This window comes from Streptomyces sp. NPDC001492 (genome assembly GCF_053597275.1).
In genome coordinates, this window is record NZ_JBSFHW010000001.1 from 389,538 (window position 1) to 445,462 (window position 55,925).

The following is a 55,925-nucleotide window of genomic DNA, read 5'->3' on the forward strand; positions in this document are numbered from 1 at the left end:
CGGCTCGTCCGGCGGCTACAAGACGGTGGACACCGGCCAGGTCGTGGCAGCGATCAACAACAACAAGGTGGAGTCGGCCAAGCTCACCACCGGTGACGAGCAGACCATCAAGGTCCAGCTCAAGAACGGCGAAAAGGTCGAGGGCAGCTCGAAGATCCAGGCGAGCTACATCGGCGACCAGGGCGTCAACCTCGCCAACACGCTGCAGACCAAGTACCAGGACAAGCAGATCCCGGACGGCTACACCGTTTCGCCGTCCAAGCAGAACCCCTTCCTGGGCATCCTGCTCTCCCTGCTCCCCTTCGTCCTGATCGTGGTCGTCTTCCTGTTCCTGATGAATCAGATGCAGGGCGGCGGCTCCCGGGTCATGAACTTCGGCAAGTCCAAGGCCAAGCTCATCACCAAGGACACCCCCAAGACGACGTTCTCGGACGTCGCGGGCTGTGACGAGGCCGTCGAGGAGCTCCACGAGATCAAGGAGTTCCTGCAGGAGCCGGCGAAGTTCCAGGCCGTCGGCGCCAAGATCCCCAAGGGCGTGCTGCTCTACGGCCGTCCCGGTACCGGCAAGACGCTGCTCGCGCGTGCCGTCGCCGGCGAGGCAGGGGTCCCCTTCTACTCGATCTCCGGTTCCGACTTCGTCGAGATGTTCGTCGGTGTCGGTGCCTCCCGGGTCCGTGACCTGTTCGAGCAGGCCAAGGCGAACGCCCCGGCGATCGTCTTCGTCGACGAGATCGACGCGGTCGGCCGCCACCGCGGCGCCGGCCTCGGCGGTGGTCACGACGAGCGCGAGCAGACGCTGAACCAGCTGCTCGTCGAGATGGACGGCTTCGACGTCAAGGGCGGTGTGATTCTCATCGCCGCCACGAACCGCCCCGACATCCTCGACCCGGCGCTGCTGCGTCCCGGTCGCTTCGACCGCCAGATCGCGGTCGACCCGCCGGACCTGCAGGGCCGTCTGGAGATCCTCAAGGTTCACCAGAAGGGCAAGCCGGTCGCTCCGGACGTCGACCTCGCGGCCGTCGCCCGCCGTACGCCGGGCTTCACCGGCGCGGACCTGAGCAACGTCCTCAACGAGGCCGCGCTGCTCACCGCCCGCAGCGACAAGAAGCTGATCGACAACTCCATGCTGGACGAGGCGATCGACCGCGTGGTGGCGGGCCCGCAGAAGCGGACCCGGATCATGTCGGACAAGGAGAAGAAGATCACCGCGTACCACGAGGGCGGTCACGCCCTGGTCGCGGCGGCCTCCCCGAACTCCGACCCGGTCCACAAGATCACGATCCTGTCGAGAGGCCGTGCCCTCGGCTACACGATGGTCCTGCCGGACGAGGACAAGTACTCCACGACCCGCAACGAGATGCTGGACCAGCTGGCCTACATGCTGGGCGGCCGCGCGGCCGAGGAGCTCGTCTTCCACGACCCGACCACGGGTGCCGCGAACGACATCGAGAAGGCCACCGCCACGGCCCGCGCGATGGTCACGCAGTACGGCATGACCGAGCGGCTCGGCGCCATCAAGTTCGGCGGCGACAACACCGAGCCGTTCCTCGGACGTGAGATGGCTCACCAGCGCGACTACTCGGAAGAGGTCGCCGCGCTGGTGGACGAGGAAGTCAAGAAGCTCATCGAGAACGCGCACAACGAGGCCTGGGAGATCCTGGTCGAGAACCGCGACGTCCTCGACAACCTCGTCCTTCAGCTGCTGGAGAAGGAGACGCTGGGCAAGGAGGAGATCGCCGAGATCTTCTCCGCCATCGTCAAGCGCCCGGCCAGGCCCGCCTGGACCGGTTCCTCCCGCCGCACGCCGTCCACCCGCCCGCCGGTGCTCTCCCCGAAGGAGCTCGCACTGACGAACGGGGCCAACGGCGCGACCCCGGCGATCAGCACCGCCAAGTCGACGTCTACGGAGTCCGCCCCGGCGATCGAGACGGCCCCGGAGGACCGCCCGGAGAGCTGATCACCGCTCTCCCGCGGCCACGTCGGCCCGGAATGAATGCCGCGCCCCCCAGGTTCTAGCCTGGGGGGCGCGGCATTTCAGCCAGGTCGCAGATTGAGGCGCGTGGCCCACACGCGTGACCCGCACAGGAACGAGGCACCAGATGACCGACCCCGTGACGCTGGACGGTGAAGGCCGCATCGGCGAGTTCGACGAGAAGCGCGCCGAGAACGCCGTACGCGAACTCCTCATCGCGGTCGGCGAGGACCCGGACCGGGAGGGGCTCAGGGAGACGCCGACGCGGGTGGCGCGTGCGTACCAGGAGATCTTCGCGGGGTTGTGGCAGAAGCCCGAGGACGTGCTGACGACGACGTTCGATCTCGGGCACGACGAGATGGTGCTGGTGAAGGACATCGAGGTGTACTCGACCTGTGAGCATCACCTCGTGCCGTTCAGGGGAGTCGCCCACGTCGGATACATTCCGGCCACCACCGGCAAGATCACGGGTCTGTCCAAGCTGGCCCGCCTCGTGGACGTCTACGCCCGGCGCCCGCAGGTGCAGGAACGTCTCACCACGCAGATCGCGGACTCCTTGATGGAGATCCTGGAGCCGCGTGGCGTCATCGTCGTCGTGGAGTGCGAGCACATGTGCATGTCGATGCGCGGCATCCGCAAGCCGGGGGCGAAGACGATAACGTCCGCGGTGCGGGGGCAGCTGCGAGACGCGGCCACGAGGAACGAGGCGATGAGCCTCATCATGGCGCGCTGAAGCGCCGGTGACTCAGGCCGCCGACGCCGCCCCGTTGTTGTGCTCGTCGTCCTCCGGGAGCCTGCACACACGCTCCAGGAAGATGGCCGCGACTATCACGGCGATGCCCGCCACGACCGAGAAGCCGGCGTAGATGGCCTGGTCGCGGCGGGCGGGGATGTCGAGGAGCTCCAGGAGGAAGACGCCCGTGCCGCCGTACATGCCGGCGACCAGGGCGGCGACCAGGGCGCTGGCCTGACCGAAGACGACCGCGCGGGCCGCCATCAGCGGGTCGACCCCCTTGGCCTCGGGGCGGCGCTCGCGCTGAGCCTTGAAACGGCCGCGCAGGGAGAGCGCCGTGGCCAGCAGGACCACCGCGATCAGGGCGAGGACGACGGGCGCGGCGAGGGGGACGCTGGGCAGGGTCCCGATCGAGTTCCAGAGGCGGGCGCCCGCCCAGGACAGGAGTCCGGCCACGACGAAAACGCCGGCCAGCACCCTCATGCGCAGCTCTCTCACGGTGTCCCTTCAGCTCCCCCGGGTCCTGCGGGCCCTCCCGCGGACTGTGGTCGTCCTGACCTTAACGACTACTCGGGCAGGTGGAGTTCCAGGTCCTTGCGCGGTGTCACGCCCTCGCGGGTGACGGCGTCCAGGAGAGCGGCGACCGCGCCGCGGCCGGGCAGCTGCGCCTCCGGCTCCAGGTCGTGCCAGGGGGCGAGGACGAAGGCACGCTCGTGGGCGCGCGGGTGGGGCAGCGTGAGGCGCGGGTCGTCGTCGATGACGTCGGCGTACGCGACGATGTCGACGTCGAGGGTGCGCGCGCCCCAGCGCTCGTCCCGTACCCGGTGGAAGGCCTCCTCGACCGCGTGCGCCCGCTCCAGGAGCGAGGAAGGCGGCAGGGTGGTCTTCAGAACGACGACCGCGTTGAAGTACGAGGGCTGGCTGCCGGGCTCGACGCCCCACGGCTCCGTCTCGTACACCGGGGAGACGGCCTTGATGCGGACGCCCGGGGTGTCCTCCAGGGCGTCGATGGCGCCCTGGAGGGTCTCCAGGCGGTTGCCCAGGTTCGCGCCGAGGGAGAGCACCGCCCGTTTCGGGTTGTGGAGCGTCGTGTCGGCGGCGTCCACCTGCGCCACGACGGAGGCGGGTACCGGTTGTACGGTCGGGTCGCTCGAACCCGTGGCGAAGGACGCGCTCATGCTCGGCTCCGGGTGATGGTGACGGTCACGTCGTCGAAGGGGACCGTGATCGGGGCGTCCGGTTTGTGGACGCAGACCTCGACCTCCTGGACCCCGTCGTGCTTCAGACAGGCCTGGGCGATGCGCTCGGCGAGCGTCTCGATGAGGTTGACGGGCTCGCCCTCGACGACGGCCACGACCTCCTCCGCCACGATGCCGTAGTGCACTGTCTTCGCCAGGTCGTCGTCAGCGGCGGCCGGGCGGGTGTCCAGGCCCAGGACGAGGTCCACGACGAAGGTCTGGCCCTCCTCCCGCTCCTTGGGGAAGACGCCGTGGTGCCCGCGGGCCTTGAGGCCGCGCAGCGCGACACGATCCACGCGAATCACTCCTGCAATCGTCGGTGACGGCCGGTCGATGCCGTGTGCGGGCGGCACACCGGCCTCGAACGAATCTACCTGCGGGCACTGACAGCACCGGGCCACCGAGGCGTGGCCCGGGCCGGGACCAGGAGGGTTCATCCCGTGTTTCCCCTGGGGAACCCGGCGGCTCATGGGTTGGTAGCCGCCCCTACCCAGGGGTCCGTGATTCCAACCACTCCTTGGTCCTCAAGGGGGCGCCTACCCACTCAGGAGGGTGTGTCGCCGTCCTCGTCCTCGTCGTTTTCGGTCATCACGGGCGAGGCGTGGTGGGACCAGAGCTTCCAGCCTGCCGGGGTGCGGTGGAAGACGTTCGTGGCGACCACCAGCTGCCCGACGAGCGGACCGAGTTCCTCGCTGCCCTTGGGTGCGGGGCCGCCGCTGAGGATGTTCTCGGTGCAGGTCACCAGGGCGGTGTCGCCGGTCACGGAGACATGCACGTCGGTGAGGAAGAACTGGATGTAGTCGGTGTTCGCCATGATCAGCGCATACGACCTCAGGACCTCGCCGCGGCCGGTGAGCGCGGGCCAGCCGGGGTGCACGCACGAGATCACTCCGGTGTCGGCGGGGTCGTGGTACTCCTCGTCGACCCCCAGGTCGGACGGGGCGAGCCAGAGCGCCGACAGGTCCTCGAAGTCGCCGCGCTCCATGGCCTCGTAGAAGGCGGTGTTGGCGGCTTCCACCTGCTCGACGTCGGTGTGGGGGGCGCTCACCGGGCTCCTTCGGCAGCGCGCGCGCCCTCCACGGCGCGCGCGACCCGTACGGCGTCCGCCGTCGCGCGCACCTCGTGCACGCGCACCGCCCATGCGCCGGCGTGCGCGGCGAGTGCGGAGACGGCGGCCGTCGCGGCGTCGCGCTCGCGCGCGGGCGGGGGCGCGCCCTCCGGTCCGGCGAGGACCCGGCCGAGGAACCGCTTGCGGGAGGCGGCGACGAGCAGGGGATGGCCGAGACCGAGCAGCCGGTCCAGGTGGGCGAGCAGGACCAGATCGTGCTCGGCGTCCTTGGAGAAGCCGAGACCGGGGTCGACGACGATGCGGTCGGGGGCGATGCCGCCGGCCAGGACGGCCTCCACGCGTGCGTGCAGTTCGCCGGCGACCTCGGTGACGACGTCGCCGTACACGCCCCTGACGTTGCCGCCCTCCAGGAAGCCGCGCCAGTGCATGACGACGAAGGGGGCGCCGGACGCTGCCACCACCGGGATCATCGCGGGGTCGGCGAGGCCGCCGCTGACGTCGTTGACGAGGGAGGCGCCCGCGGCGAGGGCCCGTTCGGCGACGGAGGCGCGCATGGTGTCGACGGAGACGCTGACGCCCTCGGAGGCGAGGCCGCGGACGACGGGGATGACGCGCTTGAGCTCCTCGGCCTCGTCGACGCGGGTGGCGCCCGGCCGGGTGGACTCGCCGCCTACGTCGACCAGGTCCGCGCCCTCGGCGACCAGGTCGAGGCCGTGTTTGACGGCGTTGGTCGTGTCGAAGAAGCGGCCGCCGTCGGAGAAGGAATCGGGCGTGACGTTCACGACCCCCATGACCGCGCAGCGGTCCCACTCCGGAAGGCCCGCGACGCGCCCGCGTCCGCTCTGCTTGCTCATACGTTCAGCGTAGGCCCCGGCCGCGGCGGCAGAACGCCACGGCCCGGACGGTGGCCCTCCGGTGGGAGGGCGTTTCCGTCCGGGCCGTTGTTCACCGTGTCCGGCGTCCGCTGCCTGGGTCAGGCGGTCATGCCGCGCGTACGTCGCGCTCCGCGACGGCATGCGTGCACACGCGCGGGGCGGTCCTGCGGCGGCGCAGGAAGCGCGGCAGCGGCAGGGCCAGGTTGACGAAGCCCTCCGCCTGCATGGCGGCGAAGCCGATGCGCGGCAGGTCGGCCGAGGCGCGGTAGACGACGAAGCGGGGCTCCCAGCGGGGCTGGAACTTCGCGTTGAACTTGTACAGGGACTCGATCTGGAACCAGCGGGACAGGAAGACCAGCAGTCCGCGCCAGGCGCGCAGCACCGGGCCCGCGCCGATCTTCTCGCCGCGCGCGAGTGCCGAGCGGAACATCGCGAAGTTGAGCGACACGCGCGTGATGCCGAACTTCGGCGCCGCCTGGAGGGCCGCGACGATGAGGAGTTCGTTCATGCCGGGGTCGGCCGAGCGGTCGCGGCGCATCAGGTCGAGGGACGCGCCGTCGGTGCCCCACGGGACGAAGTGCAGGATCGCCTTCAGATCGCCGTACTCGCCCGGCTGGTCGTCCGCCTTGTGGGCGGTGGCGATCAGGCAGTCGCCGTCGGCGGCGTCGCCGATGCGGCCCAGCGCCATGGAGAACCCGCGCTCGGTGTCGGTGCCGCGCCAGTCCTCTGCGGCGTTGCGGATCCGCTCCAGCTCGGCCTCGCCGAGATCACGAATACGTCGTACCCGGGTTTCGTAACCGGCGCGCTCGATGCGCTTGACCATCTGGCGCACGTTGCGCATCGCGCGGCCGGCGAGGGAGAAATCCGCTACGTCCACCACCGCCTCGTCGCCCAGTTCCAGGGCGTCGAGTCCGGTCTCGCGGGTCCACACCTCGCCGCCCGTCTCCGAGCAGCCCATGACGGCAGGCGTCCAGGAGTGGGCCCTGGCCTCGTCCATGAACCGCTCGATGGCACCCGGCCAGGCCTCGACGTCCCCGATGGGGTCACCACTGGCGAGCATCACGCCGGAGACGACCCGGTACGTCACCGCCGCCTTGCCGCTGGGCGAGAAGACGACCGCCTTGTCGCGGCGCAGCGCGAAGTGGCCGAGGGAGTCGCGGCGGCCGTGCTTCTCCAGCAGGGCGCGCAGGCGTGCCTCGTCCTCCTCCGTCAGCCGGGCCGCGGGGTGTTCGGGCCGGAAGGCGAGGTAGATCGTCGTGACCGCCGTCAGCAGACCGAGGGCGCCCAGCGAGAAGGCGACCGTCCAGGAGGTGTTGCCCTGGTAGTCGACGGGACCCTCGAAGCCGAACAGGCCGTACAGGACGTGCGTAATGCGATCGGCCAGGCTCGGGTCGCCGACCATCCGGTTCGGGTGGACGCTGACGATGATCAACCCGAGGACGAGGGAACCCGCGCCCATGAGGACGAAGTTCGCGAGCGCACGCCACCTGCTGCGCGGGTCGGGCAGCGCCGCGAACTGGTCGCGGTGGCGCAGCAGCGGTGCGAGCAGCGCGAGCGAGATGATCACTCCGAGGAGGGAGTGGCGGTACGTGAACTGTGCCACCGCGCCCGCCGGCAGCAGCGCCACCGCGGCGCGCCACGCCCGGCGTTTGCCGCGCTTCAGGCCGTGCGCGAGCAGCAGCAGGAGGATGCCGGCGCTGAGCGACAGCGCGGCCGCGAACGGGCCGAACGACCCGGGCAGCACCTCGGCGATCGTGTGCATACGGCTGTGCCTGAAGCGCGGGAACACGCCCGCGGCGATGTCCAGAACGCCTACGAGTGCGCAGGCTCTGGCGACGAGGACGGGGACGACCTCGGGGCGCGGACCACGCAATACGCGCCGCGCGCTGCGTGATCGGGTGGGAACCCCACCCGACATTTCCTCATCTGTCCTGACAGACATCGCATCCCGTAGTTCTGCGAGAGACCTTGGATCCGGTGCCGATTCGGGCATCCGGCGACATTGCGCCCTCTAGGACGGTGTCTCAGGGAGCGAGGTTCCAACCTCTCCTCAAAGCCGCTCCAAAGGCCGAGGAAAGTTCCGGACAAGCTCTCGCGAAGGTATGCGGGATCTGGGTGGAAACCGCAGGCAGGAAGCAGGTCATGGGTCTTACGAGCAACAAAGTGCTGCTGCTGGCAGTGATGTTCGCCGTACTGCTGTTCGTGGGCACGGTGTGGGTGTGGCCGCGTCTGGCACGGCGCAACTGGCGGGCCGTCAGCGGGCGCGTCGGGCTGCTGTTCGGCACTCAGCTTGCCCTCTTCCTGTCGGTCGGCCTCGCCGCCAACCAGGCCTTCGGTTTCTACGCCAGCTGGGCGGACCTCTTCGGCCAGGAGAAGGCCCAGGGGGTGGTCGTGAACCACACGGCGTTCGGCGCCTCCGGCGGCCCGCTGCAGGTGATCGACACGGCACGCGTGCGTGGAGCCGGGGGTTCCGGGCCGCAGGCCGGCGGCCAGATCCAGAAGGTCGACATCGTCGGCCGTACGACGAACATCGCCACGCCCGCGTATGTGTATCTGCCGCCGGAGTACTTCCAGCCGCAGTACCGCACGCGTACGTTCCCGGCGGCGGTCGTCCTCACCGGATATCCGGGCACCGCCCAGGCGCTCGTGGACAAGCTGCACTATCCGAGTACGGCACAGGCTCTCGCGAAGAACGGCCGTATGCAGCCGATGATCCTGGTGATGCTCCGGCCGACGGTGGCGCCGCCGAGGGACACGGAATGCGTGGACATCCCCGGAGGTCCGAAGACGGAGACGTTCTTCGCCAAGGACCTGCCCGACGCCGTACTCGCGCACTACAGGGTGGGCAAAAAGCCGGGCAGCTGGGGCATCATCGGTGATTCCACGGGTGGCTACTGTGCGCTGAAGCTGGCCATGCACCACCCCGGGGTGTATGCCGCGGCGGCCGGTCTGTCGCCCTACTACAAGGCGCCTACCGACCCCACCACGGGCGATCTCTTCCACGGCGACGATCGGCTGCGCAACCGCGCCGACCTGTGGTGGTGCCTCAGGCATCTGCCCGGTCCGGACACTTCACTGCTCGTCACCAGCAGCAAGATCGGGGAATCCAACTACAAGGCGACACTGAAGTTCATAGAGGGTGTGCGGGCGACGAACCGGACGCGGATCTCGTCGATCATCCTTGACAGCGGAGGCCACAACTTCAACACCTGGCGGCGGGAGATTCCCGCGACTCTGCAGTGGATCAGCGGACGGCTGAGCGACCGGTGACCGGGGTTCCCACAGGTGATGATCTTGCTGAATTCGGCAAAGGCCTATTCCTGATGCCCTGTGAACGTTTCGGTATGGCTGTGTTTTTGCGGGGCGGGGCACCAACGCTCGCCTACGCGCGGTAAGTTTCTGGCCATGCCACGTGGACGTCACCGCCATTCCCCGCCCTTGCACAGACTGCTGCCACCGTCGGCGATCGCAGGCGTCTCTTTCGTCTGCGCCTTCGGTCCGTGGGTGTTCTCACAACAGGCCGTGCTCCGTGTCATAGCCGCGGGCGCCGCGGCGACGGCGATCGTCGGCGCGGCCGTCATGCGCCGTTGGGACACCCAGGCCGGCAAGCAGGTCGCCGACCTCACGCGCGCGCGTGCGAGCGACGAGTGGCGCCACGAGGAGCGGGTCGCCGAGCTGGAGACCGACCTCGAGGAGTCGCGCGAGCTGCGCGCCAAGCTGGAGCAGCGGCTGCGGGCCAAGCGCGCCGAGCTCGCGGGACTGCGCAACGAACACGCGGCGCTGCTGCGGCGGTACGCCACCGCCGAGACCGAGCGTGCGAGCGCCCTGGAGGGCCGCCGCCTGCTTGAGATAGAGGCCGGGGCCCCGGCCCCCGCGCTGCCGCCCGTGCCGACGGCCGGCACCGAGGCCGCCGAGACGGAGCGTGTGACGGAGGAGACCGGGGCTGTGGCTGCCTCGGCGGACGTCTCCGAGGGCACTGGCGAGGAGCCGGCGGCGCCGGCGATCTTCTCGCCGGAGGGGTCCAAGCTCTTCTTGCGGGCGAAGGTGGCGCTCACGAAGTTCGACGAGGACGGTGACGGTTCTCCGAAGGACGACGGCGGCGCGGACGGTGCGGCGGACTCGCAGGACGCCGCGGGCGCCGACGCCGGGGACGACACCGACCCCGAGGACGACGACTCCCCGAAGGGCGGCGGCTCCCCCAAGGGTGACGAGGCTTCGAAGGACGTCTCCCCGAAGGGCGAGCCGGTGACGGTGAAGGCCGGTTCGGTCCCGGCGGCAGCTCAGGCGGCCGCGACCGAGCCCGTCGCCGCAGAGCCCGCCGCCACCGTGACCGAGACCGCCACCGGTGAGACCGAGGTCGCGGCCCAGGAGGATGAGTCACAGGGGCAGCCCCAGGCGGTCGACGGGCATGAGCGCGCGGCCGCCACCACTCCGGCCAGGCAGACCCCGGCCGCCCAGCCCGTGCGGCAGCCCGCCGGTCACTTCGTCGCGCCGACCGCGGTGGCCGTCGTACCGGCCGCGCCCGTGCGGCGTCCGGCGGTCGAGGGCGGATTCGACTTCTTCGGTACGAAGGCGGAGGGGGCGCAGGACGCCCTGGAGGCCGTGCAGAACGAGGACCTCGCCGACGTGGTCGGCCAGGAGGCGCTCGCCGTCCACAAGGCCGAGGCCGAGGCGGAGTTCAAGCCGGCCGACGAGGAAGCGCGCGGTGAGGTCCAGGTCATCGACCTGACGGCCCACGACGAGACCGAGCAGATCGACGTGCAGCGGCTGCGGAGCGCGGTTTCCTGAGCTCTTCGGTTCCCTGACGGCCCCGGGCGGTTTGAAACGGCCCGGGGCCTTCGCTTGCCCGGGATCCTCGCCTCCCGGGCTCTTGAATTCCTGGGCTCTGGGCTTCCCCGGCACCGGGATTCTGGGGCTCCGGCTTTCGCGGCGCCCCGCCGGGCCGTCGCCTGCCGTCGCGGTCTTGTCGCTCGGTGGGCTGCCGCAGCCGTTTCCATGCCCGCTGGAACAGCCGCGCGCTGCCGTCGGGGCATTGGCCTACGGCGCCATCCACCGGTCCGGCACGGCGTCCCGTCGCCCGGTCCGTGAGCGTTCGGCCTGTCCTCGCAGGAGTTCCGCCGTCTCTTGGGCGTGTCGCTCGATCGGGGTCGTCGTGGTCTTGTCGCTCGGTGGGCTGCCCCAGCCGTTTCCATGCCCGCTGGAACAGCCGCGCGCTGCCGTCGGGGCATTGGCCTACGGCGCCATCCACCGGTCCGGCAAGGCGTCCCGTCGCCCGGTCCGTGAGCGTTCGGCCTGTCCTCGCAGGAGTTCCGCCGCCTCCTGGGCGTCCCTCAGCCGGGCCGTCACGGTCTTGTCGGCTCCCGTGTCCACATGGACGTCGGCGAGCCGCCACAGCCGCTTCCAGGGCCCCTGGACCAGCCGCACGCTCTGCACCTTCGCATGCGGTACGAGCGCCAGGCTCCGGCGGAGCAGGCCGTGCCGGGTGGCGAACACCGTGTCGGTGACGGCGACTGCCCGGCCCCGCCACCACACCGGCAGACACCACCCGGCCCGTCGAGGCGGCCGTGACAGCGCCTCGGACGACGGCACCGTCACCCCGGGCAGCACGCGCGCGACGACCGTCTCGGCGACCGCGCGCGGAGCGACCGGCACCAGCACGGAGTTGGACGAACCGGCCACGTCCAGCTCCACCCGCACCCAGCCGCGCCGCCGCCACAGCAGCGGCTCCACGATCCGCACGGTCTGCACCCGGCCGGGCGGCACCGTCTCGTGCGTACGGTCGAGGAGCCCATGGTCGATGCGCAGCCCGTCCGGTGACTCGCCCACCGTCCAGTCGTACTCGCCGACGAACCGACCCGCGCTGCTCGCGCCCGCCGCGCCCAGCAGCGGCAGGCCGGTCGCGAGGACCGTCCACACGCTGTGGGTGGCCAGCCAGAGCACCGGCGGGACGACGAGCGCGGCCGCCAGGGAGCACCAGGTGGCTCCCGTCAGCAGGACGGAGATCGCGAGGTCGCGCGGCGGCGTGCGCAACAGCTCGCGCGCCGGCGCCTCACCGACCTCGTGCGCCGTCTCGGGCGCGAACCCGGCGGCGCGCGCGAGCAGTTCCGCGCGCAGCGCACGCGCCTCGCGCTCGCCCAGGAAGGAGAGTTCGTCCTTCTTGTCGGTCCCGACGACGTCGAGTTTGAGCTTGGCGACGCCCGCCACGCGCGCGAGGAGCGGCTGGGTGACGTCGACGGCCTGGATGCGTTCCAGCCGGATGTGCGCGGTGCGCCGGAACAGCAGACCCGTCCGTATCCGCAGCTCGGTATCGGTCACCGCGAAGTGCGTGAACCACCAGGTCAGAAAGCCGTACAAGGAGGCGGCCGGGACGAGGACGGCGAGTGCTATCAGGAGGGTCGTGGTGGTCAGCCGGGTCAGCTGCTGCTGCGCCTGGTCGGGATCGTGCACGGCCCACCCGATGACCACGGCCACCGGCGCCCACGCCCGCCTGAAGGGCGTCACGGGATGCAGCCGCCGCTCGGTGACGGGTTCCTTCGCGGCTACGGCGTCATCGACGCCGGGCGCGGTCACAGACCCGCCGATCGGGCCTCGCCGAGTTCGGTGAGCCGGTCCCGCAGCCGCTCCGCCTCGGCCGGGTCAAGCCCCGGGATGGTCGCGTCGGTCGCCGCGGCCGCCGTGTGCAGCTGCACGCTGGCCAGCCCGAAGTGCCGCTCGACGGGCCCCGAGGTCACCTCGACCAGCTGCATCCGCCCGTACGGCACGACGGTCTCCTCGCGCCACAGCACGCCCCGGGTGATCAGCAGGTCGTCGGCGCGCTCGGCGTACCGCCAGGAGCGCCAGTTGCGGCCGAGCAGTACCCAGCCCCAGGCCGCCGGCGCGAGCGGCAGCAGCGCGAAGGCGGCCCAGCCGGGCCCCGCGAGGAGCCCGAGCAGCAGGCCCAGGGCGAGAGCCAGCAGCCCCAGCCACACCACCAGCAGCAGCCGGCGCATCCGCAGCAGCCCGGGCGGCAGCCCGATCCACACCGGCTCCACCGAATCTTCCCCCGTCGTCCCCGTACTCTGCGGGCTCCCCGTCTCCATGCGCCCAGCGTACGTAGGAGAGACTGACTCCATGACTCCTACGACGGAGACCATGGTCGGTATCGGCGGCGCCGCGGAGAGCACCGACATGGTGCTCAACATCGGACCGCAGCACCCGTCCACGCACGGCGTGCTGCGGCTGCGCCTGGTGCTGGACGGCGAGCGCATCACGCACGCGGAGCCCGTCATCGGGTACATGCACCGCGGGGCGGAGAAGCTGTTCGAGGCGCGCGACTACCGCCAGATCATCATGCTCGCCAACCGCCACGACTGGCTGTCGGCCTTCTCGAACGAGCTCGGCGTGGTCCTCGCGGTGGAGCGCATGCTCGGCATGGAGGTGCCCACGCGCGCGGTGTGGACGCGCACGCTGCTCGCGGAGCTCAACCGGGTGCTCAACCACCTGATGTTCCTGGGCTCGTACCCGCTGGAGCTCGGCGGCATCACCCCGGTCTTCTACGCCTTCCGGGAGCGGGAGGTCCTCCAGAACGTCATGGAGGAGGTCTCCGGCGGCCGCATGCACTACATGTTCAACCGCGTCGGCGGCCTCAAGGAGGACCTGCCCGCCGGCTGGGCCACGCGCGCGCGTGCCGCCGTCGCCGCCGTCCGCTCGCGCATGGACGTCTACGACGACCTGGTGCTCGGCAACGAGATCTTCCGGGGGCGCACGCGGGGCGTGGGCGCGCTGGCGCCCGAGACGGTGCACGCCTACGGCGTGAGCGGGCCGATCGCGCGCGCCTCGGGCGTCGACTTCGACCTGCGCCGGGACGAGCCGTATCTCGCGTACGGCGAGCTGCAGGACACCCTGAAGGTCGTCACCCGGCAGGAGGGCGACTGCCTCGCCCGCTTCGAGGTGCTCCTGGAGCAGACCCATGTCGCCCTCGACCTCGCCGACGCCTGCCTCGACCGGCTCGCCGAGCTGCCGCCGGGGCCGATCAACCAGCGGCTCCCCAAGGTCCTGAAGGCGCCCGAGGGGCACACCTACGCGTGGACCGAGAACCCGCTCGGCATCAACGGCTACTACCTCGTCAGCAAGGGCGAGAAGACCCCGTACCGGCTGAAGCTGCGGTCGGCCTCGTACAACAACATCCAGGCGCTCGTGGAACTCCTGCCGGGGACGCTGGTCGCGGACATGGTGGCGATCCTGGGGTCGCTGTTCTTCGTGGTCGGCGACATCGACAAGTAGTGCGGCGGGGGCCCGGGGCGGGGGCGGTCAGCCGGCGAGCGGGTCCGGGATCCCCACCGGCTGGAGCAGCCAGCCGAAGTCGCCGAGGCCGCCCGATGCGGTGAGTTCGGCGGCTTCACCGGCGCTCGCGAGGGCTCGTACGTATGCGGCGGGCTCGCTGGATGCGAGAGCGAGCGGGGGGCGTGCGCCGGTGATGCCCAGGGCGCGCAAGGCGTCGCGCTGCGGCAGCAGACGCGCGCCGGAGAGCGTCCGCGCCGACCCGTGCGCCGCGCACGCGTCCAGTGCGACATGTGCCGTGATGTCGCACGACCCGTCCGGCACGGGCGCCGTCTCGCGCCCCGCGCGGAAGCCGGTGAGCGTGCCGAACGGGGGGCGCGCGTCCAGCGTGTGCGCATAGTCGACGGCGACCGCGAGCCCCCCGGCGAGCGAGGAGACCGCGGCCGCCCAGGCCTCGTCCCGGGGGAGCCCGATCTCGGCCCGCAGTCCCTCCTCGGCCGGCAGCGGCCACCACCGGGCGAGCCACTCCGCCTCGGCACCGCCGACCGGCGCCCCGAGCCGTTCGGCCCCGTCCTGCCGTACGAGCACCTGCCGCGGTACGCCCTCGCCGTCCACCTCGGCGACGTCCACGGGCACGTTGTCCAGCCACTCGTTGGCGAACAGCAGCCCGGTGACCTGCTGCGGCGGTTCGCCGAGCCACTCGATCCGGTCGTCGAGGCCCGCCGGGCGACCGGCGATCTCGACGGCGTATCCACGCGTGCGTGCCGCCACCTCGGCGGGCAGCGCGGCCAGCACACCGCAGACCAGCTCGCCCCGGCCCGCCGCCATGTCGACGAAGGCCAGCGCGCCGGGCCGCCCCAGAGCCTCGTCGACCCGGCACAGCAGCCGTGCCACCGCCGCGGCGAACAGCGGTGACGCGTGCACGGACGTACGGAAGTGCCCGGCCGGCCCCTCCGGCCTGCGATAGAACCCGCCGGGCCCGTACAGAGCGGCCTCCGCCGCAGCCTGCCAGCCCTGCCACCGGCCCGATGTCTCTTCCGTCACCGGGCCAGGCTAAGCGCGCAGGAGAGGGGGGCCTCCACCTTGGGGAGTATGTGCGCCGGGCGCGGATCGGTCCTCCGGTTGACCCCTGCACGCATCTCGCTTCCCTACGCTGGGTTACGTGCAGCGCCTCTATGACTTCCTCCGCAGACACCCGACAGGGGTCGACTCCTTCTGGGCCGTCTTCCTGTTCGGGATCTCGCTGCTGAGCGGGACCTCCAGTTCGGCGGTCCGGGGCACCGACAACCCGGCGCTGATCGTTCCGATCGCGCTGCTGCTGTGCCTGGTGATCGCGCTGCGCCGGCGCACGCCGGAGAAGATGCTGCTGCTGACGATCGGACTCGGCGTGACGCAGCTGGCGCTGAACGTCCAGACGATGGCCGCCGACTTCGCGATGCTGGTGATCGTCTACACGGTGGCCACGACGGGCACCCGATGGGCCTCCCGGCTCGCGCTGGCCGTGGGGCTGTGTGCGGCGCCGCTGGCGCAGATGCGCTGGCCGCAGGACGGGAGCGCGCTGGGCAATGGCGCCAAGGCGGTCTTCCTGACCGTGCCCTTCGCCCTCGCCTGGGTGCTCGGCGACTCCATCCGCACCCGCCGCGCCTACTTCGCGCAGCTGGAGGAGCGCAACGCCCGGCTGGAGAAGGAGCGGGAGGCACAGGCCAAGGTCGCGGTCGCGGCCGAACGCGCCCGGATCGCCCGCGAGTTGCACGACGTCGTCGCGCACAACGTGTCGGTGATGGTGGTGCAGGCCGACGGCGCCGCCTACGTCCTGGACGCCGCCCCCGACCAGGCCAAGAAGGCCCTGGAGACCATCTCCTCCACCGGCCGCCAGGCCCTCGCCGAGATGCGCCGCCTGCTCGGCGTACTGCGCACCGGCGAGCACCAGGAGGGCGGCGAGTACGTCCCGCAGCCCGACGTCGACCAGATCGACGAGCTGATCGAGCAGTGCCGCACCTCCGGCCTGCCCGTCGACTTCAAGGTCGAGGGCACCCCGCGCCCGCTGCCCAGCGGCGTCGAGCTCACCGCGTACCGCATCGTGCAGGAGGCGCTGACCAACACGCGCAAGCACGGCGGGCCGAACGCGGGCGCCAGCGTGCGCCTGGTCTACTTCGACGACGGCCTCGGCCTGCTCGTCGAGGACGACGGCAAGGGCGCCCCGCACGAGCTGTACGAGGAGGGCGGCGCCGACGGCCAGGGCCACGGCCTGATCGGTATGCGCGAACGGGTCGGTATGGTCGGCGGCACCCTGGACGCGGGGCCGCGCCCCGGCGGCGGATTCCGGATCAGTGCGCTGCTCCCGCTGAAACCCGCACACTGACGCCTGCGTACGTCCCTCGTTGACACCTGTAATGCCCCCGCGGACAGCAACCGCCGCAAACGGAAACCGCCGCAACGGATGAGAACGGAAGAGGTCCCGATGACGATCCGCGTGATGCTCGTCGACGACCAGGTGCTGCTGCGCACCGGGTTCCGGATGGTGCTCGCCGCCCAGCCGGACATGGAGGTCGTCGCGGAGGCGGGGGACGGCGTCGAGGCCCTCCAGGTGCTGCGCGCGACCGCCGTCGACGTGGTGCTCATGGACGTGCGCATGCCGAAACTGGACGGCGTGGAGGCCACCCGCCGCATCTGCTCGGAGCCCGACCCGCCGAAGGTGCTGATCCTGACCACCTTCGACCTCGACGAGTACGCCTTCTCGGGGCTGAAGGCGGGCGCCTCAGGCTTCATGCTCAAGGACGTGCCGCCCGGTGAACTCCTCGCCGCCATCCGCGCCGTGCACAGCGGCGACGCGGTGGTGGCCCCCTCGACCACGCGCCGCCTGCTCGACCGGTTCGCGCCGATGCTGCCGAGCGTCGGGAAGGAGCCCCAGCACAAGGAGCTGGAGCGGCTCACCGAGCGCGAGCGCGAGGTCATGATCCTGGTGGCACAGGGCCTGTCCAACGGCGAGATCGCCGCCCGGCTGGTGCTGTCCGAGGCGACCGTGAAGACCCATGTGGGCCGCATCCTCACCAAGTTGGGGCTCCGGGACCGGGTGCAGGTGGTGGTCCTGGCGTACGAGACGGGTCTGGTGCGCGCGGGCGGGCACGGCTGAGCCGCCGGGCACGTGATTCCCGCGTAACCGGCGCCCACTAGGGTCTGCGCATGCTCCTGTGGATCAACGGCCCTTTCGGCGGCGGCAAGACACAGACCGCACACGAGATCCAGCGGCGCCTGCCCGGCAGCGTCATCTGCGACCCCGAGCACCCCGGTTTCGGTCTGCGCCGGATGCTGCCGCCCGAACTGCGCGGCGACTTCCAGGCCCTGGCCTCCTGGCGGCAGGGCGTCGTCGAGGTGCTCGACCTCGCCCTCACCAAACGTGAAGGGGTCGTGATCGCACCCATGACGGTCACCGACCCGGTCTGCTTCGAGGAGACCGTCGGCCGGCTGCGTGAACTCGGCCATGACGTACGCCACTTCACCCTCCTTGCTCAGCGCGAGACAGTCCTCAAGCGGTTGCGCGAACGCGGTTTGGGACACCTCCTTCAGTACGTCACCGGGAAGAACTCCGGTCTGGGCAGGGAGACCTGGGCCGTGCAGCAGCTCGACCACTGCCTGGAGCGGCTGCGGGAGCCGGAGTTCGCCGAACACCTGTGGACGGACCACTCGACCGTGCCGAAGACGGCGGACCGCATCGCCGTACTGGCCGGACTGAGGATCCGGCCGAACAACGAGGGCACGCTCAGGACGCGGATGCGGCAGCTGCGGGTGGGCATCCGGCACATCCGCTTCGACTGACGGTCCTCCGGAGGAGACGCTGCCGATGCTCCGCAAGGGCAGGCGCTAGCGGAGTATCCCTTCCAGGAAGTCGCTGCCGAGCCGGGCCACGACCGCTATGTCCAGCTGGTGCTGGACGTACCGGCCACGGCGGCGCGTGGTGATCAGGCCCGCCTTCTTCAGGACGCTCAGATGGCGGGATATCTCCGGGGCCGTCATGCCCTGCGTCTGCGCCAGCTCGCTCGTGGTGTGGGCGCTGCGGGCCAGATAGCGGCAGATGCGCATCCGGACGGGGTGGGACAGGGCCGTCATGCGCAGCGCCAGCTGCTCGACGGACGGCGGGGCGGCGAGTTCGGGGGAGCCGACCGGGTAGTGCAGCACCGGCTGCCAGCCGTGCCGGTACAGAACGGACAGATGGGGCCAGCCGAAGCTGGTCGGGACGAGGAGGAGGCCGCCGTCCCGTGTGGCCGTACCGCCCACGCTCAGCTTGTCGACCGTGATCCGCTCGGCGGCCTCGTCGAGTGTGACCACCGGGGACACGGCCGCCAGCGCCTCCGCCAGGCCCTTGCGGCGCAGCAGGTCGGTCTTGTGGCGGGCGTCCGCCGTGAGCTGGTGGCGCAGCCGGGACCAGGCCTCCGCGAAGAACGCCTCGTCGCAGTCCTGGAGGAACTGGCGCAGCCAGCGCCGGATCCTGGGCGGGTCGGTCAGCAGCAGCTCGCTGAAGCGCACCTGCCCCGGCCCCCGCGCGGCGGCCAGCTCGAGGGCGCGGCGGCGCAGCCCGGCGTCGACGAGCGGGCCGGGTCCGTCGCCGGAGGGCATGGCGCAGCTGAACTCCAGGGCCGCGTCCACGAACTGCTCGTCCGTCAGCTTGTCCAGCAGGTCCAGCTCCTCGGCGAGCGTGGCCCCGGGGAGTGCGGTACCGCCCGGGATGCCCGCACAGGGCAGGAACAGGTCCGAGAACGTCGTCCGCCACAGGAAGTCCGCCTCGCACATCCGGTCCGCGAGATGGGAGTCGAGCCGGGCCGTCACGCCCGTCACCCACCCCTGCAGGCCGGGATGGTGTCCCGGCTCGGACAGCGCGTGCAGCGCCATGCCGAGCTCGGCCAGGGGCGAGGGGACGACGGCGACCCTCTCCGGCCGCAGCCCCGCGATGTCGATGTGCACGCTCATGACCTCATGGTGCACCCCGCCACTGACAACGCCGGCGTCGATTGACGGCGGCCGTCAACCGACGCGACCTCACGGCAGCGGTTCCGCCTTGCCGGCCTCCTCCTTGAGCCGGGACACGAACTCGGCGACCGCCGTCTTCACGTCGTCGGCCGTCCACTGCAGGCCCGCGGCCCGGACGTACACCTCGGTGAAGGCCAGGCCCGGGCCCTTCGGGTCCCAGTCGGCCGCGAACAGGAGGGTGCCCGTCTCCTCTCCGTGCCGGACGGCGGCCTCCGCGAGGACGCCGGCGTCGTACGGCAGCCAGACCTGGAACTCGTTGGTGTGCGGCACCTCGGGGTGGACGCGCATCCAGGGCACCCCGGCCGCCGCGAACCCCTCGCGCAGCGCGGCGGCGACCACGCGCGCGTGGGCGACGTACTCGGGCAGCCGGGGCAGTTCCCGCTCCAGCCCTGCCAGGGCCGACAGCACCGTCGGGAACTGCTGGAAGATCTGGCCGCCGTACCGGTGCCGCCAGGTCTTCGCCTCGTCGACGAGGGTCTTCGGGCCCGCGAGCGCGGCGCCGCCGAAGCCGTTGAGGGACTTGTAGAAGGACACGTAGACGCTGTCCGCGAGTTCCGCGATCTCGTCGAGGGGGCGGCCGAAGTGGACGGTGGACTCCCACAGGCGTGCGCCGTCGAAGTGCACGACGGCGTCCCTTTCGCGTGCGGCCGCCACGACCTCGGTGAGCTCCTCCCAGGACGGCAGCACGAAACCGGCGTCCCTGAGGGGCAGTTCGAGCATCAGCGCCCCGAAGGGCTCCTCGAAGTCGCGTACCTCCTCGGCGGTCGGCAGCCGGGGCCCGCTCGTCACCCGTACCGGGCGCAATCCGCTGACCTGGCTGAACGCGTTCCGCTCGTGCACCTCGGGGTGGGCCAGTGCGTGCAGGGCGACGGTGGGGTTGCCGGTGCGGCCCGCCCAGCAGCGCAGCGCCACCTGCTGGGCCATGGTGCCCGTCGGGAAGAACGCGGCGGCCTCCTTGCCGAGCAGTCCCGCGACCTTCTCCTCCAGGGCCTCGACGATGCCGTTGCCGTAGATGTCCGCCGGCTCGTCCAGGTCGTACAGGTCCTGCGCGCCGTCCAGCAGCGCCAGGCGCTCCCGGAGCGTGCCCAGGAAACCCGGGCGCGCGAGGACGCGTTCCGCGCTCCGATATGCGCCGATGCGCCGCTCACGGCGCCGCTTGCGCCGCTCTTCGTCCGATATCCGGTCTTCGTCCGGTGTCGGGTCGGAGTGCCGCTCTGCCTGCTGCGCCGCATCGCTCATGCCCCGGATCATGCCTGGCGCGGGTCCGGGCGGGCACTCGGATTTCCACAGGCTTTCCCGTAGGCCGTCGCCGTGGCGTAACCCACAGCCTGTGGACAACCGGACGCCCTTCGAACCGATCGCGTTAACATGACGAGAAATCGTCCGGTACCCGGAGCGGACTGGAACGGGAAGGCCGCCGTCGCGTGAGTACAAGCCAACAGCCAGACCCGAGGGACCGTCCCGCGCGGCTCACCGTAGGCGTCGTCGGCGCCGGCCGTGTGGGCCCCGCACTGGCCGCGTCCCTCCAGCTCGCCGGGCACCGTCCGGTGGCCGTCTCCGGAGTCTCCGACGCCTCCAGGAGGCGCGCCGCGCAGCTGCTGCCCGACGTGCCGCTGGTGCCGCCCGCCGAGGTCCTGGAGCGCGCCGACCTGGTCCTGCTGACCGTCCCGGACGACACCCTGCCCGGCCTGGTGGAGGGGCTCGCCGAGACCGGTGCCGTACGGCCGGGGCAGCTGCTCGTGCACACCTCCGGGCGCTACGGCGCGAAGGTGCTCGACCCCGCCCTGCGCGCGGGCGCGCTCCCGCTGGCCCTGCACCCCGCGATGACGTTCACCGGCACCCCCGTGGACGTCCAGCGCCTCGCCGGGTGCTCCTTCGGGGTCACGGCTCCCGAGGAGCTGCGGCTGGCCGCCGAGGCCCTCGTGATCGAGATGGGCGGCGAACCGGAGTGGATCGCCGAGGAGATGCGCCCGCTGTACCACGCGGCGCTCGCGCTCGGCGCGAACCACCTGGTCACGCTGGTCGCCCAGTCCATGGAGCTGCTGCGCGAGGCGGGCGTCGCCGCCCCCGACCGGATGCTCGGCCCCCTGCTCGGCGCGGCGCTCGACAACGCCCTGCGCTCCGGCGACGCGGCCCTGACCGGCCCCGTCGCGCGCGGGGACGCCGGCACGGTCGCCGCCCACGTCGCGGAGCTGCGCAAGCACGCGCCGCAGACCGTCGCCGGCTATCTGGCGATGGCCCGCGCGACCGCCGACCGCGCACTCGCCCACGGGCTGCTGAAGCCGGAGCTCGCCGAGGACCTCCTCGGGGTACTCGCCACCGGGACCAATGGCGCCGAGGGAGACGCCCGATGACCACCACCCTGCTGCGCACCGCCGACGAACTGCACGCACGCACGCGTACCGGCCGCCGCGCCGTGGTGATGACCATGGGCGCCCTGCACGAGGGCCACGCCACGCTGATCCGCACCGCGCGCGACCTCGCCGGGCCGGACGGCGAGGTCGTCGTCACCGTCTTCGTGAACCCCCTGCAGTTCGGCGCGGGCGAGGACCTCGACCGCTACCCGCGCACCCTGGACGCCGACGTCAAGCTCGCCGGACTCGCGGGCGCCGACGTGGTGTTCGCGCCCTCCGTGGACGAGGTCTACCCCGGCGGCGAGCCCCAGGTCCGCATCAGCGCGGGCCCCATGGGGGCGCGCCTGGAGGGCGCCTCGCGCCCCGGGCACTTCGACGGCATGCTCACCGTCGTCGCCAAGCTGCTCCACCTCACCCGCCCCGACCTCGCCCTGTACGGCCAGAAGGACGCCCAGCAGCTCGCCCTGATCCGCCGCATGGTGCGGGACCTGAACTTCGGCGTCGAGATCGTCGGCGTGCCCACCGTGCGCGAGGAGGACGGCCTCGCCCTCTCCAGCCGCAACCGCTATCTCTCGCCCGAGCAGCGGCGCACGGCGCTCAGCCTCTCCCGCGCGCTGTTCGCCGGCAGCGACCGGCACGCGGCCCAGGAGGCGCTGCGCGCGCGGGCCCGCGAAGTGCCCGCCACACACGCGCGTGCCGAGGCGCTCAGCGCCATAGGGGAGTCCCGTGCGGCCGCCGACGCGCACGCCGTCGCGAAGGCGCTCCCGGGTGCCCCGACGGCCGTCCGCGCGGCCGCCCGGCTGATCCTCGACGACGCGGCGCGGCTCACGCCGCCGCTCGAACTGGACTATCTGGCACTCGTCGACCCGTCGGACTTCACCGAGATCGACGACGACTTCACCGGCGAGGCCGTCCTCGCCGTCGCCGCCCGGGTCGGGACGACCCGGCTGATCGACAACATCCCACTCGTATTCGGAACCCCCGGAGCCGCCTCGTGACCAGCACAGGCATACGACTGCACGCGCCCGCCCCAGGGTGGTCCATCGCCGCGGACGTCGTGGTCGTCGGCTCCGGCGTCGCCGGCCTGACCGCCGCGCTGCGCTGCGAGGCCGCCGGCCTGAGGACGGTCGTCGTCACCAAGGCCCGCCTCGACGACGGCTCCACGCGCTGGGCGCAGGGCGGCATCGCCGCCGCCCTCGGCGAGGGCGACACCCCCGAACAGCACCTGGACGACACCCTGGTGGCGGGCGCGGGCCTGTGCGACGAGAACGCCGTGCGCATCCTCGTCACCGAGGGCCCGGACGCCGTGCGCCGCCTCATCGCGACCGGCGCGCACTTCGACGAGTCCGAGGAGGGCGATCTGCAGCTCACCCGGGAGGGTGGCCACCACCGCCGCCGGATCGCGCACGCGGGTGGCGACGCGACCGGCGCGGAGGTCTCCCGGGCGCTCGTCGAGGCCGTACACGCGCGTGGGCTGCGCACGATCGAGAACGCGCTGGTGCTGGACCTGCTCACCGACGCGGAGGGCCGTACGGCGGGCGTGAGCCTGCACGTCATGGGCGAGGGCCAGCACGACGGCGTGGGCGCCGTGCACGCCCCCGCGGTCGTCCTCGCGACCGGCGGCATGGGCCAGGTGTTCTCCGCGACCACCAACCCCTCGGTGTCCACCGGCGACGGCGTGGCGCTCGCCCTGCGCGCCGGCGCGGAGGTCTCCGACCTGGAGTTCGTGCAGTTCCACCCCACCGTGCTGTTCCTGGGCGCCGACGCGGAGGGCCAGCAGCCCCTGGTCTCCGAGGCCGTACGCGGGGAGGGCGCGCACCTGGTCGACGCCGACGGCGTGCGCTTCATGCTGGGGCAGCACGAACTGGCCGAGCTCGCCCCGCGGGACATCGTCGCCAAGGGCATCATGCGCCGCATGCAGGAGCAGGACGCCGGGCACATGTTCCTGGACGCCCGGCACTTCGGCGCCGACATGTGGGAACACCGCTTCCCGACGATCCTCGCCGCCTGCCGCGCCCACGGCATCGACCCGGTCACCGACCCCATTCCGATCGCCCCGGCGGCCCACTACGCCTCCGGAGGCGTCCGCACGGACTCCCAGGGCCGCACGACCGTCCCCGGCCTGTACGCGTGCGGAGAGGTCGCCTGCACCGGCGTGCACGGTGCCAACCGCCTCGCCTCCAACTCCCTCCTCGAAGGACTCGTCTACGCCGAGCGCATCGCGGAGGACATCGCCGCCGCCCACGCGGAGAACGGCCTCCACGCGCGCGTGCCCGACCCCGTCGAGCACCCCGAGGTGCCCGCGCACCCCCTTCTCGCCCCCGAGGACCGTTTCGCGCTCCAGCGGATCATGACGGAGGGCGCGGGCGTCCTGCGCTCCGCCGACTCCCTCGCCAAGGCCGCCGAACAGCTCCAGCAGCTGCACGCAGAGGCCCGCGACGCCCTCGACGAGAACGGCAAGACGTCCGAGCCCGGCGTCGACACCTGGGAGGCCACCAACCTCCTGTGCGTGGCCCGCGTCCTGGTCGCCGCCGCCCTGCTGCGCGAGGAGACGCGCGGCTGCCACTGGCGCGAGGACCGTGCCGAGCGCGACGACACGGCATGGCGGCGCCACATCGTCGTACGGCTGAATCCCGACCGGACGCTGGCCGTACACACCACGGACACCCCAGACTTCCCCCCGACCCGGCAGCAGCACCGTCCCCAGGAGCAGTGACAGAAGTGAGCACCCCCGACCTTCCCCTCGCCTCGCCCGGAGGCTGCGGCGACGGCTGTGCCTGCGGCGCGGACGCCGACGCGGAGGCCGCAGAATACGCAGTGTGCGGGCTCGACCCCGCGCTCGCGCAGCTGCTGGCCGACGCCGGACTCGACCCCGTGGAGGTCGAGGACATCGCCAATGTCGCCATTCAGGAGGACCTGGACCACGGTGTGGACGTGACGACCGTCGCGACCATCCCCGAGGAGGCCGTCGCCACCGCCGACTTCACGGCGCGCGACGCCGGTGTCGTGGCGGGCCTCAGGGTCGCCGAAGCGGTGATCTCGGTGGTCTGCACGGACGAGTTCGAGGTCGAGCGGCACGTCGAGGACGGCGACCGGGTGGGGGCCGGGCAGAAGCTCCTGTCGGTCACCACGCGCACACGGGACCTGCTCACCGCCGAGCGCAGCGCGCTCAACATCCTGTGCCGTCTGTCGGGCATCGCGACCGCCACGCGCGCGTGGGCGGACGTCCTCGAGGGCACGAAGGCACGCGTGCGTGACACCCGGAAGACGACCCCGGGCCTGCGCTCCCTGGAGAAGTACGCGGTCCGCTGCGGCGGCGGCGTCAACCACCGCATGTCGCTGTCGGACGCGGCACTGGTCAAGGACAACCACGTGGTCGCCGCGGGCGGGGTCGCACAGGCCTTCAAGGCCGTACGGGAGGCCTTCCCGGACGTCCCGATCGAGGTCGAGGTCGACACGCTGCACCAGCTGCGCGAGGTCGTCGACGCCGGCGCCGACCTGATCCTCCTGGACAACTTCACGCCCGGCGAGTGCGAGGAGGCCGTGGCCCTCGTGCACGGCCGCGCCGCCCTGGAGGCGTCGGGCCGGCTCACCCTGGACAACGCGAAGGCGTACGCCGAAACCGGCGTCGACTATCTCGCCGTAGGAGCGCTGACCCACTCCTCACCGATCCTCGACATCGGCCTCGACCTGCGAGCGGCGGAGTAGGTACCGGCCATGCTGCTGACGATCGACGTAGGGAACACGCACACCGTCCTGGGCCTCTTCGACGGGGACGACATCGTCGAGCACTGGCGCATCTCCACCGACGCACGCCGTACGGCGGACGAGCTGGCGGTGCTGCTGCAGGGCCTGATGGGCATGCACCCGCTGCTCGGCGACGAACTGGGCGACGGCATCGACGGGATCGCGATCTGCGCGACCGTGCCGTCCGTGCTGCACGAGCTGCGCGAGGTGACGCGCCGGTACTACGGCGACGTGCCCGCGGTGCTGGTGGAGCCGGGCGTGAAGACGGGTGTGCCGGTCCTGACCGACCACCCCAAGGAGGTCGGCGCCGACCGCATCATCAACGCGGTGGCGGCGGTCGAGCTGTACGGAGGGCCGGCGATCGTCGTGGACTTCGGCACGGCGACGACGTTCGACGCGGTCTCCGCGCGCGGGGAGTACGTCGGCGGCGTCATCGCGCCCGGTATCGAGATCTCCGTCGAAGCGCTCGGCGTCCGCGGCGCACAGCTGCGGAAGATCGAGGTGGCCCGGCCGCGGAGCGTGATCGGCAAGAACACGGTCGAGGCGATGCAGTCCGGGATCATCTACGGGTTCGCCGGCCAGGTCGACGGGGTCGTCAGCCGCATGGCGCGGGAGCTGGCGGAGGACCCGGACGACGTGACGGTGATCGCGACCGGCGGACTGGCACCGATGGTGCTGGGGGAGTCGTCGGTGATCGACGAGCACGAGCCGTGGCTGACCCTGGTCGGGCTGCGGCTGGTGTACGAGCGGAACGTGTCGCGCATGTGAGTCCGGCCCCGCGGCGCAACCGGGTGGCTCGGCCACGCCACACCCAACCCCTTTTGCGAAATATGTCGAATTTGTCTGATTAGCGCGTATCGTCGCCGCATGCCCACGCCATACGGATCACGCGGCGGCATGGCGTTCGGCGTGGAGGAGCTGCGTGTGCTCCGCCGCGCCCTCGCCCTCGCCCTTCAGCCAGGCCCTACTCCTGCCGGGGACGTCCAGGACTGCCTCCGCCTCGCCGAGTCGCTCGACGAGGCGATGCGCGAGGGCGCCAGACTGCGTGCCTTCCTGGTGGCCGACCTCGCGCGCTACCGCGCAGCCCTGCCCGGCACCACCGCCGACTACCTGGTGCTCCTCGAGGAGGCGCTGGGCGCCGGGTACCGCCCGGACCCCGACGATCTCGCCGCCCTCCGGGCGCTGCGCGGCAACCCGGCGGCCTCCGTCCTCCTGGGGCGCTGCCGGATGCTCGCCGAGCAGGACGTACGCGCCCGTCTCGCGCGCGATCCGGCCCGCACGGCAGCCCCGACCGTCCCCGCCGCCCGTAACCGCCTCACGGCCCTCCAGGGCGGCCTCAGGGGCGCCGGGGGGCACCTCGGGCCGGACGTCGAGCGGGACCCCGCCAGGAAGCCCGAGAAGAAGCCCGCCGAGAAGCCGGCCGCCCCCAAGCCGGCCCCCGCCCCGGCCGCCCCGAAACCGGCCCGTCCCATCCCGACCCCGGGCGAGGTCTTCCCCCGTCGCAAACCGACCCCGCCGTCCGGCTCCAACCCGCCCCGGCACCTCGCCGCCGGCTGACCGGCCCGAACCGTCCGGAACCACCCCAACCCCGCCCCGCCCGCCCCGCCGGCCCGTGGCTACCCTGGACGCATGGACTACGTCTCCGCGCTTGTGCCCCCGGTCGTCATGGCCGTGTTCTTCATCGGCGTGATCAGGGTGATCGTGAAGACCCAGGGCGGGGCCAACAAGGCCAAGGAGGACGCGGTCGTCGACGCCGCCATCGCGCGCGCCGAAGGGGTCCGGCAGGGCCCCGCCAAGACCGACGGCTGAGTCCCTCCAGGGCGGTGCCCCCTCGGCGTACGGCTCCCGCGCGTGCTCGCGCCTTCGAGCCGTACGCCCCTTTTGTTGCCGTATGGCAGTAAAAGTGCCCGTCCGGGGCGCCAATGGGGAGTTCTCCCACTATTGTGCTGAGGTGTGCCTCGCCCATTGGGAGAACTCGAAGACGCGGTCATGACGCGGGTGTGGAAGTGGAACCGCCCGGTGACCGTTCGAGAAGTCCTGGAAGACCTTCAGCAGGAACGGTCCATCGCGTACACCACGGTGATGACCGTTTTGGACAATCTCCATCAGAAGGGCTGGGTGCGCCGGGAGGCGGAAGGCCGCGCCTATCGATATGAGGCCGTCTCCACCAGGGCCGCCTACGCGGCCGCTCTGATGAACGACGCCTGGTCGCAGAGCGACAACCCCGCGGCCGCTCTCGTCGCCTTCTTCGGGATGATGAGCGATGAACAGCGAGGGGCCCTCAGTGACGCCGTACGCATCGTCCAAGGGCCGGAAACACCCGAAGCGGCCCCGGATACCGGCGGCGATACCGCCGGCGAGAACCCCGGCTCGGCACAGGAGACCGACGGGCGATAGCGTCCGCTCATGTCAGCAGTCAGTCCCGAAGGTCCCGAAGGCCCCGAAGTCAGCGCTAAAGCCATCACTGTCCGGCGGGCCCGCACCAGCGATGTCCCGGCCGTGCGCCGTCTCCTTGACGCCTACGTACGCGGCCGCATCCTGCTCGACAAAGCGACGGTCACCCTTTACGAGGACATCCAGGAGTTCTGGGTCGCCGAACGGGACGACAACGCCGAGGTGGTCGGCTGCGGCGCACTCCATGTGATGTGGGAAGACCTCGCGGAAGTCCGCACTCTCGCGGTGAAGCCCGGCCTGAAGGGCGCCGGTGTCGGACACCAGTTGCTGGAGAAGTTGCTGCACACCGCGCGCTGGCTGGGCGTTCGTCGCGTTTTCTGTCTGACCTTCGAAGTGGACTTCTTCGCCAAGCACGGCTTCGTCGAGATCGGCGAGACACCCGTCGACACCGATGTCTACGCGGAGCTACTGCGTTCCTATGACGAAGGCGTAGCAGAGTTCCTGGGTCTCGAACGGGTGAAACCGAACACCTTGGGCAACAGCCGGATGCTTCTGCATCTGTGATCGCCGATCACCGAGACGTATTCCGCCGCCCATGCCCTGGTGCCCTATGTCCGAAACGCGTATGTTTCCGGACGGAGTCGGTCTCTGCCCGGGAGTCGCCCCCGCACTGGGTCTCGCGCTCGGTCTCTCGCTCAGTCTCTCCAAGGGGTTTGTGTTTTTCCGGCAAAAGCGGTTTGCTTTCCGACGTACTGCAGTACTGCATATAACAGGGGACGGCGAAACGGCGGACGCCGCAGGCCCCCGGCCCTCAAGTTATCGATGAAAGGAAATCCGGTGGCACAGAAGGTTCAGGTCCTTCTTGTCGATGACCTCGACGGCGGCGAGGCGGACGAGACCGTCACGTTCGCGTTGGACGGCAAGACTTACGAGATCGATCTCACGACCGCCAATGCGGACAAGCTCCGTGGCCTTCTCGAGCCTTACGTGAAGGGCGGTCGTCGTACCGGAGGCCGCGCTTCGGGCGGACGCGGAAAGGCACGCGCCGCTGCCGGTGGCAGCCAGGACACCGCGCAGATCCGCGCCTGGGCGAAGGAGAACGGTTACGAGGTCAACGACCGCGGCCGCGTCCCGGCGTCCATCCGCGAGGCCTACGAGAAGGCCAACGCCTGAGCGCTGGTCTACGACAGGGCCAACGGCTGGGCGCACGCGCGCCGCAGCCGCAGCCGGTGGCAGTGCGTTGCCACTGTGTCCACAAGTCGTACGAGATCGGGGGCGCCCCCACCGCCCCTCACAGCCGACAGCGTCGGCAGCGAGGCCTCGACCGCGCACCCCGGCTCGGGGGGCCGCAGCCATACGGCGGCCCCCTGCACGCCCGGGCGGCCCACCGGCCGTAGATCCGCAGGCCGCGTGCCCGGCGGCAGTGGCGCGTCCATGACGCAGCCCGCGCCGAGCGCCCTCAGGTCGAGCGTCAGCGCCCCCCACTCCAGCCAGTCCAGCAGCCCCGGCAGTTCCTCCGCGCTGCCCGCGGCCACCAGCAGCCGCATCCGGCCCCCCTGCAGGGCCACCGGGGAAGCCGGCGCGAGATGGCGCAGGCCCGCCCGGCCCGCCTCGGCCGGGACGTCCAGGACGTCGAAGCGGTCGCCCACGCGGAGCCGTACCGGAGACCCGGGGCTTCCCGTGCGCGCGGGCACTGTCGCCCAGCCCAGTTCGTTCTCGTAGAACCGACCGACCCGATCGCCCGGATCGAGCGGCCGGCGGGGGAGCGGGACCGTGGAGAGGCTGCCAACCATGCCAGGGGCAACCGTCCGAAGAGCTTGCAAGTTACGCTGGGTGTTCTGGAGGATGCGCAGAGTGCCGAAAAAGGGGGCGTGCGGGGGTGCGGGGTGGCGCAAGGTTGTTCGCCCATAGCGGAGCGAACCGGTGCGCGCGGCATGGAGTGTCAGTCCCAACGGGTAAGACATCCCTAGTGGGAGGGGGCGACACGCAGGCAAGGTGGTCTCACGTTCGCCATCGGCGTACTGATGGTGAGGGTAACCACCTGGCCTGCGGGAACATCGTCTCGCACCATCGGGTTGGAGCAGATGTCGGCGTCACGGGTCAGGAGGCCATCGACGGTGTCGGCAGTTGGAATGAGCGGTCCCCGCTTGCGGGACTAAGCTGCGGAAGGACAGGGAGGGGAAGTTCCCCCCACTGCCTGACCGCTCTGAGGAGCGATTAACGATGTTCGAGAGGTTCACCGACCGCGCGCGGCGGGTTGTCGTCCTGGCTCAGGAAGAAGCCCGGATGCTCAACCACAACTACATCGGCACCGAGCACATCCTCCTGGGCCTGATCCACGAGGGTGAGGGTGTCGCCGCCAAGGCCCTTGAGAGCCTCGGGATTTCGCTCGAGGCGGTCCGCCAGCAGGTGGAGGAGATCATCGGCCAGGGCCAGCAGGCCCCGTCCGGGCACATCCCCTTCACCCCCCGTGCCAAGAAGGTCCTGGAGCTGTCGCTCCGCGAGGCCCTTCAGCTGGGCCACAACTACATCGGCACGGAGCACATCCTGCTCGGCCTGATCCGTGAGGGCGAGGGCGTCGCCGCCCAGGTCCTGGTCAAGCTGGGCGCAGATCTCAACCGGGTGCGGCAGCAGGTCATCCAGCTGCTCTCCGGTTACCAGGGCAAGGAGACCGCCGCCGCCGGCGGGCCTGCCGAGGGCACGCCCTCGACGTCCCTGGTCCTCGACCAGTTCGGCCGGAACCTCACCCAGGCCGCTCGTGAGTCCAAGCTCGACCCGGTCATCGGGCGCGAGAAGGAGATCGAGCGGGTCATGCAGGTGCTGTCCCGCCGTACCAAGAACAACCCGGTCCTGATCGGTGAGCCCGGCGTCGGCAAGACCGCCGTCGTCGAGGGCCTCGCCCAGGCCATCGTCAAGGGCGAGGTGCCCGAGACCCTCAAGGACAAGCACCTCTACACCCTGGACCTCGGCGCGCTGGTCGCCGGCTCCCGCTACCGCGGTGACTTCGAGGAGCGCCTGAAGAAGGTGCTCAAGGAGATCCGCACCCGCGGCGACATCATCCTGTTCATCGACGAGCTGCACACGCTGGTCGGTGCGGGTGCCGCCGAGGGCGCCATCGACGCGGCTTCCATCCTGAAGCCGATGCTGGCCCGCGGTGAGCTGCAGACCATCGGTGCGACCACGCTGGACGAGTACCGCAAGCACCTGGAGAAGGACGCGGCCCTGGAGCGCCGCTTCCAGCCCATCCAGGTCGCCGAGCCGTCCCTGCCGCACACGATCGAGATCCTCAAGGGTCTGCGCGACCGGTACGAGGCCCACCACCGCGTCTCGATCACCGACGAGGCGCTGGTCCAGGCCGCCACCCTGGCCGACCGGTACATCTCGGACCGCTTCCTGCCGGACAAGGCGATCGACCTGATCGACGAGGCCGGCTCCCGGATGCGCATCCGCCGGATGACCGCGCCGCCGGACCTGCGTGAGTTCGACGAGAAGATCGCGGGCGTGCGCCGCGACAAGGAGTCCGCGATCGACTCGCAGGACTTCGAGAAGGCCGCCTCCCTGCGCGACAAGGAGAAGCAGCTCCTGGCCGCCAAGGCCAAGCGGGAGAAGGAGTGGAAGGCCGGCGACATGGACGTCGTCGCCGAGGTCGACGGCGAGCTGATCGCCGAGGTCCTCGCGACCGCCACCGGCATCCCGGTCTTCAAGCTGACCGAGGAGGAGTCCTCGCGTCTGCTGCGCATGGAGGACGAGCTCCACAAGCGGGTCATCGGCCAGAAGGACGCCGTCAAGGCGCTGTCGAAGGCGATCCGTCGTACGCGTGCGGGCCTCAAGGACCCGAAGCGTCCCGGTGGTTCGTTCATCTTCGCCGGCCCGTCCGGTGTCGGTAAGACCGAACTCTCCAAGGCCCTCGCGGAGTTCCTCTTCGGTGACGAGGACGCGCTGATCTCCCTCGACATGTCGGAGTTCAGCGAGAAGCACACGGTGTCGCGTCTCTTCGGTTCGCCCCCGGGTTACGTGGGCTACGAAGAGGGCGGCCAGCTGACCGAGAAGGTCCGCCGCAAGCCGTTCTCCGTCGTCCTCTTCGACGAGGTCGAGAAGGCCCACCCGGACATCTTCAACTCGCTGCTGCAGATCCTGGAGGACGGTCGCCTGACCGACTCCCAGGGCCGGGTCGTGGACTTCAAGAACACGGTCATCATCATGACGACCAACCTCGGCACCCGGGACATCTCCAAGGGCTTCAACCTGGGCTTCGCGGCGCAGGGTGACACCAAGTCCAACTACGAGCGCATGAAGAACAAGGTCTCGGACGAGCTCAAGCAGCACTTCCGCCCCGAGTTCCTCAACCGCGTCGACGACGTGGTCGTCTTCCCGCAGCTGACCCAGGCCGACATCCTCGCGATCGTCGACCTGATGATCAGCAAGGTGGACGAGCGCCTCAAGGACCGGGACATGGGCATCGAGCTCTCCCAGTCCAGCAAGGAACTGCTGTCCAAGAAGGGTTACGACCCGGTGCTGGGTGCACGGCCGCTGCGCCGCACCATCCAGCGCGAGATCGAGGACACGCTCTCCGAGAAGATCCTCTTCGGTGAGCTGCGTCCCGGTCACATCGTGGTCGTGGACACCGAGGGCGAGGGCGACAGCCAGACCTTCACCTTCCGCGGCGAGGAGAAGTCGGCGCTGCCCGACGTCCCGCCGATCGAGCAGGCGGCCGGCGGTGCCGGGCCGAACCTGAGCAAGGAGGCGTAGGCCTCACGGCGACGCCAGAAGGGGTCGGTGCTTTCGGGCACCGGCCCCTTCGTCATGTCTGCCCGCGGTTACGACAACTGCCCGTTGTAGTCCGGGAGTTTGAACGTCTTGTCGGCGTGGCCGCCCGAGAGGTCGGTGGCGCTGTTGCCGATGTTCGCGATGATGTCGTAGCCCTTGTTCTCGATGTCGACGCGCTGGGCGGTCTTGTAGGCGGCGACATCCTTGAACAGGTCGAAGAAGCCGCGGACGTACAGGCCGGAGACGTCGTAGCCGTCGTGCTCCAGGTTCCACTCGGTGGGCTCTTCGATGATGCCCGGGCGGGCCGTGACGAAGAACAGCGAGACACCGTGCTCCTGGGCGTACTGAGCGACGTCCAGGACGGGCTTGTTGGCCGGCTGCGGGAAGCTGAAGCCGAAGTCGGTCTCCAGCGTGGTGTTGTCGATGTCGAAGACGATCGCCTGCTTCTCGCCCGGCTGGGCCGCGGCGATCCGCTGCTTCAGATAAGGCAGCGCCTGGTCCATCACCGTCTGGCAGTCCTTCTGCCAGGTCGCGTAGTCGACCTTCGCAGTGCTCGTTGCCGCGTTCGCGGGGGCGGCCAGGGCCACGAGGGCAGATGCGGAGACTGCGGTGACCACTGCGCGGAGCGCCCAGGGGCGTCTGCTCGTCATGGTGGGGGGTCCTCTCACGTCCGTATGCCGTTGTCCTGTGCATGTTCGGCGCCGAGGGTGGCGTGAGGGGAACCGTAGGGTTACTGGGCGGTAAGTGGCCAGAGATGTGCGTCACATGACGGGTTGTTTCGCGGGGGAGTGGATCTCGCCGCCCGGTGACATGACGCACAGGCGATTCGGCCGGTACTAGCGCGGATAGTGGGCGGCCCGGCGGGAGGGAAAAGGGGGCGCTTTTCTGGAGCCTCAGGGGTGATTCTGCCGTCGCGGACTGATTCGTCCGTTATTGGGGCTGTGTCAAGAAGAGGGAAGTTTTGGGGTGAAGTACTAGCGGCCGTCGTACATCACACGTTTTGGGCTTGATGGGTCCCGGGGTTACCAAGGGATGGTCCATCCGGAGCCGCTTGTGCGCCGGGTGGTTTTCTCTGCCCCCGTCTTCCCGAGGTTTTCATGTCTTCGCGTGTCACGTCCCGCTCCTCCCGTACGTCCCTGCTGCGCCGCCGCGCGGCCGTCCTGGCCGCCGGCCTCGGAATGTCGGTCGTGCTGGGCGCAGGGGTCGCGGCCGCCGCCGATGCCACCTCCGCGTCCAGTGCGGCGAGCGCCGTCAAGGCGCAGGCCGCCGCGCAGGCCAAGGCCGCCGCGAGCGCGAAGAAGGCTGCCCAGGCGGCCGCTGCCAAGAAGGCGGCCGCCGAGAAGGCCGCCAAGGCCGCCGCCGCAAGGAAGGCCGCCTCCTGGATGCACCCGGTGGAGAAGTATCGGCTCTCCGCCAGCTTCAACCAGGCCGGCGGTATGTGGCAGTCCACCCACAGCGGGCAGGACTTCGCGGTGCCGAGCGGCACGGACGTCGTCGCCGCGCACGGCGGCACCGTCGTCAAGGCCGGTGGCAACGGCGCCGGTGACGGGCCCGCGTACGGCAACGCCATCGTGATCAGGCACGGCAACGGGACCTACTCGCAGTACGCCCATCTGTCGCGGATCGACGTCAGGGTCGGCCAGGTCGTGGCCACCGGACAGCACATAGCCCGGTCCGGGAACACCGGTAACTCCAGCGGTCCCCACCTGCACTTCGAGATCCGTACGAACCCGAACTACGGCTCGGCCGTCGACCCGGTCGCCTTCCTGCGCTCCAAGGGCGTGACCGTCTGAGGCGTGCCGGCGGCCTAGGAGGGGTGTGAGGCCTGGTGCGCCCGTGTCACCAGGTCGGTGGCGACCTCGAGTACCGCCTTGCGCTTGTCCTCGGGGTCGGCCTCGATGTCGCCCAGCGCGAACATCCCGGCATGCAGCGTGAACATCGCGCTGACGCAGCGCACCTGGTCGATCAGTTCGGCGTCCGGGTCGATGAGGATGTCGCGCATGCCCATCATGCGGTTGCGGAAGATCTCGCCGATGCGCAGTTCCTTGACCGTGCCCTGGTTCTCCTGCATGAAGCGGAAGAGCGGGGCCGCGCCGGCCAGGGTGTCGCTGTAACGGCGGATGATCTCGTGCTTGGTCTCCAGGGACTGCGGCTGTCGTTTGCCCCACTCGATCAGTTCCACGATCGGCTGGGAGAGGTCCTCGAAGATGCTGACGAGGATCTCTTCCTTGGTCTTGAAGTGGTAGTAGAGCGCTGCCTTGGTGACGTCGAGGCGCTCGGCGATCTCGCGCAACGACGTCTTCTCGTAGCCCTGCTCGGCGAAGAGTTCGAGCGCCACGTCCTGAATGCGCTGGCGGGTGTCTCCGCGGCGCTGCTGCTTGGTGCCGTCCATGGTGCCGCCCATCCTCGCACTCCAGAGAAACTTACTTGACGCCCGGCTAGTTACGGGTCTACCTTCCCAGTGTAGTCAACTAGCCGGTCGGCAAGTAAGTAGCCGGCCGGGGGGAGATGCCCAGGGGAGTGGGGACGATGGCGGACACACAGACGGCCGAGACGAAGCCGGACAAACAGCCGAAGAGCATACGGGTCGTGCTGCTCGCGCTCATGATCACCATGATGCTCGCGATGCTCGACAACATGATCGTGGGCACCGCGATGCCGACCATCGTGGGCGATCTCGGCGGACTCGAGCATCTGTCCTGGGTGGTGACGGCGTACACGCTCGCGACCGCGGCCTCCACCCCGATCTGGGGCAAGCTGGGCGACATGTACGGGCGCAAGGGCGCCTTCATGACGTCGATCGTGATCTTCCTGATCGGCTCCGCGCTCAGCGGCATGGCCCAGAACATGAGCGAGCTGATCGGTTTCCGCGCGATCCAGGGCCTCGGCGCGGGCGGTCTGATGGTCGGTGTCATGGCGATCATCGGTGACCTGATACCGCCGCGGGAGCGCGGCAAGTACCAGGGCATGATGGCCGGCGTCATGGCGCTCGCGATGATCGGCGGTCCGCTGGTCGGCGGGACGATCACCGACAACTGGGGCTGGCGCTGGTCGTTCTACATCAACCTGCCGCTCGGCGTGGTGTCGCTCGGTCTGATCAGTGCCGTACTGCATCTGCCGAAGAAGCGGGCCAAGGCGGGTATCGACTACCTCGGTGTCGCACTGCTGACCATCGGCATCACCTCGATCGTGCTGGTCACCACCTGGGGCGGGACCGAGTACGCGTGGACGTCCGCGCGGATCATGGAGCTGATCGGGATCGGCGTCGCCGCCCTCATCGGGTTCGTGTTCTGGCAGACGAAGGCCGCGGAGCCGATCGTGCCGCTGCACATCTTCCGCAGCCGCAACTTCACGCTGATGTCCATCATCGGCTTCATCACCGGGTTCGTGATGTTCGGTGCGACGCTGTACCTGCCGCTGTACCAGCAGTCCGTGCAGGGCGCGTCCGCGACCAACTCCGGGTTGCTGCTGCTGCCGATGCTCGGCGCGATGCTGGTGACGTCGATGGTGGCGGGGCGGGTGACCACCAACACCGGCCGCTACAAGGTCTTCCCGGTCGTCGGCACCGTCCTGATGGGCGTCGGGCTCTATCTGCTGTCCACGATGGACACCGGCACCTCGCGGTTCACGTCCGGTGTGTTCATGGCGGTCGTGGGACTGGGCATGGGCTGCCTGATGCAGGTCACCATGCTGGTCGCGCAGAACAGCGTGGAGATGAAGGACATGGGTGTCGCGTCCTCCTCGACCACCCTGTTCCGTACGCTCGGCTCGTCCTTCGGCGTCGCGATCATGGGCGCGCTGTTCAACAACCGGGTCCAGCACGTCATGGCCGAGCGGGCCGGGGGGCTGGGAGCGAAGATCACCGAGAAGTCGGCGGCGCTGGACGCCAAGAGCCTCGCGAAGCTGCCGGTCGAGGTGCGGGACGCGTACCAGCACGCGGTGTCCGCGGGTACGCACTCCGCCTTCCTGCTGGGGGCTGTGGTGGCCGTGGGCGCGCTGGTTGCGGCGGTCTTCGTGAAGGAGGTCGCGCTGCGGGGGACGGGGCCGGCTGCGCCCAAGTCCGGCGACGAGGCGGTGGCGCAGGCGGCGGTTGTCGAGGCCGTCTGATCCACCAGCAAGTCGAAGGCTCCCCGGCCGGTGTCCGCCCCGGGGGGCCTTCGTCGTGTTTCCTCGCCCCCGCCGCCCCTACCCGTCCCGTCCCAGGGGCGCTGCCCCTGCGGCCCCGCCAGGGGGCTCCGCCCCCTGGACCCCCCTATCGGCCTGAACGGCCTCGTCCTCAAACGCCGGACGGGCTGAAAGTGCCTGGCCGGCTCAAACGTGAACGAGGGAGGGCTGGAAAGTGCTTGCCCGGCTCAAACGTGACCGAGGGAGGGCAGAGGGTGGCTGCCCTGCCGCAAGGTGAGCGCCGGTCGGGCTGAGGGTGCCTGCCCGGCGCCAAAGAGGAGGGGGATCGGGAATCGTCTATGGCAGCATCGGATAGCTGCCCGTGTTCGTCGGTGCGTGCTCCGGGAGCCACAGGACCGCCACCGCGCCTTCCGCGGGCACGTGATCCGGTGCGCCCGCCGGACGTACGTTGCGGAAGGTCAGGCGGGCGCCCATGACGCGGGCCTGACCGGCGGCGATCGTGAGGCCGAGGCCGTGGCCGTGGCCCGCGCGGTCGGCGCTGCCCGTGCGGAAGCGGCTCGGGCCCTCGGCGAGGAGGTCGGACGGGAAGCCGGGGCCGTGGTCGCGGACCCGGATGACCCGGCCCTCGACGGTGACCTGGATCGGCGGCTTGCCGTGCCGGGCGGCGTTGGCGAGCAGGTTGAACAGCACACGCTCCAGGCGGCGCGGATCGGTCGTGACCATCGACTCGTGCACCACCCGCACCTCGACGGCCGGGTCCTTCGCCGCCACCCGCCGCGTGACGAACTCGCCGAGCAGGATGTCCTGCAGCTCGGCCCGCTCCGAGGCGCCGTCGAGGCGGGCCACCTCCAGGACGTCCTCGACCAGGGTGCGCATGGCCTTTGCCCGGTCCAGGACCAGTTCCGTCGGGCGGCCCGGCGGGAGCAGTTCGGCGGCCGTCAACAGGCCCGTCACCGGGGTGCGCAGCTCGTGTGCGATGTCCGCGGTGACCCGGCGCTCGGCCTCGAGCCGCTGCTGCAGGGTGTCCGCCATGGCGTCCACCGCGCGCGCCAGGTCGTCGGTCTCGTCCCGTACGACCCCGCCGATGGCGTCCCGCACCCGTACGTCCGACTCGCCCCTGGCGACCTGGTTCGCCGCGGCCGCCGCCTTGCGCAGCCGGCGCGAGAGCTGGCCGCCGATGAGCACGCCCAGCGCGCTGCCGCCGAGGACGACCGCGATGGAGCCGATGACGAGCGCCTGGTCGAGGTCCTTCATCACATTCGTGGAACGATCCGGCACATGGCTGTGCAGGGACAGCACCCGTCCGTCCTTGGTCGGCACGGCCGCCCAGATGTCCGGCAGACCGCCGTGGTCGATGACGTCGCTGGCCTTGCGGCCGTCCAGGACCTTGTCGCGCAGCGCGTCCGGCAGGTCGGGGTCGTCGATCTTGATGTTGGGGAAGTTCGGCCGCCGGTTCAGGTCGTAGTTGCGCTGCGCGATCTGGACGCGCTCATTGGCCAGGTCGCGCGCATTGTCGAGCATCGAGACCCAGGCCGCGTTGTGCACCACGAGGCTCAGAGTGATCGCCACCAGGCCGGCCACCAGCGCGATCGCCGCGCTGAGCTTCCATCTGAGCCCGGTGTGCAGGCCCGCGCGCTCCATGCGCCGGACCGGGGAGCGAAGTATCCGCCGCATGCCCGCCCCGCTCAGGCCTTCAGCTTGTAGCCGAAGCCGCGGACGGTCTCGATCCGGTCCTGGCCGATCTTCTGCCGCAGCCGCTGCACATGCACGTCGACGACCCGGGTGTCCCCGCCCCAGCCGTAGTCCCAGACGCGCTCCAGCAGCTTGTCGCGGGAGAGCACGGTGCCCGGCGCGGAGGAGAACTCCAGCAGCAGGCGCATCTCGGTCGGGGTGAGCGCGACCGGCTGCCCGGCCCGGCGCACCTCCATGCCCTCGGTGTCGACCTCCAGGTCCCCGAAGGTGAGCACGGCACCGGTCAGCGGGCCCTCCGCGATCTCGGTCCGGTCGCTGCCGCCCGCGTGTCCGAAGCGGCGCAGTACGGCCCGGATCCGCGCGACCAGCACGGCCCCGTCGAACGGCTTGGTCACATAGTCGTCGGCGCCCGCCTCCAGGCCGAGGACGACGTCGATGGAGTCGGCGCGCGCCGACAGCATGATCACCGGAACGGTGGACTCGTCCCGGATCCGACGGCACAGGCTGACGCCGTCCAGACCGGGGACCATCACGTCCAGCAGGGCGATGTCGGGGCGGTCGGCCCGGAACGCCTCCAGACCCGACAGGCCGTCGGGCATGGCGGTGACCGCGAAGCCGTCCCGCTCCAGGGCGAGCTGCGTGGCCTCACGGATGACATCGTCGTCCTCGACGAACAGGACGTGGGTCTGCTCTGCCATCCCGTTGCTCTCTGTCCTTGTGGTGTGCGTGCGTGTGGGGGTCAGTGGTCCGGCGTGGGCGTGGGCGTGGGCGTGTCGTCGTCGCCGGAGTCGAGCTCGCTGTAGTCGGTTGCGTGGGTGCTGTGCTGGGCGAACCGGCCCGCTTTCCATCTGTACGTGGTCACGGTCTCTCGGGACGGGTTCGATACCGGGTCGTTCGTGTCGTACACCTGCTTGGCCACGGTCAGGTCGGTGCCGTCGATCTCGGCGTAGACCGGCGACTCCTCAGCCTTGAACACATTCTCGTACGTGCCCTTGACGTCCCGGTACACGTATACACCGATGCCTACCTCGTCACCGCAGCTCCAGACATTGACGAGGACGTCGTTGACCGATCCGCCGGTCAGATAGCCGTAGGTGGCCTTGACCGGGTAGCCGTCGCCGCTGCATGGCTGCAGCTCGCGTTTCACCGCTGGGGAGACCTTCGAGTCCTGCTTGATCAGCGAGACCGGGTCCACCCGCCGAAAGCCCCCGGACGGGCTGGGTGAGGGGGAGGCGACGGAACCCGCGATCGCCGATGCGTGTGCCGGGCCCTCGTCCCGGGCACCCGTGCCCCCCTTGCCGCACGCGGTGGTGAAAAGGGCGACGGCGGCGAACACGGCCCCCACCGTGATCACCGCCTGTGAACTGCCTAGGGCCCGTTCGGGCCCGGCCCCGGTCAGGCCGCGCAACGCTCCCGCTCCCCACGCTCCAGCGCGCGTGCGTCCAGATCGCGGCTCTCCAGCTCCTCGCGGAGCCGGGCGAGCGCCCGGTGCAGCGTGCTCTTGACCGTTCCGGCCGACATGCCCAGGGCCGCGGCCGTCTCCTCCGTCGACATCTGCTCCCAGTGTCGCAGGACCACGACGCTTCGCTGCTTGGGAGCCAGCACTTTCATGATGTCCATCAACAGGGCACGGTCCGCGTGCTGCTCGGTGGAGTCGTCGACCGAGGCGTCCGGCAGCTGCTCGGTGGGGACCTCCTCCAGTTTCCGGGCCCGCCACCACTCGGTGCGCGTGTTGATCATCACCCGGCGCAGGTAGGCGTCCGCGAGCCGCTTGTCCGCGATGCCCTCCCAGCGGCCGTAGGTGCGCACGAGCGCCGTCTGGAGCAGGTCCTGCGCGTCCACGGGGTCCGGGACCAGCCGACGGGCGCTGCGCAGCAGCGCGTCCTGCCGCGTGCGGACATACTCCTCGAACTCGAGCACCTCGCCCTGCGCCATGTCGAACCGCCTCCCGATCCCCGTTGCCCGGCCGGCTTGATCGCCCGTCGGTCTTTTCCGTAACAGCCCGCTTCTGCCGGGCACGCAAATGAAGCTACGGAGGTGTTGTCACGGCGTTGTCCGAAGCAACGCTCGGCTAGCAATCGGCTGTCCGTCGGTTGTGTAACGGACGTAGGAACGGGGTAAACAGGCGCACCGAATCGCGTGGTTATGGGGCGATTTGGCAGGTCGGTGGGGTGTGATGCGGCGTGACGTTACGAGCGGTTACGTCAACGGCAGCCGATACAAACCACCGGACAGCGGCTCCACGAGACCGTCCGCGACGAGCCCGTCGAGCGCCCGCGCGCGCTGCACCGGCTCGTGCCACACCCGGTCGAGGGCCGACTGCGGCACGGGCGCGTGGGCCTCGCGCAGTACGGCGAGCAGCTTGCCGCGCACCTGCCGGTCCGTCCCCGCGTACGTCTGGCCGCGCCGCGGCGGCCCGTCGTGCTCGGGCTTGCCCGCGAGCCGCCAGGCGCACTGCGCGGCGATGGGGCAGCGGTGGCAGGACTCGTTCTTGGCGGTGCAGACGAGCGCGCCCAGCTCCATGGAGGCGGCCGCCCACCGCGCGGCGGTCCGCTCGTCCTCGGGCAACAGGGCGCGGGCCAGCTTGCGTTCGGCGGCGGTGGTCGCGTTCGGCGGGTACTGGACGCCGGTGACGGCGCGCGCGAGGACCCGGCGGACATTGGTGTCGAGCACGGCGTGCCGCTGCCCGTACGCGAAGGAGGCGACGGCCGCGGCCGTGTACTCGCCGATGCCGGGCAGCGCGAGGAGCTGGGCGTGGTCGGTCGGTACGTCCCCGCCGTGCCGTTCCGTTATGGCCACGGCGGCGCCGTGCAGTCGCAGAGCGCGGCGCGGGTAGCCGAGCCGGCCCCAGGCGCGGACCGCCTCGCCGGGGGCCTCCTTGGCCAGGTCGGCGGGGCGCGGCCAGCGGGCCAGCCACTGCTCGTAGACGGGCAGCACGCGGCTGACGGGCGTCTGCTGCAGCATGAACTCGCTGACCATCACACCCCAGGGGCCGGCTTCCGGGAGCCGCCACGGCAGGTCGCGGGCGTGTTCGTCGAACCAGTCGATGACGGAGGCATGGAGGGTCTCGTGGCCCTCGCCGAGGGGGGAGCCGGCGAGGGCGTCGGCCGGGCCGTCGGCGGGGCTGCTGTGCGGGAGCTTCGTGGGCGCAGTCATGGCGTTTCCGATCCTGCCATGGCCCCGGGCGGTTGGGCCGCCGTCCCGCGCGCGGTGCGTCGTGCGGACCGGAATGATGATCCGGAAAAGTTGACGAACCGGCGGCGGGTGGGGCCAGCGAACCGCCCGATCTCTCGTACAGTTTGCGCCGTGGGATCTCTGCGCAATCCTGTCGGGCCGCTCCCCTCCTCCATCTACTGGCGCCGGAGGGTCGTACTCGTGTCTGTGGTGGCCTTGTTGGCGCTGCTGATCACGTGGATCGTCCTGTCGGGCGGTGGCGGCGGCAAGAAGGACGACGGGGCGAACGGCAACACCCCCGCGCCCACGATCACTGCGGGGCCGTCGAGTTCGGGTCCCGCGATCAGCCAAGCGCCGGGCGGGCGGGACGAGTCGAGCGGCGGGGGATCCAGCGGGTCCGATTCCGGGGGCAGTTCGGGTTCCGGTTCCGGCTCGGACTCCGGGTCCGGGGGTTCCGACGGGTCGGCCGGCGGCGGCACGGCCGGTGTCGGCTCCGCCATCGGGGTCGGCCGGGGCGACACGATTCCGGCGACTTCCTCGATCCCCAACTGCACCAGGAACGCGGTGACGTTGACGGTGCGGAGTCTGCACAACACGTACTCGCCCGGTCAGACGCCGACGCTGCTGCTGACCGCGACGAACACCTCGGGCCTCGACTGCAAGATCGACCTCGGGCCGAAGAGCGCGGTGCTGACGATCACCGAGGCGGGCACCGACGACGACTACTGGTCCTCCGCCGACTGCCCCCAGGGCTCCGGCAGCCTGGTCTTCCGGGTGCCCAACCGCAGCCGCATCACCTACACCGTGAAGTGGGACCGGAAGCCGAGCGCTCCCGAGTGCGCGACGCCTCCGGCGGGCTCGGCCGGGGCCGGTACGTATCTGGTGGAGGCGGCGGCGCCCGGGTTCGGGAAGGTGCAGGTGTCTTTCGTGCTGTCGGCCGACTGAGCAGGGCCTCTGCGGGCTGTCCAGGACGGTCGGGAAAGGGGACACCCCCGGTCTCGACGAGGCCGGGGGTGTCTCTTCACTGTGGTGTGAACTGAGGTTCAGCTCCAGCGCTGGGCCGAGTTCGGGGAGCCGCTTTGCCTGTCGGTGTAGACCACTCCCGTGCCCCCCGTGTCGAGGACGAGCCCGGTGGCCTTGTCCTTGAGGATCCAGCCGGCGGAGTCGTGGATCTCGTACCACTTCTGGTAGTCGCCACCGTTGCAGTCGAGAAGGTACACGTCACCGTCTCTGTTGCTGTCGAGGCACTTCCCGTTGCCAAACTTCATCAAGTAGGTGCCGTCGGACTGCCTGTACTCGGTCCACCACACGGTCGAGCTCTGGCCGGGGTCTACGCCGTCCCCCGACAGACGGACCCGGTGGTTGACGTACATCAGATACCCGCCGACCCAGTTGTTCTTCCAGGTCACGCGGTTGCCGGCGGCGAATGCCTGCCCTGAGCCCGCAAGGGTCAACGCTGGGGCGAGAACGGCCGCAGCGGCTAACGTTCCTATGAGGCGCTTCTTCATGGAGTTCCCCCTCCGAGTTCGAATTAAAAATCGAACGAAACGGTCGGCGTCACGCTACCTCGCGTGATCACTCCAGGCAACGGTATTTAGGGCAACCGGGGGGAAGCGCCCAGGAGTTGGGGCGTCCGGCCAGGAACTCAGACGTACCGCTCCAGAATGGACGACTCGGCCAGCCGCGAAAGACCTTCCCGAACGCTGCGGGCCCGGGCCTCGCCCACGCCGTCGACCGTCTGGAGGTCGTCGACGCTTGCGGCGAGCAGTTTCTGCAGGCCCCCGAAGTGCTCCACGAGACGGTCGATGATGGCGCCGGGAAGGCGCGGCACCTTGGCCAGGAGGCGGAAGCCGCGGGGCGAGACCGCCGAGTCGAGTGCCTCCGGCGAGCCCGTGTAGCCCAGCGCCCTTGCCACCGTGGGCAGTTCGAGGAGCTCGGCGTGGGTGAGGGCGTCCAGCTCGTACAGGGCCTCGTCGACCGTGCGGGAGCGCTTGGCCGTGGGCTCGGGGACGTAGTCCCGGACGACCAGCTCGCGCTCGGGCTCCACGCCCGCGATCAACTCGTCGAGCTGCAGGGCGAGGAGACGCCCGTCGGTGCCCAGTTCGACCACGTACTCCGCGATTTCGGTGGCGATGCGGCGCACCATCTCCAGGCGCTGGGCCACCGCCGACACATCGCGGACCGTCACCAGGTCCTCGATCTCCAGCGCCGACAGGGTGCCCGCGACCTCGTCCAGGCGGAGCTTGTAGCGCTCCAGGGTCGCGAGGGCCTGGTTGGCGCGGGACAGGATCGCCGCGGAGTCCTCCAGTACACGGCGCTGACCGTCGACGTACAGGGCGATCAGACGCATCGACTGGGAGACGGAGACGACCGGGAAGCCGACCTGCTTGGAGATGCGGTCCGCGGTGCGGTGCCGGGTGCCCGTCTCCTCGGTCGGGATCGTCGCGTCGGGCACGAACTGCACGCCCGCCCGGAGGATCTTCGAGAGGTCGGAGGAGAGCACGATGCCGCCGTCCAGCTTGCACAGCTCGCGCAGGCGGGTGGCCGTGAACTCGACGTCCAGCACGAAACCGCCGGTGCACATCGTTTCGACGGTCCGGTCGAAGCCGAGCACGATGAGACCGCCCGTATTGCCGCGGAGTACCCGCTCGAGTCCGTCGCGCAGGGCCGTGCCGGGAGCCACGGCGCTCAGTGAGGCGCGCATCAGGCCATCGGCACCGGAACTCCCGCCGGACTTTCCGGGAGCTGCCGCCCGGTCGTTGGCTGCCACTGCACTCCTCCGGTCGCAGGTTCTGGGGCGCCCCCGTGTCACACACTCTGTTCGTACGGACGGGCGAGACCAGGGCAAAGTCTACCGGCGGTCCTCCTCGTCCCGTGGGGCCTCTCGGCGACGGGAGCGTGGAAGGACTCTCAGAGCGTCCCCTATGTCGGCGACTTCCAGGACCTTCATCCCCGGAGGGATCTTGCCCGGGTCGCCCGGAACGAGCGCGTGTGTGAAGCCCAGGCGGTGTGCTTCGGCGAGCCGCCGCTGGACGCCCGTGACCCGTCTGACCTCGCCCGCCAGGCCGACCTCGCCGATCGCGACCAGGTTCTTGGGCAGCGGGGTGTCGCTGGCGGCCGAGGCCAGCGCGAGGGCGACGGCGAGGTCGGCGGCGGGCTCGGAGAGCTTCACACCGCCGACCGTCGCGGAGTAGATGTCCCGCTTGCCGAGCGCGCTGATCCGGCCCCGCTGCTCCAGGACGGCGAGCATCATCGAGACACGGGAGGTCTCCAGGCCCGAGGTGGTACGGCGCGGGGAGGGGATCTGCGAGTCGACCGTGAGCGCTTGGACCTCGGCGACCAGGGGGCGGCGGCCCTCCAGGGTGACCGTCAGACAGGTGCCGGGCACCGGTTCGTCACGTCGGGTCAGGAAGAGTCCGCTCGGGTCGGCGAGGCCCGTGATGCCCTCGTCGTGCAGTTCGAAGCAGCCGACCTCGTCCGTGGTGCCGTAGCGGTTCTTGACCCCTCGTACGAGCCTGAGGCGGGCGTGCCGGTCGCCCTCGAAGTTGAGGACGACGTCCACGAGGTGTTCGAGGAGCCGGGGGCCGGCGATGGCGCCGTCCTTGGTGACATGGCCCACCAGGAGGGTGGACATGCCGCGCTCCTTGGAGGCGCGGATGAGTGCGCCGGCGACCTCGCGCACCTGCGCCATCCCGCCGGGGGCGCCGTCGATCTCGGGGGAGGCCACGGTCTGGACGGAGTCCAGGATGAGGAGCGACGGCTTCACCGCGTCCAAGTGGCCGAGCACGGCGGCCAGATCGGTTTCGGCGGCGAGATAGAGGTGATCGTGGATGGCCTTGATGCGGTCGGCGCGCAGCCGCACCTGGCTCGCCGACTCCTCACCGGTGACATACAGCGTGCGGTGCTCGTCGCTCGCCGACTTCGCCGCCACGTCCAGCAGCAGCGTCGACTTGCCGACGCCGGGCTCGCCCGCCAGCAGCACCACCGCGCCGGGCACCAGCCCGCCGCCGAGCACCCGGTCCAGCTCGGGCACGCCGGTCGAGCGGGCGGCGGCCTGGCGCCCGTCCACCTGGCCGATGGGCACCGCGGAGGTGGTGACGCGCCCCGGTGTCGTCGTACGGACCGCGGGCGCGCCGTACTCCTCGACCGTCCCCCACGCCTGGCACTCGGGGCAGCGACCGAGCCACTTGGCCGTCTGCCAGCCGCACTCCGTGCAGCGGTAGGACGGGCGGTCCTTGGTGGACTTGGTACGGGCAGCCATGCGGAGAACCGTAACCGAGCCCACTGACAACGCCGCACGGTGCGGGCGCGGACGCTCGCCGTGCGCCGGCCGGGCACATGATCCGGCACTCCTCGAACCGGCCATCACCGTCGGTAACCAGCCACGGAACAAGCGGTTCCTGTACCCGATTGAGGGATCGTTTCACCCGTATGGATTAAAAGTGCTCAAGGAGGAAGAAGGGTTCATCCCGAGCCGCCTACGGTCCACGGATGAGCAGCAGCCCGGAGACCTCGCCCCGCATCACCGGCGCAGACCAGGCGCGCCGGGAGGCACGTGACCGTGCCGCTGCGCGCACGCTCGCGCAGCGGCCCCCGGGGCGTTACGAGCCGTACCTGGACGGGCTGTTCACCTACTGCCTGTCGGTGCTGTGCGACCACGACGCGGCGACCGCAGCCCTGGGCGAGGCCCTCGCGCTCGCCGAGAAGCGCCGCGGCCCCCAGGCGCCGGGGGACAGCCGCGCCTGGCTGTACGCGCTGGCGCGCTGGGCCTGTCTGCGCAAGCTGGCGGAGGCCAAGCAGAAACGTCAGGGCACGCACGCGGCGGGCCGGCACGGCACCGGGAAGCAGCGGCCGGCAGAGCCCCCCGTCGCCGAGGAGACCCAGGAACAGCGCCGCCGCGAACTCGCCCTGCTGGCCTGGCCGGAGGCCGCCGGCACCAGCCCGGAGCAGCGCGAGGCGCTCGAACTCGCCGTACGCCACCACCTCGCCGCCCACGAGGTCGCCGCCGTACTCGGCCTCGGCCTCGCCACCGCCCGCGAACTGCTGGCCTCCGCCGCCTGCGAGGTGGAGCGCACGCGCGCGGCCCTCGCCGTCGTCGAGACCGGCGGCTGTCCGGACGTCGCCCGGCTCACCGGCGACCACCAGCTGGTGCTCAGCTCGGCCCTGCGCAAGGAACTCGTCCGGCACGTCGACGACTGCCCGCGATGTCGCCGCAGCGCCGAGCGGGCCATCCCCGGCCGCTGGCCCGGCTCGATGATCACCCCCGCCGAGCTGCCCGTCCTCGAGGCGCCCCGCGCGGCCCTGCACATGGCGGTCACCCACCAGCCACGCGCGCGTGGCGGCGCCCTTCCCCGGTTCGACCGGCGCGGATTCCCGATGGACCCCAAGGACCGTGCCGCCCGCCGCGACCGCCTACGCGCGCGTGCCGTCACGACGACGGTCGTCGCCACCGTGGTGGCGGCCCCCGTGTTCGCCCTGTGGGCCGCCTACCGGGGCTCCCCGGCCGAGGGCGCGGACAGCCGCTCCGCCACCGCCAGCGAGGCGCACGGCCCCGTCAGCCTCGACGGCGAGGCGTCCGGCGGCGGCTACGAGAACGCCGGCAACGCCAGCCTCCGGCCGGGCGGCGACTTCGGCAGAGGCCACCGGCGGCCCGACATCTCCGTGGAGGTCATCAGCGTCACGGGCATCAGCGGGAAGAGCACCGGACACCTCCAGGTGTCGGCGGGCCACCACGGCGACACCACGCTCGTCACCCTCACCGCGACCGGATCCGCGCCCGTGCGCTGGTCCGCGTCGACGGGAGCCGCCTGGCTCTACCTCAGCCGGCCCTCGGGAACGCTCGCGCCCGGCGAATCGTTGACGATCAAGGTGTACGTGGACCATCTGCGCGAGCCGTCCGGCCCGTGGAGCGCACGGGTGGCCGTCGCACCGTCCGGGGCCGTCGTCTCGATCGAGGGCTACGGCGCCGCGGCCAGCCCGACCGCCCCCGGTCCGAGCAGCCCGGGCACCCCGCCGCCCCCGCCGGACCCGGAGCCGACCCCGACCGCCTCGGACCCCACTCCGAGTGCCCCGCCCTCGTCCCCCGGCCCCGAGCCCACTCCCACCGACTCCGCCCCGTCCGACCCGGCATCACCGCCCGCCGACAGCGGAACCCCGAGCCCCGCGACCTCGTGAGCGCGGGCCCCGTCAGTCGACCGGGTCCGCCGGATGCGGCGCGACGAGCGGCAGCTGCGCGGCCAGGCGCTGCTCGCACAGCTCCACGAGCCGGTCGTAGCCCGCCTTGCCCATCAGCTCGGTCAGCTCCGGCCGGTAGGACACGTACACCGGGTCGCCCGCACCGTGCGCCGAGGTCGCCGACGTGCACCACCAGTGCAGGTCGTGGCCGCCCGGGCCCCAGCCCCGCCGGTCGTACTCGCCGATCGACACCTGCAGCACACGGGTGTCGTCGGGCCGGTCGATCCAGTCGTACGTACGCCGCACCGGCAGCTGCCAGCACACGTCCGGCTTGGTCTCCAGCGGCTCGCGGCCCTCCTTCAGGGCCAGGATGTGCAGCGAGCAGCCCGCGCCGCCCGCGAACCCGGGCCGGTTCTGGAAGATGCAGGAGCCCTGGAACGGACGGGTCTGACGGTCGCCGTCCTCGTCCTCCGAGACCCAGCCGTGCTTGATGCCCTCGTCATGGTGCTGCCAGATGTCGGGCGTGAGCCTCGCCACATGCCCGGCGACGCGCTTCTCGTCGTCCTCGTCGGAGAAGTGGGCGCCCAGCGTGCAGCACCCGTCGTCCGCGCGGCCCGCCTGGATGCCCTGGCAGCCGCTGCCGAAGATGCAGTTCCAGCGAGAGGTGAGCCATGTCAGATCGCACCGGAAGACCTGCTCGTCGTCCGCCGGATCAGGGAACTCCACCCACGCGCGCGCGAAGTCGAGCCCCTTCTCGTCCGCTTCCCTGGCCTTCTTCGACAGCTTCGCCGACTGCGCCGGCTTCACCTGCGAAGAACCCTTGGCGGCCTTGGCAGCCTTGGCAGCCTTGTCGTCCTTCGCCCTTTTCGTCTTTGGCACAGGACCAGCGTACGGGTCTCTCGGCGCCATCCCATACGGAGGACCGCCCAGGTGGCAGTAGCGTTCCGTACATGAGACTCGGTGTCCTCGACGTGGGATCGAACACGGTGCATCTGCTGGTGGTGGATGCACACCCAGGCGCGCGCCCGCTGCCCGCGCACTCGCACAAGGCGGAACTGCGCCTTGCCCAGCTGCTCGACGAGAGCGGAGCGATCGGCCCCGAGGGGGTCGACAAACTGATCGCCGTCGTCCACGAGTGCCTGCAGGCCGCCGAGGACAAGGGCGTCGAGGACGTGCTCCCCTTCGCGACCTCCGCCGTGCGCGAGGCCAGCAACGCCGACGACGTCCTCGCGCGCGTGCAGGCCGAGACCGGCGTGGAGCTTCAGGTTCTCGCCGGCGAGGAGGAGGCCCGGCTCACCTTCCTCGCCGCCCGCCGCTGGTTCGGCTGGTCCGCGGGCAAGCTGCTCGTCCTCGACATCGGCGGCGGCTCCCTGGAGATCGCCTACGGCATCGACGAGGAGCCGGACGCCGCCGTCTCCCTCCCGCTCGGCGCCGGCCGCCTCACCGCCGGCTGGCTCCCCGGCGACCCGCCGGACCCGGAGTCCATAAGGGCCCTGCGCCGCCACGTACGGGCCCAGATCGCCCGCACGGTCGGCGAATTCAGCCGCTTCGGTGCGCCCGATCACGTCGTGGCGACGTCGAAGACCTTCAAGCAGCTCGCTCGTATCGCGGGCGCGGCCCGCTCGACGGAGGGCCTGTACGTCCAGCGCGATCTGAAGCGCGAGTCCCTGGAGGCGTGGGTCCCGCAGCTGGCGGGCATGTCGGCGGCCCAGCGGGCGGAACTCCCGGGCGTGAGCGAGGGCCGAGCGGGCCAGATACTGGCGGGCGCCTTGGTGGCAGAGGGTGCGATGGACTTGTTCGGGGTGGAGAGCCTGGAGATCTGTCCCTGGGCGCTGAGGGAAGGCGTGATCTTGCGTCGCCTGGACCACATGGGGTCGTCGTAGCGCCCCAAAGGGGCGCGGGCTGTGACATCAGCGACTCCGTCGCGGGGCGCGAGCAACCATGAACAACCCGCACCCGCCCGTGGCGAACCCCACAACGGCGAATAGGCGCGCGGTCCCACGCAACCGCACCCCGTAACCTGTCGGCATGGCGGAGCCAGTCTGCATCCCGGATGCGAAGGTCGCGCTGTCCACGGCCTCCGTGTACCCGGAGTCCACGGCGACGGCCTTCGAGATCGCCGCGCGCCTCGGGTACGACGGCGTCGAGGTCATGGTCTGGACCGACCCGGTCAGCCAGGACATCGAGGCGCTGCGCAGACTCAGCGACTACCACCGCATCCCGATCCTCGCCGTGCACGCCCCCTGTCTGCTCATCACGCAGCGGGTGTGGTCCACCGACCCGTGGACCAAGCTCCAGCGCGCCCAGGCGGCCGCCGAGAAGCTGGGGGCGACCACGGTCGTCGTCCACCCCCCGTTCCGCTGGCAGCGCCAGTACGCCCGTGACTTCGTCACCGGAATCTGGCGCATGGCGAACGAGACGGACGTGCGGTTCGCCGTCGAGAACATGTACCCCTGGCGCTACCGCGACCGCGAGATGCTCGCGTACGCCCCCGACTGGGACGTGACGAAGGAGGACTACCGTCACTTCACGATCGACCTCAGTCACAGCGCCACGGCACGCTCCGACGCGCTGCACATGGTCGACCGCATGGGAGACCGCCTCGGCCATGTCCACCTCGCCGACGGCAGGGGATCGGCGAAGGACGAGCACCTCGTCCCCGGCCGCGGCAACCAGCCCTGCGCCGAGCTGCTGGAACGTCTCGCCCTGACCGGTTTCGACGGCCATGTCGTCATCGAGGTCAACACCCGGCGTGCCATGTCCGGCGCCGAACGCGAGGCCGATCTGGCGGAGGCGCTGGCCTTCACCCGCCTCCACCTCGCCTCCGCGGTGAGGGTGCCCAGACCGTGACCGAGGCCCCCGACCCGACCGCGCGGCGCCGCGGCCGCCGTCCGCGCGCGGAGTCCGCCGACACCCGCGACCGCATCCTGACCGTGGCCCGCGAGGAGTTCTCGGAGCGCGGGTACGAGAAGACGTCCGTACGGGGCATCGCGAAGGCGGCCGGCGTGGACTCGGCGCTGGTGCACCACTACTTCGGCACCAAGGAGCAGGTCTTCGAGGCCGCGATCGAGGTCGCCTTCGCGCCCGCCCTGAACGCGCCGGAGGCGCTCGCCGAGGGTCCGGCGGACGGCGTCGGCGAGCGGCTCACCCGCTTCATCTTCGGCATCTGGGAGAACCCCACCACCCGTACGCCCCTGCTGGCGATCGTGCGCTCCGCCGTCAACAACGAGGCCGCCGCCGCCGTCTTCCGCCGACTGGTCGCCTCGCAGCTGCTGCGCCGCGTCGCCGCCCAGCTGGACCGGCCGGACGCGGAACTGCGCGCCGAGCTGGCGGCCGCGCAGCTGGTGGGGTGCGCGATGCTGCGATACGTGATCAAGGTGGAGCCGCTGGCGTCCGCGGACGCGGAGCAGATCATCGCGCGGGTGGCGCCGGTGGTGCAGGGGCATCTGACCGGGCCCTGACGCCCCCGCCCTCTGAACGAGACGTGCATCCCGCATTCCGGACACAATGTCCAGCCCTTGGAGCAACGGGCGTACGCTCGACTCAGTCAGAACTCTCCGAAGGAGCGAGCGACGATGCCCGAGCTGAGGTCCCGCACAGTCACCCACGGCCGCAACATGGCGGGCGCCCGCGCCCTTATGCGCGCCTCCGGTGTACCCGGCGCGGACATCGGCCGCAAGCCGATCATCGCGGTCGCCAACTCCTTCACGGAGTTCGTGCCGGGCCACACCCATCTGCAGCCGGTCGGCCGGATCGTCAGCGAGGCGATCACCGAGGCGGGCGGCATCCCGCGCGAGTTCAACACGATCGCCGTGGACGACGGCATCGCGATGGGCCACGGCGGCATGCTGTACAGCCTGCCCTCCCGCGACCTGATCGCGGACAGCGTGGAGTACATGGTCGAGGCGCACTGCGCCGACGCCCTGATCTGCATCTCCAACTGCGACAAGATCACGCCGGGCATGCTGAACGCGGCCCTGCGCCTGAACATCCCCACGGTCTTCGTCTCCGGCGGCCCGATGGAGTCCGGCCGCGCCACGCTCGTCGACGGCACGGTCCGCACGCTCGACCTGGTCGACGCGATCTCCGACGCCGTGAACGACAAGATCTCGGACGAGGACATCCTCCGTATCGAGGAGAACGCCTGCCCGACCTGCGGCAGCTGTTCCGGCATGTTCACCGCCAACTCGATGAACTGCCTGACCGAGGCCATCGGCCTCTCCCTCCCCGGCAACGGCTCGGTCCTGGCCACCCACACGGCCCGCAAGCAGCTGTACGTCGACGCGGCCCGCACCGTCATGGACATCACCCGCCGCTACTACGAGCAGGACGACGACACGGTCCTGCCGCGCTCGATCGCGAGCTTCTCCGCCTTCGAGAACGCGATGGCCCTCGACATCGCGATGGGCGGCTCGACCAACACGATCCTGCACCTGCTGGCGGCGGCCCAGGAGGCGGGCGTCCCGTTCGGCCTGGAGGAGATCAACGAGGTCTCGCGCCGCGTGCCGTGCCTCGCCAAGGTCGCTCCGAACGTCGCGAAGAACCGCACGTACTACATGGAGGACGTGCACCGGGCCGGCGGCATCCCGGCCCTGCTGGGTGAGCTGCACCGCGCCGGTCTCCTCAACGAGGACGTGCACGCGGTGCACAGCCCGTCCCTGTCGGACTGGCTGAAGACATGGGACGTGCGAGGCGGCTCCCCGTCCCCCGAGGCCGTGGAACTGTGGCACGCGGCCCCCGGCTGTGTCCGCTCCGCCGAGGCCTTCTCCCAGTCCGAGCGCTGGGAGGCGCTGGACGAGGACGCGGCGGAGGGCTGCATCCGCTCCGCCGAGCACGCGTACTCGAAGGACGGCGGCCTCGCGGTCCTCAAGGGCAACCTCGCCGTCGACGGCTGCGTCGTGAAGACGGCCGGCGTGGACGAGTCGATCTGGACCTTCGAGGGCCCGGCGGTGGTCTGCGAGTCGCAGGAGGAGGCCGTCGAGAAGATCCTCAACAAGCAGGTGACGGACGGCGATGTCGTGGTCATCCGCTACGAGGGCCCCAAGGGCGGCCCGGGCATGCAGGAGATGCTCTACCCGACGTCCTTCCTCAAGGGCCGCGGTCTCGGCAAGACCTGCGCACTGATCACCGACGGCCGCTTCTCCGGCGGCACCTCGGGCCTGTCGATCGGCCACGCCTCCCCGGAGGCGGCCTCCGGCGGCACGATCGCGCTCGTCGAGGACGGCGACCGCATCCGCATCGACATCCCGAACCGCACGATCGAGCTCCTGGTCGACGACGCCGAACTGGCCCGCCGCGAGCAGGCGCTCGGTGGCGTGTACGCCCCCAAGAACCGCGAGCGGAAGGTGTCGGCGGCGCTGCGGGCCTACGCGGCGATGGCGACCAGCGCGGACAAGGGCGCGGTGCGGGACGTTTCGAAGCTGGGCTGAGGTTCTCGTGCGGTGAGGGGCCGTCCCTTGGGGGCGGCCCCTTTCGCGTGTTACCAGGCCGCCGGATCGCGGGCGTCCACGGCGAAGACGGTGCCGTCGGGGGCGGTGGCGTAGACGTGGCCGTCGGCGAGGACGGGGGCGGGGGTGGTGGACATCACCTGGTCCTGGTTCTTGCCCAGACGAGCCGGAGTCTGCCCTTCCAGGATCCCCTTGCGGGCGTCGACCGCGAGCAGGCGTCCGTCGGCGGCGCTGACGTAGACATGACGGCCGTCGGAGACCGGTGCCGAACCCCGGCTCACCGAGGTCTCGATGTTCCACAGCTGCTTGCCCGTGCCCGTGTCGACGGCCTCCAGGGAGCCACCGGTGCCCAGAAGCTGGACCACGCCCTCCCGCACGCCGGCCCGGGCGGACGTCAGAGGGAGGGGAAGCGCCGCCCTCCGCGCCGACCTGGAACGGACGTCGTAGCGGACCACCGCCTGGGTATCGCCGTAGACCCCGCCGACGGCCATGAAGAACACGGAGCCGCCCGAGGAGCCGCAGGGCTGCAGAGCGCCCTTCAGCCGGGCGTCCCACCGCACCTCACCCGTGACCGGATCCACGGCGCTGACCCGCGTACTCGACCCGTTGTAGGAGACGCTCGCCAGGTACGCCAGGGGATCACCGGCGAAGGAGGAGAAGGCCAGCGCCTTGTGCCCCGGTACCGTCCGGGACCACTTGGTGGCGCCGGACGCGCTGTCCACGCCGGTGACCGTGCCGTTCGCACGGACCAGCAGAAGCATGCTCCCGGCCGGCTGCACCGAGTCGTACGCTGCCACCTTCCGCTCCCAACGCACCCTGCCCGAGGCGGGATCGAGCGCCTCCAGACGCCGGCCCCGGTCGGCGAGGGGCAGCTGCACGAGACCACCTGACAGGACGGGGGGAGCGCCCCAACGGGTCGTGTCCGTGCGGTGGCGCCAGAGCACATCGCCGTCCGAGGGGTCGAGGGCGAACACCAGACCGGGCCGGGCGCACAGCAGCCTTCCCGCTCCGTACGAACACCGGACCGGCCCTTCGCTCCCGGGCACGGGCTTCGCTGTCCACGAACGGAACCCGCCGGGGGACGCCGTGGGCGCAGTGCCGTGCGACGGGGCGGGTGCGTCACCGAGCAGTTGAACGGTGGCGAGCAGCCCGCCCGCCACGAGCACGAGCGCCCCGGCCGCCAGCAGCAGCTTCTTGCGCAGGCGGCGCCCCTTGGACGGCCGCTCGGACTCCGACCCCGACTCCGACTCCGTCTCCTCGACTCGGGGTTCCGGGGACGTCGGGCTCTCGACCGTCCGCCGCTGCGCGGGTATGAACGCCTGCGTGTCGTACGAGGCCGCGACCGACCGCAACTCCCGCATCAGCTCGTCCGGAGTGGGCCGGTCCTCGGGCTCCTTGGCCAGGCAGCGAAGCACCAGCGGCGCAAGGTTCTCCGGTACGCCGGTCAGATCCGGCTCGTCGTGCACGACCTGATACGCGACCACGTAAGGACTGTCGGAGTCGAACGGGCCGCGCCCCGTCGCCGCATGCACGAGCACGGACCCGAGCGCGAAGATGTCGGCGGCGGGCCCGACCTCCCGGGGCCGCCGGAACTGCTCGGGCGCCATGAACGGCGGAGTACCGATCAACTTCCCGGTCTCGGTCCGCAGTTCACTGTCCTTTGGCCGAGAAATACCGAAGTCGATGACCTTCGGACCGTCCTCGGCGAGCAGCACATTGCTCGGCTTCAGGTCGCGGTGCACCACCCCGACCCGATGGATGTCGCGCAGTGCCTCGGCCAGTCCCGCCGTCAGCCGGCGCAGCTGCGCCGGCGGCATCGGGCCGTTCCGCTTCACATGTTCGGAGAGGGTCGGTCCCGGAATGAACAGCGTGGCCATCCAGGGCCGTTCCGCTTCGGGATCCGCGTCGACGACGGACGCCGTGAAGGCACCGCTCACCCGCCGCGCCGCCGCCACCTCCTGCCGGAAACGCCCTCTGAACTCAGGGTCCTTGGCGAACTCGGCATGTACGACCTTCACCGCGAGCTTCATGCCGGAGGTGCTCCGCGCGAGGTGCACGACACCCATGCCGCCCGAGCCGAGGCACGACTCCAGACGGTAGTGGCCGGCGTACTCGGGAAGTTCCGCTTCCGCGCCCGCTCCGGTGTTGTGCTGTGGCGCCATGGAACCACCCCCGTACTGTTCGTCCGCGCGCGCGACGCACGGAGCCTAGTCGATGACTCGTGCGATACGGAGGCGGCTTGCTAGCGTTCGTGTGCCAGTTACGTACATGTGTTTCATGGCGTGTTTTAGGGGAATGAACGGGACCCCATGGCTTTCATGGGGCACAACGGGGGAGGTTTTTCATGTCTGTTGACCGCATCGACGCGGCCGGGAGAGACGAGCAGGAGGCCGTCACGACGGCCGCCGCCGCGACGGCGTCCGTGCACTACTACTCGGTGGCACCGGGCGTCCGCCTCAATGTCCGCAGCGGCCCGGGGACCCAGTACAGCATCGTCCGTATCCTGCCCGAAGGCGCGAAGGTCCCGATCTACTGCCAGACGCCGGGGACATGGGTGTCGGGTCCGTACGGCACCTCGAACCTCTGGGACAACATCGACGACAACCAGTTCGTCTCGGACGCCTACGTCCTCACCGGCAGCGACGGCTACGTGGCCCCGCACTGCGGCTGACCCACGACCTGAGGGACCGTGAGGTTCGGCAGCCAGCGGACCCGGCACGAACTACACCATCGTGCGGGTCCTGCCCGCGGACACGAGGATCCCGATCTTCTGCCAGACCACGGGCACGACGGTCTCCGGCTACTACGGCACGTCGAACATCCGGGACACCATCGACAGCAGCGCATACGTGCCGACGCCTACGTCAACACCGGCACCGA

General features: G+C 70.8%; 53 protein-coding genes (2 of these 53 cut by a window edge). 29 read left to right on the top strand and 24 right to left on the bottom strand.

The features are described 5' to 3' along the window. A protein-coding gene (ftsH, locus tag ACWC1K_RS01975; protein ID WP_450827950.1) for an ATP-dependent zinc metalloprotease FtsH crosses the window boundary here: on the top strand, window positions 1–1,957 show its 3' portion. The gene continues 83 nt to the left of window position 1, outside the view; the window shows 1,957 of its 2,040 coding nt (coding positions 84–2,040); the start codon falls outside the window, past its left edge; its stop codon occupies window positions 1,955–1,957. A 142-nt stretch (window positions 1,958–2,099) separates the two neighbouring features. Beyond that, window positions 2,100–2,705: a GTP cyclohydrolase I FolE gene (gene folE, locus ACWC1K_RS01980; RefSeq protein ID WP_450827952.1), complete on the top strand. Its 606-nt coding sequence runs from the start codon at window positions 2,100–2,102 to the stop codon at window positions 2,703–2,705. A gap of 12 nt (window positions 2,706–2,717) precedes the next feature. Here folE and ACWC1K_RS01985 read toward each other — a convergent pair whose 3' ends face one another. From ACWC1K_RS01985 to ACWC1K_RS02010, 6 genes are all read right to left on the bottom strand, one after another. After that, window positions 2,718–3,203, bottom strand: coding sequence for a DUF3180 domain-containing protein (locus ACWC1K_RS01985; protein ID WP_450827954.1), 486 nt, complete (start codon window positions 3,201–3,203; stop codon window positions 2,718–2,720). Window positions 3,204–3,271: 68 nt separating this feature from the next. Then, a complete protein-coding gene (gene folK, locus ACWC1K_RS01990; RefSeq protein ID WP_450827956.1) occupies window positions 3,272–3,883 on the bottom strand; it encodes a 2-amino-4-hydroxy-6-hydroxymethyldihydropteridine diphosphokinase in 612 nt (203 codons plus the stop codon). Then, entirely contained in the window at window positions 3,880–4,239 is a 360-nt protein-coding gene (gene folB / locus ACWC1K_RS01995) for a dihydroneopterin aldolase (protein ID WP_450748200.1), read from the bottom strand. Before folB ends, folK begins: the two co-directional genes overlap by 4 nt. A gap of 248 nt (window positions 4,240–4,487) precedes the next feature. After that, the gene (locus tag ACWC1K_RS02000; protein WP_450827958.1) at window positions 4,488–4,991 is read right to left on the bottom strand and encodes a nuclear transport factor 2 family protein; all 504 of its coding nucleotides are present in this window, start codon (window positions 4,989–4,991) and stop codon (window positions 4,488–4,490) included. Then, the gene (gene folP / locus ACWC1K_RS02005; protein WP_450827960.1) at window positions 4,988–5,866 is read right to left on the bottom strand and encodes a dihydropteroate synthase; all 879 of its coding nucleotides are present in this window, start codon (window positions 5,864–5,866) and stop codon (window positions 4,988–4,990) included. Before folP ends, ACWC1K_RS02000 begins: the two co-directional genes overlap by 4 nt. 127 nt (window positions 5,867–5,993) lie before the next feature. Continuing rightward, window positions 5,994–7,805, bottom strand: coding sequence for a phosphatidylglycerol lysyltransferase domain-containing protein (locus ACWC1K_RS02010; protein WP_450827962.1), 1,812 nt, complete (start codon window positions 7,803–7,805; stop codon window positions 5,994–5,996). 224 nt (window positions 7,806–8,029) lie between these two features. On the opposite strand from ACWC1K_RS02010, the gene ACWC1K_RS02015 reads away from it, so the two are divergent. Both ACWC1K_RS02015 and ACWC1K_RS02020 read left to right on the top strand, forming a co-directional pair. Continuing rightward, a complete protein-coding gene (locus tag ACWC1K_RS02015; protein WP_450827964.1) occupies window positions 8,030–9,157 on the top strand; it encodes an alpha/beta hydrolase in 1,128 nt (375 codons plus the stop codon). 135 nt (window positions 9,158–9,292) lie between these two features. Further along, window positions 9,293–10,675, top strand: a complete 1,383-nt coding sequence (locus tag ACWC1K_RS02020; RefSeq protein ID WP_450827966.1) for a hypothetical protein — start codon at window positions 9,293–9,295, stop codon at window positions 10,673–10,675. A 444-nt stretch (window positions 10,676–11,119) separates the two neighbouring features. On the opposite strand, the gene ACWC1K_RS02025 is transcribed toward ACWC1K_RS02020, so the two are convergent. Both ACWC1K_RS02025 and ACWC1K_RS02030 read right to left on the bottom strand, forming a co-directional pair. Continuing rightward, window positions 11,120–12,457, bottom strand: a complete 1,338-nt coding sequence (locus ACWC1K_RS02025; RefSeq protein WP_450827968.1) for a PH domain-containing protein — start codon at window positions 12,455–12,457, stop codon at window positions 11,120–11,122. After that, window positions 12,454–12,966 carry a PH domain-containing protein gene (locus ACWC1K_RS02030; RefSeq protein ID WP_450827970.1) on the bottom strand — a complete coding sequence of 171 codons (513 nt, stop codon included), beginning with the start codon at window positions 12,964–12,966 and terminating at the stop codon, window positions 12,454–12,456. Before ACWC1K_RS02030 ends, ACWC1K_RS02025 begins: the two co-directional genes overlap by 4 nt. Window positions 12,967–12,997: 31 nt before the next feature. On the opposite strand from ACWC1K_RS02030, the gene ACWC1K_RS02035 reads away from it, so the two are divergent. After that, window positions 12,998–14,149 (top strand): NADH-quinone oxidoreductase subunit D, encoded by a 1,152-nt coding sequence (locus ACWC1K_RS02035; protein ID WP_450827972.1) that lies wholly within the window; start codon window positions 12,998–13,000, stop codon window positions 14,147–14,149. A 27-nt stretch (window positions 14,150–14,176) separates the two neighbouring features. Here ACWC1K_RS02035 and ACWC1K_RS02040 read toward each other — a convergent pair whose 3' ends face one another. After that, window positions 14,177–15,190 carry an SAM-dependent methyltransferase gene (locus ACWC1K_RS02040; RefSeq protein ID WP_450827974.1) on the bottom strand — a complete coding sequence of 338 codons (1,014 nt, stop codon included), beginning with the start codon at window positions 15,188–15,190 and terminating at the stop codon, window positions 14,177–14,179. A 118-nt stretch (window positions 15,191–15,308) separates the two neighbouring features. Here ACWC1K_RS02040 and ACWC1K_RS02045 point away from each other — a divergent pair, with 118 nt between their 5' ends. From ACWC1K_RS02045 to ACWC1K_RS02055, 3 genes are all read left to right on the top strand, one after another. Then, on the top strand, window positions 15,309–16,508 hold the full coding sequence (locus tag ACWC1K_RS02045) for a DUF7134 domain-containing protein (protein WP_450827976.1): 1,200 nt from the start codon (window positions 15,309–15,311) through the stop codon (window positions 16,506–16,508). A 99-nt stretch (window positions 16,509–16,607) separates the two neighbouring features. Then, window positions 16,608–17,279, top strand: a complete 672-nt coding sequence (locus tag ACWC1K_RS02050; protein ID WP_351472144.1) for a response regulator transcription factor — start codon at window positions 16,608–16,610, stop codon at window positions 17,277–17,279. Between the two features lie 50 nt (window positions 17,280–17,329). Further along, window positions 17,330–17,962: an AAA family ATPase gene (locus ACWC1K_RS02055; RefSeq protein ID WP_450827978.1), complete on the top strand. Its 633-nt coding sequence runs from the start codon at window positions 17,330–17,332 to the stop codon at window positions 17,960–17,962. Between the two features lie 45 nt (window positions 17,963–18,007). Here the strand turns inward: ACWC1K_RS02055 and ACWC1K_RS02060 are convergent, their stop codons facing one another. Together ACWC1K_RS02060 and ACWC1K_RS02065 are read right to left on the bottom strand one after the other, a co-directional pair. Further along, window positions 18,008–19,111, bottom strand: a complete 1,104-nt coding sequence (locus ACWC1K_RS02060; RefSeq protein WP_450827980.1) for a DUF5937 family protein — start codon at window positions 19,109–19,111, stop codon at window positions 18,008–18,010. Between the two features lie 69 nt (window positions 19,112–19,180). After that, entirely contained in the window at window positions 19,181–20,410 is a 1,230-nt protein-coding gene (locus ACWC1K_RS02065) for a threonine aldolase family protein (RefSeq protein ID WP_450827982.1), read from the bottom strand. Between the two features lie 185 nt (window positions 20,411–20,595). Here ACWC1K_RS02065 and ACWC1K_RS02070 point away from each other — a divergent pair, with 185 nt between their 5' ends. The 10 genes from ACWC1K_RS02070 to ACWC1K_RS02115 all read left to right on the top strand — a co-directional run bounded on the left by ACWC1K_RS02070 (window position 20,596) and on the right by ACWC1K_RS02115 (window position 28,839). Further along, window positions 20,596–21,525, top strand: a complete 930-nt coding sequence (locus tag ACWC1K_RS02070; protein WP_344406231.1) for a Rossmann-like and DUF2520 domain-containing protein — start codon at window positions 20,596–20,598, stop codon at window positions 21,523–21,525. Continuing rightward, complete coding sequence (gene panC, locus ACWC1K_RS02075) at window positions 21,522–22,523, top strand: pantoate--beta-alanine ligase (RefSeq protein ID WP_450827984.1); 1,002 nt, start codon at window positions 21,522–21,524, stop codon at window positions 22,521–22,523. The genes ACWC1K_RS02070 and panC overlap by 4 nt, the downstream gene beginning before the upstream one ends. Then, window positions 22,520–24,241, top strand: a complete 1,722-nt coding sequence (locus ACWC1K_RS02080) for an L-aspartate oxidase (protein WP_450827986.1) — start codon at window positions 22,520–22,522, stop codon at window positions 24,239–24,241. The genes panC and ACWC1K_RS02080 overlap by 4 nt, the downstream gene beginning before the upstream one ends. A 5-nt stretch (window positions 24,242–24,246) precedes the next feature. Beyond that, window positions 24,247–25,233 (top strand): carboxylating nicotinate-nucleotide diphosphorylase, encoded by a 987-nt coding sequence (nadC, locus tag ACWC1K_RS02085; protein WP_450827988.1) that lies wholly within the window; start codon window positions 24,247–24,249, stop codon window positions 25,231–25,233. A 9-nt stretch (window positions 25,234–25,242) separates the two neighbouring features. After that, window positions 25,243–26,040, top strand: a complete 798-nt coding sequence (locus tag ACWC1K_RS02090) for a type III pantothenate kinase (protein WP_351472126.1) — start codon at window positions 25,243–25,245, stop codon at window positions 26,038–26,040. Window positions 26,041–26,169: 129 nt separating this feature from the next. After that, window positions 26,170–26,829, top strand: coding sequence for a hypothetical protein (locus ACWC1K_RS02095; protein WP_450828098.1), 660 nt, complete (start codon window positions 26,170–26,172; stop codon window positions 26,827–26,829). 72 nt (window positions 26,830–26,901) lie between these two features. Then, a complete protein-coding gene (locus ACWC1K_RS02100) occupies window positions 26,902–27,081 on the top strand; it encodes a hypothetical protein (protein ID WP_450827990.1) in 180 nt (59 codons plus the stop codon). A 144-nt stretch (window positions 27,082–27,225) separates the two neighbouring features. Then, window positions 27,226–27,669, top strand: a complete 444-nt coding sequence (locus tag ACWC1K_RS02105) for a BlaI/MecI/CopY family transcriptional regulator (protein ID WP_450827992.1) — start codon at window positions 27,226–27,228, stop codon at window positions 27,667–27,669. Window positions 27,670–27,678: 9 nt separating this feature from the next. Further along, a complete protein-coding gene (locus tag ACWC1K_RS02110) occupies window positions 27,679–28,230 on the top strand; it encodes an amino-acid N-acetyltransferase (protein ID WP_450827994.1) in 552 nt (183 codons plus the stop codon). A gap of 273 nt (window positions 28,231–28,503) precedes the next feature. Beyond that, entirely contained in the window at window positions 28,504–28,839 is a 336-nt protein-coding gene (locus ACWC1K_RS02115) for a histone-like nucleoid-structuring protein Lsr2 (RefSeq protein WP_450758695.1), read from the top strand. An 8-nt stretch (window positions 28,840–28,847) separates the two neighbouring features. Here the strand turns inward: ACWC1K_RS02115 and ACWC1K_RS02120 are convergent, their stop codons facing one another. Next, entirely contained in the window at window positions 28,848–29,459 is a 612-nt protein-coding gene (locus ACWC1K_RS02120; protein ID WP_450827996.1) for an SCO3374 family protein, read from the bottom strand. A gap of 430 nt (window positions 29,460–29,889) precedes the next feature. Between ACWC1K_RS02120 and ACWC1K_RS02125 the strand changes: the two genes are divergently transcribed. Further along, entirely contained in the window at window positions 29,890–32,415 is a 2,526-nt protein-coding gene (locus tag ACWC1K_RS02125) for an ATP-dependent Clp protease ATP-binding subunit (protein ID WP_450827998.1), read from the top strand. A 68-nt stretch (window positions 32,416–32,483) separates the two neighbouring features. On the opposite strand, the gene ACWC1K_RS02130 is transcribed toward ACWC1K_RS02125, so the two are convergent. Then, window positions 32,484–33,083, bottom strand: a complete 600-nt coding sequence (locus ACWC1K_RS02130; protein WP_450828000.1) for an HAD family acid phosphatase — start codon at window positions 33,081–33,083, stop codon at window positions 32,484–32,486. Between the two features lie 447 nt (window positions 33,084–33,530). On the opposite strand from ACWC1K_RS02130, the gene ACWC1K_RS02135 reads away from it, so the two are divergent. Beyond that, complete coding sequence (locus tag ACWC1K_RS02135; protein WP_450828002.1) at window positions 33,531–34,226, top strand: M23 family metallopeptidase; 696 nt, start codon at window positions 33,531–33,533, stop codon at window positions 34,224–34,226. 14 nt (window positions 34,227–34,240) lie between these two features. Here ACWC1K_RS02135 and ACWC1K_RS02140 read toward each other — a convergent pair whose 3' ends face one another. Further along, a complete protein-coding gene (locus tag ACWC1K_RS02140) occupies window positions 34,241–34,837 on the bottom strand; it encodes a TetR/AcrR family transcriptional regulator (RefSeq protein ID WP_450828004.1) in 597 nt (198 codons plus the stop codon). Window positions 34,838–34,962: 125 nt separating this feature from the next. Between ACWC1K_RS02140 and ACWC1K_RS02145 the strand changes: the two genes are divergently transcribed. Further along, entirely contained in the window at window positions 34,963–36,540 is a 1,578-nt protein-coding gene (locus ACWC1K_RS02145; RefSeq protein ID WP_450828006.1) for an MDR family MFS transporter, read from the top strand. A 354-nt stretch (window positions 36,541–36,894) separates the two neighbouring features. Here ACWC1K_RS02145 and cseC read toward each other — a convergent pair whose 3' ends face one another. The 5 genes from cseC to ACWC1K_RS02170 form a co-directional block, all read right to left on the bottom strand. Next, a complete protein-coding gene (cseC, locus tag ACWC1K_RS02150; RefSeq protein ID WP_450828008.1) occupies window positions 36,895–38,232 on the bottom strand; it encodes a two-component system sensor histidine kinase CseC in 1,338 nt (445 codons plus the stop codon). Window positions 38,233–38,243: 11 nt separating this feature from the next. Then, window positions 38,244–38,948: a two-component system response regulator CseB gene (gene cseB, locus ACWC1K_RS02155; protein WP_450828010.1), complete on the bottom strand. Its 705-nt coding sequence runs from the start codon at window positions 38,946–38,948 to the stop codon at window positions 38,244–38,246. Between the two features lie 41 nt (window positions 38,949–38,989). Next, window positions 38,990–39,658, bottom strand: coding sequence for a hypothetical protein (locus ACWC1K_RS02160; protein WP_450828012.1), 669 nt, complete (start codon window positions 39,656–39,658; stop codon window positions 38,990–38,992). Beyond that, the gene (locus tag ACWC1K_RS02165) at window positions 39,646–40,185 is read right to left on the bottom strand and encodes a SigE family RNA polymerase sigma factor (protein ID WP_123966700.1); all 540 of its coding nucleotides are present in this window, start codon (window positions 40,183–40,185) and stop codon (window positions 39,646–39,648) included. Before ACWC1K_RS02165 ends, ACWC1K_RS02160 begins: the two co-directional genes overlap by 13 nt. Before the next feature lie 264 nt (window positions 40,186–40,449). After that, the gene (locus tag ACWC1K_RS02170) at window positions 40,450–41,406 is read right to left on the bottom strand and encodes an A/G-specific adenine glycosylase (RefSeq protein ID WP_450828014.1); all 957 of its coding nucleotides are present in this window, start codon (window positions 41,404–41,406) and stop codon (window positions 40,450–40,452) included. A 150-nt stretch (window positions 41,407–41,556) separates the two neighbouring features. Between ACWC1K_RS02170 and ACWC1K_RS02175 the strand changes: the two genes are divergently transcribed. Next, window positions 41,557–42,369: a hypothetical protein gene (locus tag ACWC1K_RS02175; protein ID WP_450828016.1), complete on the top strand. Its 813-nt coding sequence runs from the start codon at window positions 41,557–41,559 to the stop codon at window positions 42,367–42,369. Window positions 42,370–42,467: 98 nt separating this feature from the next. On the opposite strand, the gene ACWC1K_RS02180 is transcribed toward ACWC1K_RS02175, so the two are convergent. The 3 genes from ACWC1K_RS02180 to radA all read right to left on the bottom strand — a co-directional run bounded on the left by ACWC1K_RS02180 (window position 42,468) and on the right by radA (window position 45,685). Next, complete coding sequence (locus ACWC1K_RS02180) at window positions 42,468–42,932, bottom strand: RICIN domain-containing protein (RefSeq protein ID WP_450828018.1); 465 nt, start codon at window positions 42,930–42,932, stop codon at window positions 42,468–42,470. A gap of 137 nt (window positions 42,933–43,069) precedes the next feature. Next, window positions 43,070–44,194 carry a DNA integrity scanning diadenylate cyclase DisA gene (gene disA, locus ACWC1K_RS02185; protein ID WP_390700322.1) on the bottom strand — a complete coding sequence of 375 codons (1,125 nt, stop codon included), beginning with the start codon at window positions 44,192–44,194 and terminating at the stop codon, window positions 43,070–43,072. Window positions 44,195–44,275: 81 nt separating this feature from the next. Beyond that, window positions 44,276–45,685 carry a DNA repair protein RadA gene (gene radA, locus ACWC1K_RS02190; RefSeq protein ID WP_450828020.1) on the bottom strand — a complete coding sequence of 470 codons (1,410 nt, stop codon included), beginning with the start codon at window positions 45,683–45,685 and terminating at the stop codon, window positions 44,276–44,278. A 230-nt stretch (window positions 45,686–45,915) separates the two neighbouring features. On the opposite strand from radA, the gene ACWC1K_RS02195 reads away from it, so the two are divergent. Continuing rightward, entirely contained in the window at window positions 45,916–47,598 is a 1,683-nt protein-coding gene (locus ACWC1K_RS02195; RefSeq protein WP_450828022.1) for a BACON domain-containing protein, read from the top strand. A gap of 12 nt (window positions 47,599–47,610) precedes the next feature. Here ACWC1K_RS02195 and ACWC1K_RS02200 read toward each other — a convergent pair whose 3' ends face one another. Next, window positions 47,611–48,477: a hypothetical protein gene (locus ACWC1K_RS02200; RefSeq protein ID WP_450828024.1), complete on the bottom strand. Its 867-nt coding sequence runs from the start codon at window positions 48,475–48,477 to the stop codon at window positions 47,611–47,613. A 71-nt stretch (window positions 48,478–48,548) separates the two neighbouring features. Between ACWC1K_RS02200 and ACWC1K_RS02205 the strand changes: the two genes are divergently transcribed. The 4 genes from ACWC1K_RS02205 (at window position 48,549) to ilvD (ending at window position 53,027) form a co-directional block, all read left to right on the top strand. Next, window positions 48,549–49,481, top strand: a complete 933-nt coding sequence (locus ACWC1K_RS02205; RefSeq protein ID WP_450828026.1) for a Ppx/GppA phosphatase family protein — start codon at window positions 48,549–48,551, stop codon at window positions 49,479–49,481. A 145-nt stretch (window positions 49,482–49,626) separates the two neighbouring features. Continuing rightward, window positions 49,627–50,448 carry a sugar phosphate isomerase/epimerase family protein gene (locus tag ACWC1K_RS02210; RefSeq protein WP_344406202.1) on the top strand — a complete coding sequence of 274 codons (822 nt, stop codon included), beginning with the start codon at window positions 49,627–49,629 and terminating at the stop codon, window positions 50,446–50,448. Then, complete coding sequence (locus tag ACWC1K_RS02215) at window positions 50,445–51,059, top strand: TetR/AcrR family transcriptional regulator (RefSeq protein ID WP_450828028.1); 615 nt, start codon at window positions 50,445–50,447, stop codon at window positions 51,057–51,059. The genes ACWC1K_RS02210 and ACWC1K_RS02215 overlap by 4 nt, the downstream gene beginning before the upstream one ends. Before the next feature lie 114 nt (window positions 51,060–51,173). Continuing rightward, complete coding sequence (gene ilvD / locus ACWC1K_RS02220) at window positions 51,174–53,027, top strand: dihydroxy-acid dehydratase (protein ID WP_450828030.1); 1,854 nt, start codon at window positions 51,174–51,176, stop codon at window positions 53,025–53,027. 50 nt (window positions 53,028–53,077) lie between these two features. On the opposite strand, the gene ACWC1K_RS02225 is transcribed toward ilvD, so the two are convergent. Further along, window positions 53,078–55,207 carry a serine/threonine-protein kinase gene (locus tag ACWC1K_RS02225; RefSeq protein ID WP_450828032.1) on the bottom strand — a complete coding sequence of 710 codons (2,130 nt, stop codon included), beginning with the start codon at window positions 55,205–55,207 and terminating at the stop codon, window positions 53,078–53,080. Between the two features lie 182 nt (window positions 55,208–55,389). Here ACWC1K_RS02225 and ACWC1K_RS02230 point away from each other — a divergent pair, with 182 nt between their 5' ends. Both ACWC1K_RS02230 and ACWC1K_RS02235 read left to right on the top strand, forming a co-directional pair. Continuing rightward, window positions 55,390–55,716, top strand: a complete 327-nt coding sequence (locus ACWC1K_RS02230; RefSeq protein WP_450828034.1) for an SH3 domain-containing protein — start codon at window positions 55,390–55,392, stop codon at window positions 55,714–55,716. A 61-nt stretch (window positions 55,717–55,777) separates the two neighbouring features. Further along, a protein-coding gene (locus ACWC1K_RS02235; RefSeq protein ID WP_450828036.1) for a hypothetical protein crosses the window boundary here: on the top strand, window positions 55,778–55,925 show its 5' portion. The gene runs 11 nt beyond the window's last position; the window shows 148 of its 159 coding nt (coding positions 1–148); it begins with the start codon at window positions 55,778–55,780; its stop codon lies off the right edge, out of view.

Bases quoted from the DNA above. Each gene is read 5' to 3' on its own strand.
- ACWC1K_RS02125 (WP_450827998.1), top strand. From the start codon at position 29,890: ATGTTCGAGAGGTTCACCGACCGCGCGCGGCGGGTTGTCGTCCTGGCT.
- ACWC1K_RS02225 (WP_450828032.1), bottom strand. From the start codon at position 55,207: ATGGCGCCACAGCACAACACCGGAGCGGGCGCGGAAGCGGAACTTCCC.
- cseC (WP_450828008.1), bottom strand. From the start codon at position 38,232: ATGCGGCGGATACTTCGCTCCCCGGTCCGGCGCATGGAGCGCGCGGGC.
- ACWC1K_RS02095 (WP_450828098.1), top strand. From the start codon at position 26,170: ATGGCGTTCGGCGTGGAGGAGCTGCGTGTGCTCCGCCGCGCCCTCGCC.
- ACWC1K_RS02135 (WP_450828002.1), top strand. From the start codon at position 33,531: ATGTCTTCGCGTGTCACGTCCCGCTCCTCCCGTACGTCCCTGCTGCGC.
- ACWC1K_RS02140 (WP_450828004.1), bottom strand. From the start codon at position 34,837: ATGGGCGGCACCATGGACGGCACCAAGCAGCAGCGCCGCGGAGACACC.
- radA (WP_450828020.1), bottom strand. From the start codon at position 45,685: ATGGCTGCCCGTACCAAGTCCACCAAGGACCGCCCGTCCTACCGCTGC.
- ACWC1K_RS02030 (WP_450827970.1), bottom strand. From the start codon at position 12,966: ATGGAGACGGGGAGCCCGCAGAGTACGGGGACGACGGGGGAAGATTCG.
- folE (WP_450827952.1), top strand. From the start codon at position 2,100: ATGACCGACCCCGTGACGCTGGACGGTGAAGGCCGCATCGGCGAGTTC.
- folP (WP_450827960.1), bottom strand. From the start codon at position 5,866: ATGAGCAAGCAGAGCGGACGCGGGCGCGTCGCGGGCCTTCCGGAGTGG.
- cseB (WP_450828010.1), bottom strand. From the start codon at position 38,948: ATGGCAGAGCAGACCCACGTCCTGTTCGTCGAGGACGACGATGTCATC.
- ACWC1K_RS02065 (WP_450827982.1), bottom strand. From the start codon at position 20,410: ATGAGCGATGCGGCGCAGCAGGCAGAGCGGCACTCCGACCCGACACCG.
- ACWC1K_RS02195 (WP_450828022.1), top strand. From the start codon at position 45,916: ATGAGCAGCAGCCCGGAGACCTCGCCCCGCATCACCGGCGCAGACCAG.
- ACWC1K_RS02015 (WP_450827964.1), top strand. From the start codon at position 8,030: ATGGGTCTTACGAGCAACAAAGTGCTGCTGCTGGCAGTGATGTTCGCC.
- ACWC1K_RS02180 (WP_450828018.1), bottom strand. From the start codon at position 42,932: ATGAAGAAGCGCCTCATAGGAACGTTAGCCGCTGCGGCCGTTCTCGCC.
- ACWC1K_RS02060 (WP_450827980.1), bottom strand. From the start codon at position 19,111: ATGAGCGTGCACATCGACATCGCGGGGCTGCGGCCGGAGAGGGTCGCC.
- ACWC1K_RS02170 (WP_450828014.1), bottom strand. From the start codon at position 41,406: ATGACTGCGCCCACGAAGCTCCCGCACAGCAGCCCCGCCGACGGCCCG.
- ACWC1K_RS02090 (WP_351472126.1), top strand. From the start codon at position 25,243: ATGCTGCTGACGATCGACGTAGGGAACACGCACACCGTCCTGGGCCTC.
- ACWC1K_RS02210 (WP_344406202.1), top strand. From the start codon at position 49,627: ATGGCGGAGCCAGTCTGCATCCCGGATGCGAAGGTCGCGCTGTCCACG.
- ACWC1K_RS02035 (WP_450827972.1), top strand. From the start codon at position 12,998: ATGACTCCTACGACGGAGACCATGGTCGGTATCGGCGGCGCCGCGGAG.
- folK (WP_450827956.1), bottom strand. From the start codon at position 3,883: ATGAGCGCGTCCTTCGCCACGGGTTCGAGCGACCCGACCGTACAACCG.
- ACWC1K_RS02050 (WP_351472144.1), top strand. From the start codon at position 16,608: ATGACGATCCGCGTGATGCTCGTCGACGACCAGGTGCTGCTGCGCACC.
- ACWC1K_RS02165 (WP_123966700.1), bottom strand. From the start codon at position 40,185: ATGGCGCAGGGCGAGGTGCTCGAGTTCGAGGAGTATGTCCGCACGCGG.
- ACWC1K_RS02100 (WP_450827990.1), top strand. From the start codon at position 26,902: ATGGACTACGTCTCCGCGCTTGTGCCCCCGGTCGTCATGGCCGTGTTC.
- ACWC1K_RS02230 (WP_450828034.1), top strand. From the start codon at position 55,390: ATGTCTGTTGACCGCATCGACGCGGCCGGGAGAGACGAGCAGGAGGCC.
- ilvD (WP_450828030.1), top strand. From the start codon at position 51,174: ATGCCCGAGCTGAGGTCCCGCACAGTCACCCACGGCCGCAACATGGCG.
- ACWC1K_RS02055 (WP_450827978.1), top strand. From the start codon at position 17,330: ATGCTCCTGTGGATCAACGGCCCTTTCGGCGGCGGCAAGACACAGACC.
- ACWC1K_RS02205 (WP_450828026.1), top strand. From the start codon at position 48,549: ATGAGACTCGGTGTCCTCGACGTGGGATCGAACACGGTGCATCTGCTG.
- ACWC1K_RS02120 (WP_450827996.1), bottom strand. From the start codon at position 29,459: ATGGTTGGCAGCCTCTCCACGGTCCCGCTCCCCCGCCGGCCGCTCGAT.
- ACWC1K_RS02145 (WP_450828006.1), top strand. From the start codon at position 34,963: ATGGCGGACACACAGACGGCCGAGACGAAGCCGGACAAACAGCCGAAG.
- panC (WP_450827984.1), top strand. From the start codon at position 21,522: ATGACCACCACCCTGCTGCGCACCGCCGACGAACTGCACGCACGCACG.
- ACWC1K_RS02110 (WP_450827994.1), top strand. From the start codon at position 27,679: ATGTCAGCAGTCAGTCCCGAAGGTCCCGAAGGCCCCGAAGTCAGCGCT.
- ACWC1K_RS02130 (WP_450828000.1), bottom strand. From the start codon at position 33,083: ATGACGAGCAGACGCCCCTGGGCGCTCCGCGCAGTGGTCACCGCAGTC.
- ACWC1K_RS02020 (WP_450827966.1), top strand. From the start codon at position 9,293: ATGCCACGTGGACGTCACCGCCATTCCCCGCCCTTGCACAGACTGCTG.
- ACWC1K_RS02010 (WP_450827962.1), bottom strand. From the start codon at position 7,805: ATGTCGGGTGGGGTTCCCACCCGATCACGCAGCGCGCGGCGCGTATTG.